Source organism: Microvirga pakistanensis (genome assembly GCF_004458765.1).
Lineage (GTDB): Bacteria > Pseudomonadota > Alphaproteobacteria > Rhizobiales > Beijerinckiaceae > Microvirga > Microvirga pakistanensis.
In genome coordinates, this window is sequence record NZ_SPJX01000387.1 from 1 (window position 1) to 45,500 (window position 45,500).

Below are 45,500 nucleotides of genomic sequence, written 5' to 3' on the forward strand. Positions count from 1 at the left end.
GAAAAAGAGTGGCTACTCGACATGAACCGAGCGTCAGTTCCAGGTCGGCCCAGCAGAAACATCGGCTGTGTCGCGTTGCTGCAACAGGAGCCGATCGAGCTTGACGAATGGGTTGTGAGGTCACCATCGGCACAGCTTGTCCAAGAGGCTCGGCGTTTTCCATTCTCAAGGATCGACCGGCGGAACAGGAGTGCACCGCCCCAGGACAGTGATCCCGCTGAGCCGAAGAATGCCGAGTGTCAGCTCAAGCCGGGAACAGCAGACGTTCCCGAAGGCTATGGGATTTCCTGGTCGGACCCAGTGCGGACCATCGGATTTTTGTCCGATCGCTGCCCTTATCGCCACCATCGGTTGCATGCTGGGCCTTAAAGGTTTCGGCAAAGCCAGACGCCAAGGCGCGAGAGGCAGCACGCCAACAGGAAAGGTCCTTGCACGTGTGTCTTCACCGTACCTGAGTATTCCACGGGGAAAGCTGCTCTATATGAGTCTGACGCCAAGTCTATTCGGGTGAAGAGGGCGCCATGAGAGTAATTGTCTGCGGTGCCGGGCAGGTGGGTTCGACCATTGCCCGCCATCTTGCCACCGAGGGCATTGATGTGACGGTGGTCGACATCTCAGCGGAGCAGGCCCGACGGGCAGACGAGAGCTACGACGTCCGTGGGATGGTCGGTCACGCCTCACACCCCGAGGTTCTCGAGCGGGCGGGCGCGCGGGATGCGGACATGCTGATCGCCGTGACTCGCTCAGACGAGGTTAACATGGTCGCCTGCCAGGTGGCCTATTCCCTGTTCAATGTCCGGCGACGCATCGCCCGTGTCCGGCATCACGGCTACCTGGAGCCGATCTGGCAGGGGCTCTACGCTTCTGACCAGCTGCCCATCGATGTGATCATCTCGCCCGAGGTCGAGGTCGCCAATGGTATCGTCCGACGGCTCAAGACACCTGGTGCCTTCGATACCGTAGCACTCGCCGACGGTCAGGTTCACCTCCTCGGGGTCCACTGCAACACGGGCGCCTGCTCCCTGGTCGGGCGACGAATGAAGGAGCTCTCCACGTCGGGCGGCTCTGGAATTGTCGTCGGCGTCATCGTTCGCAACGGTCATGCTTTCGTGCCGAGGGCCGAGGATCAGGTGCAGCAGGGTGACGACGTCTACGTCATCACCCAGACGGACCGCATAGGCCGCGTCATGAGTTTTCTGGGCCATGAAGAGCAGATCGCTCGCCGCATCGTCATCGTGGGCGGCGGCAATGTCGGCCTCAACCTGGCGAGCAGGATCGCCCGGCATGCTCCGTACGTCTCGCTCAAAATAGTCGAGCATTCGCGGGAGCGGGCCGAGTACATTTCCCGAGAACTCAGGGATGCCGCCGTGGTGATCCAGGGCGATGCTCTCGACAAGGAGGTGCTGATCGAGGCCAATGTTCAAAGCGCTGAGACGATCATTGCGGTCACCAACGATGACGAGACGAACATCTTCGCGTCGGTTCTGGCCAAGCGCGAGGGCTGCACCCGCGCCATCACCCTGGTGAACAAGACCTCCTACGAGCATGTGCTGCCGGCACTCGGCATTGATGCGGTTGTGAGCCCGAGCGCCATTACCATTTCGACGATCCTGCGCCATGTGCGCCACCGCTCGATCTCCGCTCTCTATACGCTCCGAGAGGATTTCGGTGAGGTGATCCAGGCGACCGCGCAGGAGGGCTCGCGGCTGGTAAGGGGCACATTGCGAGAGGCCGGGATGCCGGATGGCATGCTGGTCGGAGCCATCGTGCGCAATGGTGAGGTGATCATTCCGACAAGTTCGACACGGGTGCGTCCCGGTGACGGCATCATCGCCGTGGTGGCTTACCAGGCCCTGCGCAAGGCCGAGGCTGTGCTGGCCGGCCCATCGAACGAAATGTAGCACTAGGCCGTCTTATGCGTGAGAGATCATATTCAGGCGCCTGGGCTCCGCCCCACATCCGTCCAGTCTTCCACCTGACGGGGCGTATGCTCCTCGCCCTCGCGGCAGCGATGCTCCTGCCCGCAGGCATCGACGCTCTCACGGGTGATCCTGACTGGAGAGCCTTTCTGATTGGAAGCGGCATCACCTTTGCCTGCGCGGCAGCCCTGACCCGTGCAACCCGTTGCCGCCTGTCCGGCGGGCTGACCCTGCGCCAAGCCTTTCTTCTCACGCCGGTTGCATGGACGACCATTGCCCTGTTTGGGGCCATTCCGCTCTACATCTCCGACTATTCCCAGCTCAGAGACAGCTTCACCAACGCGTTCTTCGAGTCCGTCTCGGGTCTGACGACGACTGGCGCAACTGTGATCGTTGGCCTCGACGATGCTCCCCAAGGCATTCTTCTCTGGCGGGCGCTGCTGCAATGGCTGGGCGGCATCGGCATCATCGGCGTGGCCATCTCGATCCTGCCGGCCCTTGGCGTCGGCGGCATGCAGCTGTTTCGGACGGAATCCTCCGACCGCTCTGAGAAGGTCATGCCACGCGTACGGGAGATCGCGACCGGTATCGTCCTGATCTATGTAGCCCTCACGGTGGCTTGCGGGCTTGCCTACTGGCTGGTGGCGATGACGCCATTCGAGGCACTTGCCCATGCGCTTTCGACGGTTTCAACGGCTGGGTTCTCCACTTCCGACAGCTCGATGGCGCGCTGGGATAGTGCCGCCTTACATTGGATTGCGACTCTCTTCATGTTCTCCGGCGCCTTGCCGTTCGTACTTTATCTGCGCCTGTTTCAGGGACAGCGCGAGGCCCTTCGCGACAGCCAGGTCTGGTTCCTCGTAGGCCTGCTCGCGGCTGTCATTGTCATTGTCGCAGCATGGTTGACCCTCACAGGCAGGCACAGTGCTGCCGATGCGCTGCGGTTGGCCGCGTTCAACGTGGTGTCAGTGGTGACGACCACCGGCTATGCCACGGCCGATTACACGCTGTGGGGCAACTTGATGATCGGGCTGTTCTTTGGCCTCATGTTCGTGGGCGGCTGCACCGGATCCACCTCGGGCGGGATGAAGATCTTCCGCTTTCAGGTGATGATCCGCATGCTCGAGAGCCAGTTCCTGCGTCTCCTCTACCCACGAGGCGTGTTTCCCCGGGTCTATGCGGGCCGGCTGCTGCCCGACGACGTGATTGGATCCGTAGTCGTGTTCTTCTCGCTGTACTTCGTCTGCTACAGTACGCTCACGGTCGCCATGATGGCGTTCGATCTCGATTTCCTGACCAGCGCCAGTGCCGCCGTGGCAGCGCTGTCGAATGTCGGACCTGGCCTGGGTCCGATCATTGGTCCTGCAGGCAACTTCGCCGCACTCCCGGACGCCTCCAAATGGCTCCTCTGCTTTGGCATGCTGCTGGGAAGGCTAGAATTGTTCACGGTGCTGATCTTGTTCTTTCCCCAGTTCTGGCGTGGGTAGGGCTCATTATCCTTGCTCCCTTTCAAGTGCTGTCACAGTGAAGGCACGGGAGAGCCTGCCTGCCAAACCATTGTTAGACCAAGGCTGATGAGGTCCTTCGCGCCCGGGGCAGCTATCCGCTTATGTCTCCTCTTGACACTTCTGAGACATAGGCCCAAGGGCAGCTAACCTCGCCCAAGCGGACGATTGGAGAGGACAGAAGCCTTCCGCCGTTCGCCGAAGGCTTCCATTCGTGAAACCTGCAGAATGAGCCGTGCGCACCCCGTGCACACCAGACGATGCGAAGCTCTGTGAGGCTCCTGGCGCACTCTCGGCTCCGAGAAGGGGAGCAGATCCAGAGCCGATCGGCTCGCGGCGGGATTCAGAGCCGCTTTGATGTTTGACGCCCACGCATCTGGCCCGCCGTCAGCTGCCAAACGATCCACCGATCTCCGGCTCCGGCCGGAAGAAGAACGCCGAGCCGTGACAGAGTGGTTGCCCACGCAGCCACTGCATTGGCCGGGTGATCAAAGGGCGTTCCGTCGGCCCGGATGGCGGCAGCTTCGCCATCCGTCAACCTGCTGAATCGGCGGCGCAGCCAGCCCCGCTCCCGGATCTTCCGCAGGGCACCGGCAGTCGTGATGAGACCTTTGCCTCCCGAGGCTGCGATGTCCACCGCGTCTGCCAGAATAAGGGCCTGCCAGTCGCGCGGCGAAACGGTGAAGCAGCCGATCCCCGGCACCTCGATGCCAACGGCATGAGCCAAATGACGGCCGACAATCCGGTTGTAGGCCAGACAGGAGATCGGCATTGAGCAGACCTCCGCACAGGCTGCCATATAAGCTCTTCGCAAGGGAGCGACTGCCCGGCGCAGGACCAAATCCCGCTCCCGATGTCGTTTCTCCCGCTGAGCTTGAGCCTCGCGGAGCTTCGGGTTGTGCAGCCATTGTCGCGGCGCCGTGGTGAGGATGGCGTTCTCAAGGTCTGGGCGGGAGATGTTCCGAGGAAGGCCCGACAAATCAATTTCGATGGCGGCCATATCCATGGCCCCGATCCGGGCGATCTTTGCCTCATCGCACGCATGCGTGACGAGAAACTCGACCAGGAGGTGACGCTCGGCCTTGCGGACAATCACGTCGGGGACGATCTCGCCGAGCCTGCTCTCCAGGTAGGCAGCATCGAAATGGCAGATTCCTCCCGGGTACCCGACCCATTTGCCTGGACCCTCGGCGGCTTCCAAGGAGGGGAGCACGAGTTCAAGACGGCGGGCGAGCACCTCCTTGGCAAATTTGTGCAGAGCCGTTTCCGGGCCGGTCTGGCAGGGCCGGCCGTCCCCGACCCCATAGTGCCCGAAGTGATGGTCTTGCTTATTGCCTTTGCGGGCGACGAGACGGGTGCCGCATGCTGGGCAGACGCAGTTGCATCCAAGACCGGAGGTGACCTCCGAGATGTGAGCCATCGTGCCGTCCGTCCGTTCGCCGAGCACGAGGCTCTCCTGCCCGTGGTGACAGGCGAACCCAGTCAGAGGCAGTATCTCAGCGGCTGTTGATGAGTGTATTGGGTTCATCGGGTGTCGTGGCAAACTCACGGATCATGATCGCGATGGGCAACCGGACATAGCGATCTCTACAATATAGTGCAGGGCCTTAGCTGTTCAGGGCGAAGCATCATCCACTATACGAGCCTATCACAGGGCGCTCCAGGCCGCGCTGCCGGTTTTGCCATTCCGTCAACTATCGCCTTCTGCCACCGGTGCATCTCTATGGTCACGAGCAACGGACAGCACCGGCCGATGTGTTCGTGGGGCTCACTGAAAGGATCAATCGGAGCCACTTTGTCATGATGGTCCCGATCAAGGTCGATTTATCGCGTTCCGGCACGAATGCTCACCCACTGCCATCAATTGGCATTCCCTCTTTGCTGCTGATACCGCTGGTTGGGATGAACCCGGGAGTTCAGGAAGGATCCTTTACCACAGTTGTGACACTCCTCGTCGTCTCTGCCTTGATCAAGGCTGCGGTGATCGAGATCAAGAGGCTCGCAGACCACCCGTCCGACGCCGACCACCACTAAAGGTGTCGGATGGCCTTTCCAATGAGGCAGATTGAGGCCGCGATAGGCTCAACGTTTACTGTCCAGAAGACAACCTCATCCGTCGCTCGGCAAACACCAGTACTGCCGCTCATTGCGTGAATTGAGCACAGGCGTTTCTGGTTTGGGACGAGGTAATTGGTGACACCATCGGCCGCTGATCCGATGCGCCAACAGCGATGACCAGTCTCAACGTGTTGGATTGACGACGCCATCCCAGAGCAGGCGCTGAGAGGTCGGCCACTCCGCCCCACGCTCATGCGTCGATGTAACAACATTTGTTTCCTCCTGCGACCCTTCACCTATTGATGCGCGAAGGCTTTTGATGAAGGATACGTGCAAATTGTCGACAACTGCCCGTCTCCGCGCCGGCTCGCTCACACTCGGGGGTTTAGGATGGCTACAACGCTTCCCGATCTCAGCTCCAAGCAATTGCGGGCCGTGCAGACAGTTGCCAGATACTCGAGTTTCATCGCCGCATCCGCAGAACTCAGGATGTCGCAGCCCGGTCTTTCGCGGGTCATCCGTTCCGTGGAGGAGAAGCTCGGCTTTGAGCTGTTCCACAGGGACACCCGGAATGTTACGTTGACATCGGCCGGCGCTGGCTTCCTTCCGATCATTGATCGCATCCTGTGCGAATTCGATGTTGCCGCCGAGGCTCTTTCCTCGCTCCGGAATGAAACCGGCGGTCACGTGGTTGTGGCCTGTCCCCTTTCTCTTGCCAACGGACTTATTGCCGAGATTATTTCGAATTACCGCAGGCAGCACCCGAAGGTCGTCATTGACATCAGGGAAGCCCTGCGCGGCGAAGTCGTCAATCATATCCGTTCAGGGGTCGCGGACTTCGCCTTGGCGTCGTTCATGCAATCCAACGACGATCTCGTGGTCGAGGAACTTTGTGAAACGACATACCACATAATCGTCAGGAAGGATCATCCCTTCTCGGCACTTGACAGAGTGAGTCTTTCGGACCTTCAAGACGAGCCGATGATCTCTTTCCCGCCCACATCGGTCATCCGCCAGATCTTTGATGCAGCGGCCGCCCGAGAAGGGTTCAGACTGAACCATCTGATCACCGTCAATACGCCCCAAATGATCTACGAACTCGTCGAGCGTGGAGAGGGGATATCCATCCAGAGCGGCGCCAGCATTCAGTGCCGCTCCGACGATTTCTTTTCAGCCCGGCCCATCGACCCGCCGCGGATCACGTCGCGGCTATCCACGATCTATCTCCGGTCGCGATCCCTGACGCCTGCCGCGCGAAGCTTCAAGCATGCCATTGAAAGCCATTTCAGGAAGGTGAGACGCATCTGAACTTTCGTTGACCGTCCCAGGCATGGTGCAGACATGCGCCCTTCTCCCGAACCCATCGGGTGGGATTATGCCGCGTTCCCCCACTCCTCTCCCCATTGCTGGACGAAGTGCCCCGGCGAGACCTCGCGGTACACGCGGATGGCAGGTTCATAACCAGTCGGACGAACCGGGCTGCGGATCTCGTCGCTCAGGAGAGGGCGCTTCACGCCGCGCCGCGCAGGATCCGGGATCGGAACAGCGGCGATCAGTTTCCTCGTATAGGGATGCTGCGGATTCTCGAAAACAGCCGATCGCGGTCCGATTTCAACGATCTCGCCGAGATACATCACCGCCACGCGGTGACTCACACGTTCGACGACTGCCATGTCATGCGAGATGAAGAGATAAGCCAGACCGAGTGTCTCCTGCAGATCGAGCAGCAGGTTCATGACTTGGGCCTTGATCGATACGTCCAGCGCGGAGACGGCCTCATCGGCGACGATGAGCTTGGGGTCCAGGGCGAGGGCCCTTGCGATGCAGATCCGCTGCCTCTGGCCGCCTGAGAACTCGTGTGGATAGCGCCCCGCTACATCGGGACCAAGTCCGACGCGCCTGAGAAGATCGGCGACCCGCTCTTTCACATGGGGGCCGGTCTCCAGTTCGTGCGTGAGGATTGGCTCCGCGACCGCGGCCCCCACCGTGGTGCGGGGATCAAGGCTGGCGAAGGGATCCTGGAAGATCATCTGAACGTTGCGCCGCATGGCGCGAAGCGCCCTGCCGTTAAGCTCCATGATGTCGGTTCCAACGAGGCGAATCTCGCCGCTCGTCGGCTCGACAAGACGCGTCACGGAACGCCCAGTGGTCGATTTGCCGCAGCCGGATTCCCCCACGAGGGATAGCGTTTCCCCCGGCATGATATCGAAGGACACGTTCTCCACGGCGTGTACGCGCCCACTGACCCTGCGGAGCAGCCCGGAGCGGATATCGAACCGCGTCGTCAGGTTTCGAACCGACAACAGGGGTTGATCCGCGCCGGGTTTCGAACGCCGCGCCTTTGGCACGGTCTCGGCATTCTCGCGGCTGGTCTCGAAAACCGGAAGGCGCATCGGCTCCGGAACCCCGGTCATTGATCCGAGCTTCGGCACCGAGGACAGCAGAGTACGGGAATAGGGATGACGGGGCTGATTGAAGATGTCCTCCGTCCGCCCGACCTCTACAGCCTCACCCTTGAACATCACGACGGTGCGGTCGGCGATTTCGGCCACCACCCCCATGTCGTGGGTGATGAAGAGTACCGACATGCCGTCTTCATCCTGGAGCGCCTTTATCAGAGCGAGCGTCTGCGCCTGGATTGTGACGTCGAGGGCCGTCGTCGGCTCGTCGGCGATGAGCAGTTTTGGCCGGCAGGCCAGGGCCATGGCGATCATCACGCGCTGCCGCATGCCGCCTGATAGCCGATGAGGATATTCCGCGAAGCGGGACCTCGCTTCTGGGATTCGCACCTTTTCGAGAAGCCTGATCGTCTCCGCGTGGGCTGCCGACTGAGACATGGCGCGATGGCGGGTCAACACTTCCGCGATTTGACTACCAATGGGAAGCACGGGGTTCAGGCTTGTCATTGGCTCCTGGAAGATCATGGCGATTTCATTGCCCCGAACGGCCTGCATCTTCGCTTCCGGCAGCGCCAGAAGCTCCGTCCCGCCGAGTTGGATGCTCCCTTCCACACGGCTGTTGGACGCTGCGAGCAGCCGCATGATCGAGAGAGCCGTGACGCTCTTTCCTGAACCGGACTCTCCCACGAGGGCAACGGTTTCCCGTGGCCCGACGTCGAACGAGACATCCTTGACGATCTTATGGAACCGGCCGTCTTGCATGCGGAAGGATGTGCTGAGGTTCTTCACAAACAGCACCGGCGATGCCGTCTCAGCTTTCGCGCTCATTTCAGTCGCTGGTCCTTCCCTCACCGATTGGTGGTCCTGCCGTAAGATTTCGGATGATAGTTGGCGATTACGATGCATTCCGCGGGTCCAACCTGTCGCGCAGCCAATCGCCGATGAAGATCAGAGACAGCGTGAGGGTAGTAATCATAAGACCCGGTATGGCCGCCAGCCACCAGGCCGTGGCGATGTAGTTTCTGCCATCCGCCAGCATTCTGCCCCAGGTCACCGTAGGGGGCTGCACGCCGAAACCGAGAAAGGACAATGATGCTTCGAGAATGATAAGGGCCGCAACGTTCAGCGTCGCGATTACGATGATGGGGCCAAGCACGTTCGGCAAAACGTGCCGCAGGAGCGTCACCACGGGGTGCTGCCCGATCGAGCGGCTAGCTTCAATGAATTCCCGCTCCTTCAGGCTGAGAACCTCTCCCCGCACCACGCGGGCGAAGGTCGTCCAATTGATGCAGCCGATAACGATGATCATCAGCAGCAGACTCTGCCCAAAGACTGCCAGGACCGTGAGGTACAGGAGCGTATTGGGGATCGCCAGCAGGATGTTGACCGCCCCCATCAGGATGGAATCGACCGGCCCTCGCCAGAACCCAGCAATCAGACCGACCGACACGCCGATGAACGACGCGAGGACAACGCCGAGGAACCCGACGCTGAGAGCTATGCGGCTGCCGTAGATCAGGCGCGACAACATATCTCGGCCTAAGTGATCGGTGCCGAGAATATGATCTGCACTGCCCTTGGCAACCCACATGGGCGGCACGAGGCGGGCCCGCAGGTTCGGAGTCGTCGGGTCATAAGGCGCGAGAAGGGGAGCGAGGACTGCCATAAGGACGAATATCGTCAGCATCGCCAGGCCGAATGCCGCCAGCGGACTGAGATGTAGTCTGCGGGCCGGTACAACGAGAGGCGGGCTCAAGCCCGGGAGCGTTTCGGTATCAGCCATGCTGGATTCTCGGATCGACGACGGAATACAGGATATCAACGATGAGATTCATGCTCATGACAATGACCGATGAGAGAATGACAATGGTTTGAACCACGGCCATGTCACGCGAGTTGATCGCCTGAATGGCCAACAGGCCGATCCCTGGCCATGCAAAGACCTGCTCCGTCACGACGGCACCTGCCATGAGCGCCGAGGCTTCGAGACCGATCACGGTAAGGTAGGACAGAGCGGCGTTACGGAGGGCATGTCGAACGATGATCGTACTCTGCGACAAGCCTTTCGCGCGTGCCGTACGGATGTAGTCCTGCTGCATGACTTCGAGCAGGGACGACCGCAGCATCCGCGTGAGCATCGCCGCGAGTCCCGAGCCGAGAGTCAGGCCCGGCAGGACGACCGATAGGGGCTTGTCGCTCCCCGACACGGGGAACCAACCGAGTGTCACGGCGAAGATCAGGATCAGCATGATCCCGAGCCAAAAGTTCGGCATCGCCTGCCCAAGAATGGAAAAGGACGAGGCGATGTGATCCGCCATCCGGTGCTGTTTCAGAGCCGCGACGATTCCAGCAGGAAGGGAAATGACGACGGCGAACAGCAACCCTGTCGCTGCGAGACTCGCCGTTGCGGGTAGCCGCTCCAAAACCACCTGCAGCGCAGGCTGACCGTTGTAGCGGAGTGAATTTCCGAAATCCCCGGTGAGGAGATCTGCCATGTACATCAGGTATTGTTGATACAATGGCTTATTCAGTCCCAGCGCCAGCCGAAGCGCCTCGATCTGCTCGGGTTGAGCATCCTCACCAAGCATCAGTAGAACTGGATCTCCGGACACGCGCAGCAACACGAAGACGATGAGGGTAACGCCCAGCAATATCGGGATCATCTGGAGTATGCGCCAAATGACGTAGTTGATCATGACCGATGCCTATCCTCTTCGTTCTGTTCCGAGCGCGCCCGGAGGCTCGTTCAATTGCTCGCCGGCTTGGCGTCGAACATCCAAAGCTGCTCATCTGGGCTCGGATCCCATGCCACGGCCCGGTTGATCCCGATGATGTTCTGCACCTGGAACAGGAAGAGGATCGAGCGTGAGTCGGTCAGACGGTGAAACGCTTCCGACAAGTACTCGTCACGCTTCTTCGGATCCACCGTGACGGCAGACTGGTTTACCAACTCGTCAAACCGCTTGTCGCACCAGCCGGTCTTCTTACTGAACTCATAGCCGCAGCGAGCGCGCTGAACGGCATGAAAGCCGTCCTGAAGCGAGTTGCTATGGCCGATAAGGGCAAGCCCCTCGATCTTGTTGGGCTCCCAGATCCGGCTCTGATAGGCGCTCCATTCGAGCGCTTCGATCTCGACCTTGATGCCGACGGCCTCAAGCATGACGGCAATGACTTCCATCATCTCCACATCGAGCGCATATCGCCCGCTGGGTCCCTGCAGCTTGATCGACAACTGCCCGGGTCCGTATCCCGCATCCGTCAACAGCTTCACGGCTCGATCGGGGTCGTAGAGATAAGTGTTGTGCAGATCCATTGGCACGGCACTCAGACCAGGAGCGACGGATCCCCGCACCGGGACCCCCAATCCGCTCATCGCTGTATCGATGAGCGCCTTCTCGTCAATGGCAAGATCGACGGCCTCACGCACGCGTGGATCCGCCAGTGGAGATCCTTCCTTCATGTTAGCGAACAGGGTCATGACACGGAAGCTTTGCCAAGGCTTTGTGACCGCTTTGCCTGAGCTGTTTACCCGCTCCACGTCCTGGCTGGGAATGTTGGTCGCAATATCAACGCCGCCGCTCAAGAGTTCGCCGACCCTCGTGGAATCCTCCGGGATTGTCCGGTGGATGAGCTTGTCCCACACAGGCCTCCCACGCCAGTGCTTGTCGAAAGCCTCCATGACGACCCGATCGTCGCGCTTCCATTCCACGAACTTGAATGGTCCGCTGCCGATTGGCCGGGTCGCAAATCCATTCCAGCCGACTTCGTCCACGTAGTGCTTTGGAACGATTCCCGATCCGATGCGGCTTAGCCGGTTCAGCAGAATGGGATCCGGACCCTTGGTATGAATGATCACCTCCCGATCGTTGACGATCTCCACTTCCTTGATCGTATTGTAGAACGAGTTCTGCATGACGTTTTTGTCGAGTGCAGGACGCTCGATCGAGAACTTCACGTCTTCAGCCTTCAGCTCCTTGCCGTTATGGAAGAGAACTCCCTCACGCAGCTTGAACCGCATCGCTGTGTCGGAGACCTGCTCCCAGCTTGTTGCAAGAGCTGGCTGGAGGTCTCCTTTCCCGTCGCGCATCACCAGGTAGTCGAAGATATTCACGAAGATCGCTTCGACGGCAGTCGTGCTGTGGTTGTGAATATCGAATCCGGGAACGTCGATCCCCTGCGCGACGACGAGGTCTCTCGCCTGCGCCGCACTCAGTCCTGCAGATGCCAGCATTATCGCCGCGACCTTAGGCATCATGCCTGCAAACAATCTACGTTTCATGTCCGTGCCCTCCTTCTCATTTGTTCCGTTCAACATCGCCCGAGTTGTCCGCGTCGCCGAAGTGTCGCAGAATGCTGGCCACATGCTTCGTAGTTAGGAACTGGTCCTCGACGGCGATGTTTTCATTGGGCGCGTGTGCCCGGCTGTTCGCGTGCCCAACACCGAGCGCGACGATCGGCATGTTCGGTACGTACTTGAATACGTAGCGGGGACCCGTCCCGGGGGAACTCGGCATGAGCACGATCGGGCGTCCATACACTTCCGCACCCGCGCGACTCACCAACTGAACGAAAGGATGGTCGACGGCCGTGCGATAGGGCCAAGCCCCGGCCTTCTTACTAATGATCTCCACGTCGCTGTAGCCGTTCTTCTCCAGCTGGCGAGTGATCTTCCCGGCGATGTCCTCCGGGTCCTGATTGCCCACGAGACGGCACTCGATCCGGGCGAATGCTTCCGAGGGAATGACCGTCTTGTGTCCGGGGCCCGTGTAACCACCGCTAATTCCCTGGATGTTGAACGACGGCGTGTAATAGAGAGCGCGGTTGACTGAAAGGTTGTCGTTACCGGACATAAGTTCCGTTAGGCCGAGCTTGCGTGCCTGTGCCTCTCCGTTGGCAGGGGTACTACGGCATAGTTCCTCGTCGGCTTGAGAGAGAGGAGGAACGCCATCGTAGAAGCCGTCGACCAGAATGGTTCCGTCGGAACCGCGGAGGCTTGAGAGCGCCCATATCAGACGCCAAATTGCGTTCGGATAGATATTTGCCTTTCCGGAGTGCGAGTCCGTGTTGGCGGTGCGAACGCGCATCTCGAACGAGTACATTCCTTTGTTGCCGAGGGCGACACTCGGGTTCCCGGCATCGTCGCGCCTCGCATTCTCCCAGATACACGCATCGGCAGCGAGCAGATCCTTGTACCGCTGCACAGTTCCGGGAAGGCTAGCGGATCCGGACTCTTCCTCTCCCTCGAATAGGAACTTCACCGTGACTGGCAGGCTGCCTCTCTCCTTGAGGATCGCCTCCACCGCGTGGATCCGCGACATCAGAGAACCCTTATTGTCGTCGGAGCCGCGTGCGAAAAGATAGCCATCACGAATTGTTGGCTCAAAAGGATCGCTGTTCCATGCCTCGTAGGGCTCCGGCGGCTGGACATCGTAATGGTTGTAAAACAGGATACTGCGGGAGCTGTCGCCCTTGATCTCGCCGTAAACGATCGGAAATCCAGAGCTTTCGAGAATTTGGGTCTGCGCTCCCAGGGACTGAAGACGCCTGACCAGCCAATCTGCGGCAGCCTTCATCGGCTCCATGTCTCCGCGCGCTGACACGGTCGGCATCCTCAGGAACTCAATGAGTTCGTCGAGGTACTTGCCCCTTGTCTCGGACCAGTCGAGATATTCGGTAGCCTGTGTGCCGTTCTCGGTTTCGACTCCCAACACACGCAAAGACTCTGACATAAGCTCTCCATTTGTCCTGTTAATTTCGGGCCAATCAGAGCAATCGCGAAGAGCACAGTTTTAATCTCGAGCCGGAACATTGTATCGGCCGCGAATACGATGCTGCGCTGCGATTTTCCACGCTGTCAGGATGAAACCGTGACAAATCCCTAGATTCTCCCGATCAATAACTCAGTGGAACCTAGAGCTGGCGGTTGGGTCAAACGTTTTGTGATAAGGTGAATTGATGCGAAAAGCGCAATAATGAGCGGAATATTGCGCAGGCCTATGATCACATGCCTGAGTCATGGCTGGCGCTGCCAAGTGTGGATGGCGTCCGCTTGGAAATGTGACTGTTGATGACGTTCGAGCCTGTCGGAAGGGTGTAGTCATGCCTCCGGCCTGTGAGCGCTGTTCTTCATGACCTCATGCTCTGACGTGTTATGATCGAAGTCGGTCCCTCTCCCATTCGCGCTTGGCTTTCTTGGTGGCTCAGGCATCGAGGCCTGCCGCGACTCTCCATTCGCCGGGATATCGAGACTGTGAGGTTGGATTGCGAGAGCTAGAGCTAGAGCCTGAGGCCTGGAAGCAGGTGGAATGGAGAGGTTGCGCAAGGCATAGAAATCTCCGACGAGCCTCTGTAGCCCCCCGATTATCGGAGGCTCTGCATTACTTGTTCCGTCCGGCACAGCGGGAGAGGCGCGTTCTCTGCTCGGTCGTTCCGCTTCATGTGCGAGCGGTTCTTGACAGAGGGCAATATCTGATGCCCGGTCAACTCTGCTCTAGCAACAGGCGTCGCAATATGTGCTTCGCTGCCTCAGGATCGCGGCGTGTTTGGACGATCTCATCCAGCAAGTAGCCGTCCTGATCGAACGCCTGCCGCAACCCGTGCTTCCCGCCAGAAATCATGACCACGACCTCGTCCATACGGTGGATGTCATGGTAACTCGGCGCTTGGCGCTGAGCGCAATCCGGACCGAATTTCAAGTCCCACCGACGGCAGTCTCGCTGCATCTTTGGCACTCAGCCAATTTTGCGAGGAGCGGAAAGAGCCGCTTGTCAGTCTGGAGTGCTTTTTGCCGCGCCGAGGGTCTTCCAGATGCCGTTTGCCGTTGCGACCGTGCGGGAGCCGACGGTGAGGGTGCCTTGCATGAAGACGATTGAGTGTGTACGTCGCACGACTTGGCATCTTGATTCTATGAACTCCCCAATCCGGACCGTTTCCACGAAGTGAACATCAAGTTGTACAGTCGCCTGTGGCCGGCGCCCGTTTTCGTGCCACGCCGTCATTCCGAGCGCCCTATCGGCGAGAGTCATCAACACGCCACCCTGCACGACGCCGCGCCGGTTGTGATGCTTCGGCTGGGTTACGAGTCCCAGTAGCCAGTGTTCGCCATCCCATCTCTGCCACAGAGGGCCGATTAGACCGATGAATCCCGTATCGGAATGTGGCTCCCAGCCGTTGCTCGCCGGATCGAATTCCACTGCAGCCGCTGATCTAGATTGAGGTGAAGGCTCCGTCATTGGGTGTTTGCTCCATCGGGCCAGGGGAGGTTCGACGCGCCGATCCAGGACTGAACAGCCTCATTCACAACACTGCGCAGGCTGAGGTAGTGGCTCTGGAAAGCACTTTGATCTTGCCACATCGCAAACGGCGGGAGACCGTCTTCGCGTAGCCTGACCCAATGCTATTGCGGCGCGAATGGGTTCCTGAACCCGCCCGCGCGCGCCGGCGCCTTGGGGGGATGGTGCGTGGCCAGATAATCAAGGATCAGGTCGCGGTCGGCGCCCTGGATGTCGGGCATGCCGTGCCGCTCCGTCATCCAGGTCATCGTCTCGTCCCACTTGTCCCGCGTCATACCCTGGTTCGACACCAGTCTGTAACCGTGGCACGCGGAGCATAGGCCGAAGGTCTCGTCCCGGCCCGGCCCTTCCGGAAGGTCCTCGATCCGCTCGTCCTTGGGCGCGAAGGCCTCCGCAGGTCTCTGCTGAGCCTGCGCGGTGGCGAAAGTGGCCGATGCCGCCAGGGCCAGCATCGGCAGCCAGTGGAATCGTCGGACAACCAATGACCTTCACCCCACCAGGACGGCCACGCGGTGCATGGTGTTGCCGCCATACCCTTGCGGGTTCCAGTTATGGGCGACAGGCGGCTGCATCCGGCCGTTCGAGTCCGTGGCCCGCGTCCAGATCTCATAATAGCCGTCCGACGGCAGTTGCAAGGTCGCCGTCCACCGGTTCCAATCGTAGCGGTTGCGGGGCGGGGCGAGCGTCGCCTGGGTCCAGGTCTGGCCGGCATCCATCGAGATGTCGACGCGGCTCACCGTGAGATCGCCGGCCCAGGCAGCGCCGCGCACCGCCACGTTCCGCGTTCCGGCCGGCAGCCTTGTGCCGTTCGCCGGAGCGGTGATGATGCTGCGCACGGGCATGGATTCGAGGATGCGGAAGTCCTTCTCGTCCGCCTTGCCGCCCGGCACCATGGGCGTGTTCGGCACGCGGTAGGAGGTGCCGGTCATGCCCTGGCCGTCATGCTCCCGGTCGCGGATCGTGATCCGTGTCAGCCACTTGTGCGACAGCGAGCCCGGCCAGCCGGGGATGACGAGGCGCAGCGGTCCGCCATGGATGTTGGGCAGGGGTTCGCCGTTCATGGCGTAGACGATCAGGCTGTGCGGCTCCACCGCCTTGGCGATGGGCATGCCGCGGGAGAGCGACTCCTTGGTCGTGTCACCCGACAGGTGCGGGTCGGCACCGTAATGGGCGGTGTACTTTGCCGTGTCCTTCAGCCCTGCGGCCTGGAGCACCTCAGCGAGCGGAATGCCGGTCCACTCGGCGCAGCCCGCGCCGCCGTTGGTCCACTGATTGCCTCTGGCCTGCGGCTGGAAGAAGGAGCGGCCGTTGCCGCCGCATTCGAGCACCATGCGGTAGGTTCTGGGTTGGAAGCGGGACCTTAACTCGGCCAGCGTCAGTTCAAACCGGTTGTTGACCTCGCCGTCGACCGTCAGCTTCCAGGCATCCGGGTTCGCCGCCGGTTCCGGGATCTGGCCGTTGTTGCGGATGAAGAACTTCGAGATCGGCGTGGTCTCGTCGTCGAGCAGGTGCTCGGGCGTCTCAGCCACCAAGGGACGCTCGCCTAAGACGACAAGCCCCTTCTCCTTGCCTGGGTAGTCGAAGGGGGGTGGGCCCTGTGGCTGGGGGGCGCCCGTGGGAGGCGTGGCAGTCTGGGCCTGTGCCGTCGACGTCAATCCCGGAGATGGGCCGGAGTCGAGTGGCAGCACCGCGCCGGCTGCGGCGCCGAGTCCGGCAAGACCGACATTGTTGAGGAAACTACGTCGGCTGACCGGAGCGATGGGGTCCTCTGCGCGCTGGCGCTTGGGCGTGGGTTCGGTGTCAGGTGTCATCACGTTCCTCCAGGGTGCTTCTTGTACGCCCCTCACTCCGGTCTGATGTTATGTACTCCATGCGAACGCCGTTCACGTGTGCACGGCGCCCCGTTTCCTGAATTTACCGATGGTGCCTTTCGTAGCTGAGCTCGGCAGCCATGGATAATGCGCCCTCTTCATCACGGGCCCAAAGCGCATAGGAGCCGTCGCTCTTTTCTGCGCCCTCAAGAAAGAAGGGATGTCCTGAAAAGAGCGGCTTGACGGCCCGGAAGTTGAAGCTGCGGATCGGGCAGCCGGGAAAACGCGTGTGGAATTGATCTAGCAACAGCGTGGCCGTTAGCTGCCCCTGCACGATAATGCCGAGATAGCCTTCCTCGCGCGTCGTATAGGGCTCGTCATAGTGGATGCGATGGCCGTTGAAGGTCACGGCCGAATATCGGAACAGCAAGACAGGGTCGGGGTCGATCCGATGTGACCAAGCCGGGTTCGCGGGTGCCGCCTTGGCGGGGGGAGGGCTCTCCCCGGGACCCGGATGGTCGCGATAGACGAGGGTCTGGAGCTCGGACAGCACCTCTCGATCATCCACTTGGTAGCGATTGTCTACCATGACGAAGATCAGCGCTCCCGTCTTCCCCTCCTTCTCGGAGATGTCGACGATCCGTGCAGTCTTGGTCACGACGTCACCAATGTGGATCTCTCCTGAGAAGGTGATGTCACTTGCCGCCCACATCCGTCTCGGCTGGACGACAGGAGGCAAAAACCCTTTGCGCTCCGGATGGCCGTCGGCTCCGATCTGCGACTGTGGAACGGTAGGACTAAAATAGGTCCAGTGGGCTGCAGGCGGAATGGGCTCGCCGGGACTTGGGGCCTCGGGCTTGTCCAGAAGAGCGCAAAGCCCAAGGATCGGCCAGCGCTCTGCCACCTGTGTCGTCGTCTCGGTGCGCCCGATCCACTCCCTGAAAATTCCAGTCTCGGTCATCAACTCTTTCCGTAGTAGCTCTTGCAACTACTATTGGACCCGTTTAAGTTCGCAGTCAACCGCAATGGCCGAGGAAGGGAGCGCAAAATGAGCTTCGTGGACGTGAAGACCGAAATCACCGGCAATATCTGGAAGATTGTCGCGCAGGTGGGGGATCAACTGAGCGAGAACGATCCCATCATCATCATGGAGTCCATGAAGATGGAGATCCCGATCATGGCCTCGGAGGATGGTCGCCTCTCAGAAATTCTCGTGGCTGAAGGCGACACAGTTGCGGAAGGGTCCGTCGTTGCGCGGATCGAGGTATGAGGTCCATGATGCAGAAGGTTCTTGTTGCCAACCGCGGCGAGATCGCGTTGCGGGTGTTTCGCTCGTGCAAGGAACTCGGCCTCTCGACAGTTGCCATTTACTCGGAGGCTGATGCTGGATCGCTTCACGTCGAAGCCGCGGATGAAGCACATCTCATCGGCCCTGCGCCAGCGCGCGAAAGCTATCTCAAGGTCGACGCCGTGCTCAATGCGGCGGCTCGCTCCGGCGCTGACGCCATCCACCCGGGCTACGGATTTTTGTCCGAGAACGCCGCCTTCGCCGAGCAGGTGATCGCTGCGGGCCTTACCTGGATAGGCCCGGCACCGGAAGTTATTCGCAGCATGGGCGACAAGCAGCGGGCGCGGGAGATCGCCGACCAGGCAGGGGTGCCGATTGTGCCCGGATCCCAAAGGTTTCAGCCAGAGGCTCTCGATGGTCTCAGCGAGGCCGCGCAGGCCGTTGGCTACCCGCTACTGGTCAAGGCCGCCGCGGGCGGTGGCGGCATTGGCATGCGTCGCGTTGATAGCGAGGACAAGCTCGCCGAAACGGTGACGGCAACGCAGTCCATGGCAGCCAAGGCCTTCGGCGACGGATCGGTGTTTCTGGAGCGCTTCGTTCCCAAGGCGCGCCATGTGGAAATCCAGGTATTTGGCTTCGGCGACGGCACCGCCGTCCATCTCTTCGAGCGTGATTGCTCACTGCAACGGCGATTCCAGAAGGTGATCGAGGAAAGCCCGGCGCCGGGCTTGCCGGATGCAGTGCGTCAGGAGATGGCCGAGGCTGCGCTACGCCTCGTTCGTGCGGTGCGATATGGTGGGGCGGGAACGGTCGAATTCATCGTCGATGCGGAAACCTTCGCGTTTTACTTCCTTGAGATGAACACGCGCATCCAGGTCGAGCATCCGGTGACCGAGATGGTCACTGGGCGCGATCTCGTCGCCATGCAGCTCACCTTTGCCCGCGGATCCCTCAAGGGACTCGACCAAAGTGAGGTCACTTGCCAAGGGCACGTTATTGAAGCTCGGCTTTATGCCGAGAATCCGGCCAAGATGTTCATGCCGTCCCCCGGCACGCTGGAAGCCTTCGCTGGGCCGTCGGACGTACCGTACGTGCGCATCGACAGCGGCTACCGGGGCGGCGATACTGTCACCCCCTACTACGATCCGATGCTCGCGAAGGTCATTGCCTGGGGCGCAGACCGGACAGAGGCTCGCCGGCGTCTGATCGACACCCTTTCGGCCTTTCGAATAGAGGGTCTGCGGACCAATCGCGACTTCCTAGTCGCCTGCCTTGGGGACGATCAATTCGCCAGGGGGGACGTTCATACCAGCTTCATCGATAGCCGACGCGCTCAACTGATCGCCGCGTAGTTCCAAAAGGAGGAAACCATGTCATCGGCTCCCATTCTAATCGACGCTGCCTGGGCTCCGGGCGGAAATCGCCGCCTTGTGCGGGGCGCTCTTCTCGCCGTGGCCGGAAGCCTGCTGATTGCGGTCTGCGCTCACATCAAAGTTCCCATGTGGCCTGTGCCTGTCACGATGCAAACCTTCGCCATCCTGCTCATCGGCTTCGTATGCGGATCGAGACTCGGCACAGCCACCGTGGCGCTCTACCTCGCTGAAGGAGCGATGGGTTTGCCGGTGTTCACCGGCGGCGGCGGCGTGGCCCACTTCGTCGGTCCAACCGGAGGCTACCTCGCCGGTTTCCTGCCCGCCGTGGCCCTGACGGGTTGGCTCGCGGAAACGAATTGGAGCCGCTCCATCCCGCTCACCCTTCTGGGGATGATCCTGGGTTCGGCAGTCATCACGCTCTTCGGCTTCGTCTGGCTGGCGGCTCTACTGGGAGCCGAAAAGGCTTTTCTCGCCGGCGTAGCGCCCTTCCTGGTAGGTGATGCAGTCAAGGCTGCCCTCGCTGCGGTGCTGCTTCCCATGGCTTGGAAAGGCATCTCGAAGATCACATGATATAACGGGGCGGGATTGTGGAGCCCGCTTCCTGTCTTTGCTCATTATAGCCTGTCGGGTAAAGGTGCTCGCAATGGAGGTTCCTAGTGGCCGGCAAACTTGCAGTTACCCATACATCAAATGAACTCTCAGGCGATTTGAGACGCCTTGGATTCACGGAGTACGAGGCGCGGGTCTATATCCAGCTTCTGCGCCAGTCGCCTGCGACCGCTTACGAGATTTCGAAGAGCACGGGCGTGCCCCGACCCAATACGTACCAAGCGCTGGAGGCTCTGGCCCAGCGTGCCGCAGTGCTGCCGGTCAGCGAGACGCCGGTGCGCTATGTGGCGGCCAAGCCAAGCGAGTTGTTCGATACCATCGCGCGACAGACGCAAACCCTCTGCAATGACCTTGCCGAGCGTCTGTCGGTCATCGCTCCCAGTAGCGACGACCAATATGTCTGGACTCTACGCGGTGATCTCGCAGTCCATGACAAGATCCGTGATCTGATCTCCGAAAGCCGCAAAGTGATCTGGATCAAGGCTGCCGACGATGTGCTGCGGCGGCACAAGGCCGCCCTCAAGGCTGCCGCCGAGCGTGGCGTCGAGACGCTGATCGTCCTGTTCGGGTTCGATGCAGACGAGTTTCGTTTCACCGATCGCTGCCGAGTTTATATCCATGAGGGAAGCGGCGTTCGCATGGGAAGCGCGGATAATCTCTTTACCGTTGCCGTTGACCATACCGAGATGCTGACCGCTGCCATGGACGGTGAGGTGACCGCAGCCCATTCGCGCAACCGGCCAATCGTAAACCTCGCGCAGTCTCTTATCCGCCACGACTACTACATGGCCGAGATTTTCGCGCGCTTTGGACCACAGATCGATGCAGAGTTCGGGCCGCATCTGAAGGCGCTGCGCATGGCCTGCTTCTCTCCTGAACAGGTCGTCTCGTTCAAGCAAAAGACCGGGCTCTGAACACATCGAGCCCGGTCCCGTTCATTCCTAGACTTTCCCTCTCGCGGCGAGCTGACGCTCGAGGTGGCCTACATTGGCGAGAGCCAAGGCCATAGGGGCGATCTCATCGAAGACCGGCACGCCGATCGCCCTGGCCTTGTCACGGTAGTGACGGCGACGCTCGTCCAATTCGACGGAGCCGTCGGTCCGGAGGGCCAGCGCGAAGTGGGCGACGCCGGGCCACTTTTCCTGCACCTGCGCGACGACAGAGAAAAGGTTGTCGATGGGATCGACCGTCCCGCGGCCGACGAAGGCTGCGAGGTTGAGGTGCATTGCGATCGCATCGGGCTCTGCATGCTCGTAGACGATGTCCAGGATTTCGCCGGCTACAAAGCCGTCCCGTTCTTGCAGCGTCCGCACCGGCGTGTCGATCGGATTGGCTACGCTGGTGCCGGGCGGCAGGCCCATGCCCTCCAGAAGGTCCCGCGCCCGGCCGGAATACGGCGAGACATCGAGCCCGACGGACGCGAAGGCGTCTGTGCCGAGGACGCTCGAACCGCCGCCATTTCCGAACAGGGTCACCGCCTTCGTGGGCTTCGACGGCCGAAGCTGCAGATGCTGGAGGGCGAGCAGCGTGTCGATGAAGGCGTCCACCGTTGGAACCAGCACGACCGGCGCCTGCTTCGTCAGGGCATCCCATGCCTTGTCATCACCTGCGAGCGCACCGGTATGAGACGCAGCTGCGATACGGCCTTGGCTGGATCGTCCACCTTTCAGGATGACCACCGGCTTCGTCGCAAGGGGCGAGCGCAGGAGTTCGAAGAAGGCCCGGCCGTCCTTTACGTCCTCGATGTAGAGGCCGATCGCCCGGGTCTGGGGATCCGAAAAGTAGTACTCGAGCAGTTCATGTGGCGTCACATCGGCGCTGTTGCCGATGGTAACAAGGCCGCTGAACCGCAAGCCACGCCACTGCCCCCGCTTGATGATATCGGTGCTCAGGCCGCCGGATTGGGCTACGACGCCCACATGTCCGACCTCTTTCGGTGCTCCAGACGGGAACGTCAGCCCACCGCGCGGCGAGTAGGTACCGAGGCAGTTGGGGCCAATCACACGAACGCCGGCCGCCCGGGCCTTCCGCAGCAGGTCCTTTTCCAGCTCCTTGCCTTCCTCCACCTCGCCGAAACCGGAGGAGATCACCTGAGCAATCCGGCAGCGTCCCTTGCCCTCGGCAATGGCGTCTGGAATGCGTTGCGCTCCGATTGCCACATAGGCGTAGTCGACGGGCTCGGGCGTACTAGCGAGGCTGGAATAGGCCTTGCAACCTTCGATCTCAGTCGCGGACGGATGGATCGGATAGATTGCGCCGCCATAGCCGAATTCCTTCAGCCGCCGGATGAACGTGTTGGCGATGGCAACATCCTTTGTCGAAGCCCCAAGAACTGCGATTGTCTTGGGCTCGAACAGAGGCCTGAACGCCTCGAGCGGCGGTATGTGGGGTGCGGCCTCTTCGCCGTCATCCGCATGCTTTTCCTCAGAGGTCAGAAGGAAGCGCGCATCCGCCGCCATCGCACCGTTGGTCGAGACAATCACCGGGTTGAGATCCGCCTCCGCGATTTCCTCTGCCAATGTCATCAGCAAGCCACTCTCGCCTCCGATGCGTACCATCAGGTCTACGAGGGAATCTTCGTCGACACCTGCTTCCCCGCGAGCTCCCTTGAGGAGTTCGTGGCCTTTCAGTTCGGCCAGCATTGAGCGTGCATCGTTGGCGGTGATTGGACAAATACGGAAGGCGACGTCCTTCAGAACCTCGACGAAGATGCCGCCGAGGCCCACCATGATCATCTGGCCGAACTGCGGGTCGCGAAAGCCGCCGACCACCACTTCGCGTCCGGCGGGGATCATTTCCTCGACAAGCCAGCCTTCGACCTGGGCAGACGCGATCTTCGGTTTGACCTGCATGGCCTCAACGGCGGCACCCACCGCCGCAGCGTCAGCTAGGTTTAGGGCGACGCCGCCCGCATCGGACTTGTGCAGGATGTCGCGCGAAACGACCTTCGCCACGAAGGGCGGCGTCAGCTTCTCGGCAATAGCCACCGCCTCTTTGGCGGTGGCGGCGACCGCTGACCGCGGACTGCGGATTCCGAACCGCGCAAGGAGCGTCTTGCCAGCGCTCTCGTCTAGGGCCGTGCGGCCTTCGGTGCGGGCCTTGGCGACGATGGCGGTGGCGCTGTTGATATCGTGATGATTCATGATCTGCCTCAGTAGCTCGTGGGCCAGGTGCGCATCAGATGTTGTCCAAGGCCCTTCGAGCGCCGGCGCTGCTGGATGTCGAGCATCCGGATGAGATAGTTGCGGGTTTCCTGCGGCTTGATGACGTCATGGGCGGAGAAGATTCGGGCCATATCCCAAATCTCCAGATCCTTCTGGATCTCCGCGAGAGCATCCTCGAAACCCTCCTGGCCCGGTGCAAGATTCTTGACGATGTTGGTCGCGAAGACGGGGTCCATGAAACTTACCTCGGCGGTGGGCCAAGCCACCATAGTGTCGTTCTGAACGCCGCCGCCCATGGCCACATAGGCACGGCCATAGGCCTTGCGGCAGATCACGGTGATCGATGGCACTGTTGTCAGGCTCGTGGCGTTCATGAAATTCATGATGTGCCCAGGAGCGCCGCGTCGCTCAGCATCGAGGCCTACGACGAAGCCGGGGGTGTCCATCAAGCGTATGATGGGAATGTTGAAGCTGTCGCAGAGCACGGTGAGATCGATGATCTTGCGGCAGGCCTCCGCGGAGAGCGCGCCGCCGCCCACTTGCGGATTGTTGGCGATCACGCCAACCGTCTTGCCGTCGAGGCGCGCCAAGCCCACCGTTGCAGGCTTGCCGAAACGCGGCTTGATTTCGAGGAAGCTGTCACGGTCGAAGATGATCTTGATGATCTTCTTCATGTCGTAGACCTGCGTGCGCTTCTCAGGGAGTATGTCGAGGATCTGCTCCTGGCCTTCGCCTGATCCTTCCGCAACGGGCGCGACGGGCGGCAGTTCACCGTTATGGGAGGGCATATAGGACAGGAAGTGCCGGATGGCCACCATCGCCTCCTCGTCTGTATCGACGAAGTGGTCGATGAGGCCGGTCTGATCGGCATGGAGCCGCCACCCGCCGAGCTCCTCCAAGTCGACCTTCTCGCCGATCGCCATCGAGACGAGGCGCGGGCTCGACACCGACATGATCGAGCCCTTCTTCATTACAGCATAATCCGCGCAGCAGCACAGCCAGGCCGACGATCCGAAGGAGGTGTCGAGCGCGGCGGCCACCCAGGGGGTGTCGCGCATGCGCCGGAACTGGGTCGGGTCGTTGCCGAGCAGCGATCCCATTCCTTTCGAACCCATGGCATCGGGAAGGCGGGCGCCCGTCGACTCGCCGATATGCACGAAGGGCATCCCCTTCTCGGTGCATACTTTGCGGATATAGCCCATCTTCTTGGAGTTGGTCGCGCTGGTGGAGGCGCCTTTTGTCGTGAAGTCGTTGACGACGACGCCGATATCGCGCCCGTCGACTTTGCCAAATCCGGTGATTTTGCCGTCACGTGGCGTGGACGGGATGTCCGACTCGAAAACGCCGGACGCTCCGAGAAGCCCCACCTCCATGAAGCTGCCCTTGTCTACGAGCACACTGAGGCGTTCTTCGGCATTGAGTTGTCCCCGATCCCTACGCTTGGCGAGCTTGTCCTCGCCTCCCATGCGCCGGGCCGCTCCTCTGCGGCGGTCGAGTTCGGCGAGCATCGTATCGTGTGCCATTGATGTTTCTCCGATTCCTATGTGTGAAAGGTGCGCTTTTCGATGGTGAAGCGGTCCACCGCCGCTCGGTCGAGGCGAGGCCAGTACCCTTCCGGCAAGTGGATGGAGCCGTTGGAGAAGGGCAGGGGGTTCTCGAACAACCTGTCATGAGGCTTCAGGAAGCCGTTGAATTCGCCAGCATTGTCGACGGTATGCGTGGCGACGCAGGCTTCGAGCCAGCCCTGCACCTCACTGCCTAGGCCATCACCGAGGACCGGCTGCATGCCTCGGGCCCGCACTGCGTCCAGGCCTTCCCGCAGCCGATCAAGACCCCCGAAGCGTTTGAGCTTCAGCTTGCAAAAGCCGACATTCCCGATCGTAGCCGCACGTTCGATGTCGGCGAGCGTGCAGATCGGCTCATCAAGCATCAGCGGCACGCGCGAGGCGGCTGCAACCGCTGCATTGGCGTCCCAGTCGTCCGCGTCGCAGGGCTGCTCGAATAGCTCGATGGCGTCCGGGGACAGCCTCGATGCGAAGGCAACGCCCTGGTCCCGGGTATAGGCGCGGTTCGCATCGAGGCGCAGGGTTGCTCGGCCCCGTGAAGCGTCCTGGATGGCGGCGATCCGGCTCAGATCCGCGTCAACGTCCTTGCCAACCTTGACCTTTAAGGTTGTGAACCCCTTCGCCAGGAGATCTTCCACCTCCTGGCCGACATCGCCCGGCGATAGGGCGTTCACCGGCACGAGGAGGGGCAAGGTCACAGGTTGGGTGACCAGCAGGTTGACATTGCGCTCCATCACCTCAATGGCGCTGACGAGCGCCGTCGTGGCGGCCTTGCTCTCAGGGAACCGGGCGAGCAAGCGGTCCTTCGCGGCTCCGCTGGGGAGCCCGAGGATCTCCTCAATGCGCTCGCACGCGAAGCGCCAGCCGCCCTCCCGGGTCTCGCTGCTCGAGCCTGGCGAGATATGCGCATCGGCGAAGCCGGAGCGGCCGTCGCTGTCCTCAATCTCAACGAGATAAGGCTCGAACTCTTCGAACGTCCGGTAGGAGAGACGGTAGGGCCTGACCAGGGGCATCTTGAGATGCCGGAGGGTCACACGGCTGACGACAGGCATGAATCGACCTCTTGCGCAGCTTCGAAACAGGGTTCTTGTCGGCTCGGGCATTTAGTGGTTGTTATTGCTACTACGTCATTCTAGTATTTGCAATATGGGCGGGCGTACCGCTCCGGCGAACCGTGAAACACTGGTGAAGGCACTGGATGCGCAATGGATTTTCGATTGTTCTATGCGCGTGTTGACCGCTACGTTTGGCAGAGTGTTAGCCTCCGCCTTCGGGCAGACGGTCGCCTGGATGACGGGTGCGGCATTAGCGATGAGGGCGCTGAAGCATTCTGGCATCGGTCAATCGCCCCCATCGGTAGGCTATTGATTAGGATTGGCTCTCGCCAGTACAGCCATCGGTCCGATCGTCCCCTTAGCCATCGCGGACGACATCGCGGGGGCCGGTTCCGTCATTTCACTTGCCGCCTTGGCCAATCTCCTAATCGCGCGTCTCTTGTTGCCGCTTTATCGGCGCGCGAGCGAGTTGGATGCCGCCAACTGCTACTTTGCCACCGGGGCCGCCGGAATCGTCGAAATAGCCGGGACGAGCGCGCCGCCTTCCTTCAGGACCACCGTCGCGCACCGACGGTCCAACTGAACCGACTTGATGAGTGATGCTCTTTCCAGGAGATGACTGTGATCGAATTGATACGCCGGAGCGCCCTTTATATGCCTGGGTCGAACGCCCGCGCGCTCGAGAAAGCCCGTGAGATCTCGGCGGACGCCCTGATCTTCGATCTTGAGGATGCCGTTGCGCCGGATGCGAAGGTGCGGGCTCGCAGTCAAGTCTGCGAGGCTGTTAAGGCCCGGAACTACCCCGGCCATGAGACCGTCATCCGCATCAACGCGCTCTCCACGTCCTGGGGCGCCGATGATCTTGCGGCAGCCTGCGCGGTTTGTCCTGATGCAATCCTGATTCCCAAGGTGGAGACCCCGGACGACATCGTGGCTGTGGCGCGACTGATGGACGGGCAGGCTGCGCCGAAGACCATCCGGATCTGGGCCATGATGGAGACCCCCCGAGCAATGCTGAATGCGCTTGCCATCGCCGATACCACACGCGGCGAGGGCAATCGTCTTGCGGTGTTCGTGATGGGCACCAACGATCTCGCCAAGGATACTCGCGTCAGGCTAGGTAAGGACCGTTCTGCGATCCTGCCTTGGCTCATGAACTGCATTGCCGCCGCACGGGCCAGCGGGCTGGCAATCCTCGACGGCGTATACAATGATCTTGAGGACGACGAAGGTTTCCGCCGCGAATGCGAAATCGGGCGGGATCTCGGCATGGACGGAAAGACCTTGATTCATCCGAAGCAGGTAGACACCTGCAACAGGATCTTCTCGCCCACCGAAGCGGAAGTGGCATGGGCTGAATCGGTCAAAGCTGCCTTCGATGATCCGGCTCACGCGAATGTCGGTGTCGTCAAGGTCAACGGCCAGATGGTCGAGCGACTGCATCTCGACATTGCGCGCCGCATACTCACGGTCAGTGCTCTGAACAAGGAAACGCCGTCCGCCCAGGAGCTTCAAAATGGATGATCGTGAACTGTCGGGCCGGGTTGCCATCGTCACTGGCGCCGCAAAGAACATCGGCCGCGCCGTCGCCCTTGCGCTGGCGGAGGGCGGCGCGTCCGTTTTGATCGGCGCTAAGAGCTCACGGACCGAGGCAGAGGAAACGGCCACCATCATTCGATCCAGTGGCGGAAGTGCCGCCGTGCACTTGGCCGATATCACGGATCCCGAAGGCGCTAAGGGCTTGGTGGCAGCCTGCATCGAGCATTTTGGATCACTCGACGTTCTCGTAAACAACGCAGCTCTGCGCTCCGACAGTCCAATTTCTGAGATCGGCTACGATGAGTGGCGGCGGGTGGTGTCGAGCATACTTGACGCGTCGTTCCTGTGCTCGCAGGCGGCCCTTCCTTATCTGCGTCAAAGCGATGCGGCCTCCATCATCATGATGGGCGGAGTCGCGGCCCATGCTGGGGTGAGCCATCGTGCCCATGTCGCTGCCGCCAAAGCGGGTGTTACCGGTCTGACCCGAGCGCTAGCTGCCGAACTCGCCGCTTCTGGAATAACAGTCAATTGCATCTCACCAGGCTACATCGAGACTGCCCGCACGGGCGGCGTACCTGAGCACTTCCGCACGCGGCCGGTGCCCCTTGGCCGTCCAGGCAGGGCCGACGAGGTCGCTCGGACGGCCCGCTTTCTTGCCGGTCCCTCGGCTCGCTTCATGACCGGCCAGATCCTGCATGTGAACGGCGGTTGGCACATGGGAGGCTGACGGGATTCTCAAGAAGGCTCAGCTCAAGGAGATCACGCAGCCAACGGACCATGGAAATAAATGGTTGCATCAATCGCAACTACTCTTCATGATCCGGAGTACAAGATAGGTGAAGGGTATACTCAAGTTTCAGCAAAGCGGGCCGGTGCGGCGAGGATATGCACCGTGAAACAGGGCTATTCGCTCACGCGTCAGGGAGCCCCAACAGCAACGAGCCGGCAGCCAAGCAGGCCTCCAGCAAAAAGGCTCAATGGAGGAAACCAACATGTTGCTTCGTTTTATTTCTACGGCGGCTCTCACCGTTGCCCTCATCGCGAATTCGGCAGCAGCGAGAGCGGAATATCCTGAGCGTCCCATTAGCTACATTCTGCACGTCTCTCCCGGTGGGGCGACAGATATCATGGCGCGCAAACTCGCCACGGTGCTGGAGAAGACCCTGGGGGTTCCGCTGCCGGTCGAGAACAAGGCCGGTGGACGCGGTGCAGCACAGCTGGCCGATCTGAAGAAGGCCAAGCCAGACGGGTACACGATTGGAGCAGTGACGAGCACGCATATCGGAGCCTTCAATCAGACTCTCAAGCAATACGATGTCGATAGCTTCGACTGGATCGCACGGCTGGTGAACGAACCTTACCTCGTCGTCGTCCGGAATGACAGTAAGCTGAAGACGATGAAGGATCTCGTCGACGCTGCCAATGCCAAGCCAGGCAGCGTAGTGATGGCAGGATTCGTGCGCGGCTCTGGCGGCCACTTCGCCTGGGAAATCATGGCAAAGGCCGCCAATCTCGAATCCAACAAAGTGCGTTGGGTGCCATTCGACAGTGTGGGTGACGCTGTGACCTCTGTGCTTGGGGGCCATGCGGAAGTGGCGATTGCCTACGTTGACCTCGTCAAGAACCATGTGGCAGCCGGCAACATGCGCGTGATTGGAGTCATGGCCGACGAGCGTGTGCCCCAACTTCCCGATGCTCCCACCCTAGCCGAACAAGGCTACAAGGCGGATACGTCTTGGCAGCAGATGCGCGGCGTCATTGGACCGAAGGGCATGCCCGACTCGGTCAAGGCGAAGCTCGCGGACGCTATCAAGCAGGCGCTCGAGACGCCTGACATGAAGGCTTACATCAACGAGTCCTCGCTCGTTCCCGCTTTCCTCGGCCCGAAGGAGTTCGCCGAATATGCCAAGCAGCAGGATGTATTGACCAAGCAGTGGATGCAGTCGCTCTCTCTGGAGCGATGAAACCAATGGTGAGAGACAAGGCCATACCCATGAATTTGGCTGATCACGTCATGCACGAGGATTCGCTGCCACCCGCCAAGGAAATCACCATTAGATCCGAGCTCGGCGACATAGTCGCCGGACTTGGACTTGCAGGCATTGCAGCCTGGTTCATGGTCGAGGCGATAAGATTGCCGGACTATTCGGGCACTGCCATCGGCGCGGCCGACTTCCCCAAGGGGCTGGCCTTTCTTCTGCTCCTCGGCGCACTGGGCCTTGTCGGTGGAGCAGTCTTGCGCTTGGCGACAGGTCATGCCGGCGAGTCCTCCACGATTCGTCGGCCTCTTCACGTCCTGATCGGTGCACTTCTGCTCATCGCCTTCCCGCTGATGATGTCCTACGCGGGCTACTACATCGCGATGGGGATTTTCCTCACGGCGTTTCTCTATCTTGCGGACATCAATCGCCCGCTTCTTGTCGGTGGTTGCGTGGCCGGCTTTCTCCTATTCACCAAGATCATTTTCGAGATGATCCTGCAAACCCCGCTCCCATGAGAGGTCATTGATGCTCGAAGGATTCACAGCTGGGCTGGCGGCGTTCTCCTCGTGGCAGGTCATCGCCGGTCTCTTCGCTGGCGTTGTCGTCGGCTATCTCGTCGGTGCGCTGCCCGGCCTCTCGGCGGGCGTGGGCATGGCCCTGCTCATTCCGTTTACGTTCGGCCTCGACCCCGTGGTGTCGGTGGTCATGTTGATCGCTGTCTACATGGCCTCCGAATATTCGGGCGCCATCCCGGCCATTCTCGTCAACACCCCGGGCGAGCCGTCTGCGGCGATCACCGCCCTCGACGGGTATCCGATGCGCAAGCGAGGCGAGGCCGGCCACGCGCTCACTCTGTCTATCCTGGGGTCTGCCTTTGGCTCCGTCCTCAGCACGATCCTTCTCATCTTCTCCGTCAGCTGGATGACCAAGTTCGCGCTTGCGTTTGGGCCCGCAGAGTACTTTGCGCTCGCGGTCCTTGGGCTGAGCCTTATCTCCACCCTGTCGGGGAGCTCCATCATCCGCGGTTTCGTCGCACTCCTGTTCGGTCTGCTTCTGACCACAATCGGAACGGATCCCGTCGATGGTTTGCCACGCTTCGTTTTCGACGACGGCTTCCTCAGCGGTGTCCCGTTCGTGTCGGCTCTGATCGGTCTGTTTGCCTTGTCCGAGGTGCTGCGCATGCTGGAGACGACCGATGAGCCCACCACGCCGATGCGTGACATCCCGGGTGTTAACGGCCAGCTCGGATTGATGAAGCCGCACATGGGCAACATGGTCCGCAGTACGTTCATCGGCTACATTGTCGGTGTCATTCCCGGGGCCGGCGCCACCATTGCTTCCATCGTCGCGTACACGGTGCAGAAACGGCTCTCCAAAGACCCGGACAGCTTTGGCAGCGGCAATCCCGAGGGCGTTGTGGCTGCTGAGACGTCGAACAACGCCTGCATGCCGGGCGCGTTGGCGCCCATGCTGGCGCTTGGCATTCCGGGCAAGGCCAGCACCGCCGTTCTCATCGGCGCGTTGGCGATCCACGGCGTCGCTCCCGGACCTCTAATCTTCACCCAGCACCCCGAGATCCCTTACTCCATCTATATCTCACTTCTGGTTGGCATGCCATTCATGGTCCTGCTCGGCCTCTATGGCACCCGGCTGTGGGTCCGCCTAACGCAGATTCCACGCGGTGTGATCGCAGCGATCGTCTGCGCCGTCTGTCTCCTTGGCACCTTCTCGGAGTCCAAGGATATCTTCTCGATCTGGGTTGCCGTCGGTTTTGGCATCATCGGCTACGGCCTCTCCAAGGTGCATATCGAGCCGGCGCCCATCATTCTCGCCCTCGTTCTCGGCTATATGATGGAATCCAATTTTCGACGGGCCCTCGTGATGTCGGGCGACGAGATGACCGTCTTCGTCTCCCATCCGATCTCGGCCATCTGCTTGGCCATTTCACTGATCGTATTCGTATTGCCGCTGATCCAGACCGTGCGTAGACGCCGAAGGACCGCGGTGAAGGCAGCGGCCTACCCTGGTAAGGCCGCCTAGCGGATGAACGCTCAACAAAGGCGGAGGGCCGCAGGCTGTCGCCCCGCCATGAAGGTGCCCGTTGCTCAACGACCATGAGATTGAGACCATGCTGCAAGCCAACAATTTTCTTTTCACCAGCGAATCCGTCTCGGAGGGACATCCGGACAAGGTATGCGACCAGATTTCCGATGCGATCCTGGATGCCTACCTCCGGGTGGATCCAGACTCGCGGGTAGGACTTGAGACACTCTGCACGAGGAACACCATCGTTCTTGCCGGCGAAGTTCGCAGCACCGCGCAGCTGGACTCAGAGGCACTCAAGGAGATCGCACGGCGGACGGTGCGGGGCATCGGCTACGACTTTCCGGGTTTCGACTGGCGAAACATCGACATCTCTGTCCTCGTACACAACCAGTCGCCGGATATTGCCAGGGGAGTGGACGCGGGTAACCGCCGCAGCGAGGGCGCGGGTGACCAGGGCATGATGTTCGGCTATGCCTGCAACGAGACAAGGGAGTTAATGCCGGCTCCAATCGTCCTCGCGCACCAGATCCTGCGGAATCTGGCGGCCGCTCGCAAGTCTGGTCGCATCGCCGGCCTCCTGCCCGATGCGAAATCACAGGTCACCGTCCGCTATGAGCTTGGTAAGCCGATCGGCGTGGATACGGTCGTGGTATCAACCCATCATCGTGCGGACTTGTCTCAGGACGACGTGCGGGAGCTTGTCCTACCTGTTCTGAACGACACGCTCCGTCAACAATGGGCTTCAGGGGCAGAGCGCGTTCTGGTCAATCCGACTGGTCGCTTCGTCGTCGGCGGTCCCGAGAGCGATACGGGCCTGACCGGCCGCAAGATCATCGTAGACACCTATGGCGGCGCGGCTCTGCATGGCGGCGGCGCATTCTCCGGCAAGGATCCGACCAAAGTCGACCGCTCCGGCGCCTATGCGGCGCGCCATTTGGCCAAGAACGTGGTCGCGGCCGGGCTCGCGGAAAGGTGCCTCATTCAACTCGCCTATGCAATTGGCGTTCCCGAGCCAGTCTCGATCTACGTTCAGGCCGAGGGTGGCGATCATGTCCCGACCGAGCGGATCAGCAAGGCGATCCGGGAGAATGTGGATCTCACGCCACGGGGTATCATCGATCGCTTGGAACTTGCCCGGCCTATCTATCTACCTACCGCCACCTATGGTCATTTCGGGCGGGCAGGGGACGAGAATGGATCATTTACGTGGGAAAGGCTGGATCTCGTCGATCTTCTCCGGCGCGCGATCTAACAATCCATCTCCGCATATATCCCGAACGGTTTGGAGCAATAATGTCGAAAGCCGCCACAACCATCCAAGAATCAACAGAGGGAGTCGTGGGTACGATGCGCAGCCTCGGTCCCGGCATCGCCCTTTCGGCTGGGGTGGCGGCGGGCTCGTATTTTGCCGAACCTGTCCTCGCGAAAGCCCTCAAGGAGGCGACAGGCTGGTCGTACACGCTACCGGCCATTGTAATCGCCCTCATCATCGGGATCGCCCTCAATGGTCTGGCATCGCGGCCTGCACTCCAACCAGGCATCACTTGGTGCGTCAAGAAGCTCTTGCGCATCGCCATCGGTTTACTTGGGGTGCGCATAGCGCTCAGTGATATTATCGAGCTCGGCCTCTCATCCGCCCTGCTGATGATTGCCGCCATGTCAGTGACGATTGCTGCTGGCGTCTACTTGGCGCGGTGGTTCAAGGTAGGCGACGGCTATGGGGCGCTCGCCGGCGCCGCCACGGCCGTCTGCGGTGCGTCGGCTACGCTCGCGACGGCGACGGTAGTGCCGTCCTACTCGCAGAAGGGAGCGGATGTGGCGTTCACGGTCGTGGCCGCCAACGCCGTCTCGACCCTCGTCATGATCCTCTACCCGCCGCTGTGCGTTCTGCTCGGCCTAGACTCACAGACGACAGGTTTCATGCTCGGAGCCACGATTCATGATATGGCCCAGGTAGTCGGAGCCGGCTATGCGGTGTCTGAGCCCGTCGGCAACACGGCGGTGATCGTCAAGCTCTTCCGCGTGTTCCTGCTCCTTCCAGCCGTGCTGGCGATCGGCTGGTGGTTCACCCGCAGCGGCACTGAGCACGCCGCGGCTAAGGTGCCAGTGCCGGTCTTCGCACTCGCTTTCCTCGGCTTTAGTCTCGTCAACAGCATGATGCCGCTCGCCCCGGATCTCCTGCCTGTCTATGCTCCAATCAAGGCCGCCCTCATCCAGCTTTCCAGCTGGGGCCTGCTGATTGCTATTGCGGCATTGGGGCTTGGCACCTCGCTGACGTCTCTCCTGCGCATTGGCTGGCGTCACATCGCGGTCTTCACGGGAACGACTTTGGTCATCCTGATCACAGTGACTGTAGGGTTGCTCGTTCTCTAACCGGGTCTACTCTTCGCGTCGATGTACTGTCCATGCTCCCGCGCGCTCTCAGTGCCGTTTCGGCTGAAGCGGCAGATTCTCTTCGGATCCTGTCACGGTCGACTCCGGCTTTTGTATCAAGATTGTGCTGCCAGGATCGCGCAAACCGGATCCATGCAGCAAAACAGGACAGCGTTGGCAATGCACCGTCCTTCGGGTAGACGTTCTCTCCAGAGAGCGAAGAGAGAAAGAGTCTTGGCAAGTGAACTCGAGTATCACGACCGTTATCGGAAAGTTTGCTGACGTACTGCAGCTTTGGGTGCGAGGCTTCTCGCCCGACGAGTTCGGGTACCGGCGCTTTATGGTTGCGATAGCCCTTGGAGCGCTCGGAGGATGGCTGTTCGCTTCATTGAGGCTACCCCTTCCATGGATGCTGGGTTCCATGACAGCATGCACGGTTGCGGCCATCTTGCGAGTGCCGATCGGGGCTCCAGCGGTTGTTCGCCCTCCGATGACCATGGTGATCGGGGTCATGCTGGGAACAGGCTTCACCTCGCAGACCCTCGGAAGCATCGCCACGTGGGGTTCTACCATAATCGGTCTTGCGGGGTTCATTATCGTTAGTGGCGCTGCCTGCGTGACTTACTTCAGGCGCATTGCAGGGTTCGATGTCCCAACTGCGTTCTTCGCGGGAATGCCAGGTGGCCTCGTTGAGATGGTGATCCTGGGTGAGCACAAGGGTGGGGATGCGGGTAAAATCGCTCTTGTCCATTCGGCCCGTGTGCTTCTCGTGGTTCTCACACTGCCGTTCCTGATGCAACTCATGAGCGGCGTTTCGCTAGGGGCGCGCCCTCAGGTCGGCCTTTCTGTAGTCGATGCGCCATGGACCAGTCACGCATGGCTCCTGTTGAGTGTCGCGGCAGGCGCAATCATCGGTCATATTCTGCGTTTGCCGGCTCGGCTTCTCCTCGGCCCTATGATGGTGAGCGCTGCGGTCCACACACTCGGGTGGACGCACTTCGTGCCCTCCTATGAAATTGTCAACGTGGCTCAAGTCGTTCTCGGAACCACCATTGGCTGCCGTTTCGCCGGAACGTCGCCAAGCGAGATTGTACGTATACTCGTCCTTTCGCTGGGATCGACGTTCATTCTGCTGTTGATCACATTCCTGTTCGCCACTGGGATCAGCCACAGTTCGGCTTACAGTTTTGTTCCTCTTGCCCTCGCCTATTCGCCTGGGGGGCTGGCGGAGATGAGCCTCGTGGCCTTATCGCTGGGAATTGATGTAGCCTTCGTTGCCACTCATCACATCATTCGGGTTGTCTTCGTCATGATTGGCGCCGGACCGGCGTTCACCATTCTTGAGCGTCGTTAGAGTAGGGGAGCCGGCTGTCGTAGTTCCAGCGATCATGAGCCTCTTTCGAGGGAGAGTTGAGTTAGAGATCGTTCATGGGCTTCCAGCGCTTGATGTGGTCCTCGACACCCTTCACGCCGGATATGTTCTTGGCAGCAATCCGAATGGCGTTACGCTCTTCATCTGTCCTTACGAGACCAAAAAGGTGAACAATACCGTCTTTGACGGCCACGTTTACCATTGCGAGGCGGGCCCATGGCTGCGCCTTCAGCTCCTTAATGAGCTGCTCACGAATGGTGCTGTCTCCGGTATCGACCGTTTCATGGACATCAGCGGTCGCCAGTGCCTGAATAAGGTTGCTTCGGGTCACGATTCCGATCAACTTGCCTTCACTCAGAACTGGAACGCGCTTGATCCGATGACGCTCGAGGAGCATCGCGATTTCGGCAACCGGCGTCGCCTCGTCCACAGCAATGACCTTGGGCGTCATGACATCCCGCGCGGTGCGTCCGTGGATCTTGGCGTAGTCGCGCGCCAACGCGGTTTCGTCTGAGAAAAGCGCGAGCCACCAGGATCTGCGCTGCTCACCGATGGCTTCGACATGCCTGATAAGATCTCCTTCGCTGACGATCCCTATGACGCGCTCTTCATCGTCGACGACGGGGAGACCACTAATACGATGTTTATAAAGCAGTTTCGCAACGTCTTGGACGAGGGTTTCCGGCGACACGCTGATGACGTCAGTAGTCATCACATCGGCGGCGACTAACATGACATTCTCCCGTCCCAGATCGCAAGTCGCTGGAACAACGCCCACTCTGAGCGTCTGGTCACCTCCTGCTGCGATGAAAGAGGCGATCTCAATATAAGTATTTGCTTTGCCATTCAGTGACAAGCTACCAAGGCTGGTCTTAAGGGCTAACCACGACCTCTCCTGATGAGCGCGTTCATCTGTTCGAGTGGCGCACTCAAGTTTATAAAACCTCTTGCTGGTTAAGAGTCATGCGCTCATGCCTATCGACCGGCAAGAGCAGGATCATTGATTATATGTGATGCAGTTGAAGCTCGTAACGGAGCGCGCGCTCCTGGACCGTTTTCATATTACCACGCGTGATCGTTGCGCAGCTTTGGATAGCGTATTTTGATGGTCTTCTGCATCTCAATAACATCGGTGTACAGAAGCCGTACAAAACGAAGTGCGTTGAGAATAATCATGTTTGATTGGCGACTTTGGAAAGGAAGAGACGTTTTTGCGGCTTACGAGATGGGCTATAGTGTTCCGCTGCAGCGCAAAATGCCGATGTTTGCATATCTGGTATTCGAATAGATCATGACTTCGGCGTAGATCGCTGGAAATTAACTGCCCCGTCACGAACCCATCGGTTCCGCTTGCGATTACCGCTCGTGCAGCCTAGTCGTAAACCGCCCGAGAGTACATTGCGGAGCTGGTCGAGGTCCACGCCGGAGACCTAGCCAAGAGCAAGCGCTTCGCATATGGCCTGGATGTTGATGGCGCAAACGAGCTGGCCGCAGAGCTTGACCGTCTGCCCGGCCCGGTCTCACCCACGTGGGTAATCGTCGTGCCCATGGCACGGAAATACGGTTCGACGCGCTCGAAGGCATCCCTGTCTCCCCCGGACCATGATCGATAGAGCGGCATTCTTGGCGCCGAAGGGGGCTACCTATACTGAGATGTATGGTCCTAATCTTTGTTATTCTTCATGTGCCTTGATGAATTATGATGGATGCTGATGGACGAAATGTGGACCATCTCCATGGCGTTTGAGCGCCCTGCGCAGGAGCCGTTTGGCGGCAGTCACATTGCGCCGTTCGCTGAACCAGAACTCGACCGTGTCGCCATGGCCGTCGATGGCGCGGTACAAGTACATCCAGCGACCGCGAACTTTGACATACGTCTCATCAACATGCCACGTCCGGCTGACGGCTCGCTTGCGTGGGTTAAACTGCTCCAGCAGAAGCGGAGCGTAGTGGACGGTCCAGCGCTGAATGGTGGCGTGATCCACCGCCACGCCCCGCTCGGCCATCATCTCTTCCAGGTTCCTCAGGCTCAGGCCGTAAGCGAGGTACCACCGGACGCACAGCAGGATCACCGAGCGATCGACGTGACGGCCTTTGAAAATCTGCACCTCTGGAGCATGCCCGAGGCGTATACCGAACTCAGTTACGGAAGGGTTTGCGGCAGGTCCGTTTTTGCTGCCTCGTCGGCTCACCCAAGGCCGCAAACTGGTGCGAATACGTGTCACGTTCGAACAGGTCGGCCGCCCACTGCTGCCTGCGTAACCGCCGCCGCACTCCGCTCGGTCTGAGATTCGGTACGCCGCGTACTGCTGGGTCGAGCCACAGTTCGATCTTACGACGTCACAATCGATGGACGCGGACAACCCGTGAGAGGCCATCGTCGTTAGCTGACCCCGATACCCGGATCCGTCGCAAATTTGTTGTTTCAGAGTTTCAGCCAACCCATTCTGGGCTCAGCGATGGGGAGTGCCGTGTTCAAGGGCAGGCATTTTGGTCGACCTGTGATCCTGCTCTGCGTCTGACGGGACCTGGTCTATGATCTCAGCCTCCGGACTTTAGGAGATCGGACCTCCATGCGCCAACTCCTCGCAAACTCGGTTCTTCCCGGTATAAACTGGCGGCCCCGGGGTTGTTCGCTTGTTGATCAGGGCTCGCTTCCCTATTGTGTTTCTCTGGTGAGATTACCGATCCACGTCAGCCGAGAAAAGGCGGTGAGGTATGACCGATCCCAGCGTGAGGGGCTCATCCGGATCGTCCGGCGGCAAGAACACTGAGAGCACATCCATCGGAGTAGGGCCCTCTACTGACTACTTCGTAAGCCGACGCGGCGCCGATGCGCTCATCGCACAAGAGGTCGCCCAGGTTCTGATCGACGCGGGCTACACGGCCTTCGTCCAAGACTTCGACATTCCCTATACGGCGAACTTTCTCGCCGCTATACATAGGGCGCTGAAGCACTGCCGCCATTTCATCGTACTGCTGACCAAGGACTATGATGCGTCTGATTTCACCCTTGCGGAGCTGACCAACTTCCTGGCCGCCGCTGCCAGGGCCGGCGGCGAACGCCGCCTTGTCGTCCTCCGTCTTGAGGATGTCGCGCCTGAAGGTCTCCTAGCTGGTGTCGTTTATGGCGATCTCGTGGGTATCACGGACCCCGAAGAGCGCAAGGGGCGCATCCTCGCGGCAGCCGAAGGACACCCCCCGACAGCAGCCCGCCGGCCCAAGATCTTCAATGTGCCGCAGCGAGATCTCAACTTCACCGGACGAGAAAGCCGTCTGTCCAAGCTCCATCAGTTGCTTATGAGCACCGAGCAGACACCTGCTATCACCCAGGTTGCGATTTGCGGTCTTGGCGGAATCGGCAAAACCTCCCTTGCGGCTGAATATGCTCAGCGCCATGGCGGCGAATATGCTGGCGTCTGGTGGGCCCCAGCGGAGAGCCGGACCGTTCTTCTCGCCAGCCTAGCGGCGTTGGCGGGCCGGCTCGATTTGCGCTTCGCCGAGGAAGCCGACCAGGAGAAGGCTGCCCACGCAGGTCTGGCTTATCTCGCTCGTTCGGCTGTGCCGTACCTGCTTATCTACGATAATGTCGAATCCCCCGATGTGCTCAACAACCTTCTGCCTTCGGCAGGGGCACGAGTTCTGCTGACAACACGATGGACGGACTGGAGTGGTCGGGCGGCGGAGATGGAGCTGGATGCACTCGGATGCGAGGCGGCTGTGGACCTCCTACAGAAGCGGGCAGGGCGCGTGGATGAGCCGGGTGCCGCGCGGCTGGCTGAGTCGCTCGGCTATCTGCCGCTAGCGCTGGACCATGCGGGTGCTTACTGCCGTCTAAGCGGCGTGAGCTTCGACGCCTATCGCGAGAAGATCGACGCGTATATTTCTAAGTCTCCAAAGGGTGCAGCCTATCCGGCAAGTGTTGCGGCGACCTTCGGGCTTGCCATCGACAAAGCCGTGATCGAACAGCCCGCTGCTGAAACCATGCTCGGTTTCTGCGCTTTTCTAGCGCCGGAGGCCATTCCGCTCGATCTTATCACCGGTGAGATCTCGGATGAGGACGAGTGTGCTGAGGCGCTGATAGCCCTCACGGCCGTATCGCTTATCCAGCATTCGAAGTTAGATGGTGGCGAGCCCGCGATTTCCTTGCACCGTCTCGTGCAAGCCGCCATGCGTGGACGCCTCACTGTCCGAGCCGAGATAGCAGCAACTGTCGAAAGAGTGATCCGCCGACTCGTCGGGACTTTCCCGAAGACAGGCTACAGAGAGACTAGCACGTGGCCTCGGTGTGCTGCGCTCCTGCCACATGTGCTGGCGCTGCGCGAATTGATCCATCAGGGCTCAGGCTCGGCGGAGCTGGCTGAGCTTCTCAACAATGCTGGCAGTTATCTTCATGGGCGTGGCCGTTACGGCGAGGCGGAGCCTCTGTACAAGGAAGCACTTGCCATTGGCGAGAAAAGCCTCGGCCGCGAGCATCCCGATCTCGCAGCCGGGCGCAACAATCTCGCCCTTCTCTATAGCAACACCGGCCGTTATTCCGAGGCGGAATCGCTGTTCCAGGAGGCGCTCGCAGTCAGTGAGAAGAGCTTCGGCCGCGAGCATACCGATGTCGCTATCTGGCTCAACAATCTTGCTAACCTCTATAGTGAAACTGGCCGCTATGCCGAGGCGGAGCCTCTGTTCAAGGAAGCACTTGCCATTGGCGAGAAAAGCCTCGGCCGCCAGCATCCCTATGTTGGCACCTGGCTCAACAGTATGGCCAACCTCTATTACGCCTCTGGCCGTTACGCCGAGGCGGAAACACTGTTCCAGGAGGCACTTGCTATTGCCGAGAAGTGCCTCGGCAAGGAACACCCCGATGTCGCCAGCCGTCTCAACAATCTCGCCAACCTCTACAGTGAGACTGGTCGTTATACTGAGGCGGAGGCGCTATTCAAGGAAGCACTTGCAGCCAGTGAAAAGAATCTCGGCCGCGAGCATCCCGAGGTCGCCACTTGGCTCAACAATCTTGCCAACCTCTACTATGCCTCTGGCCGTTATTCCGAAGCGGAGACGCTGTTCAGGGAGGCCCTCGACATCGGCCAGAAGAGCCTCGGTCGTGAACACCCAGATTTCGAAACGTATCTCGTCAATCTGTCGTGCTTGCTGGGGAAATTAGGCCGCTACGAGGAAGCAGAAGCACTCAGACGCACTCACGGTTTGGGATAAACTCGCTGGGGGAGGCGTTTACGAACCTTTCTATGTTCCCAACCCGAAGGAAGCGTGACCATCAGGCCTGCTTGAGTGCTATCTTCAAGTGAAGAGAACTTACTTTCTCCTATCGGATTTGAGCATGGAACAGTTCAAGTATCTTTAACTTGAGATATCCGATTATTCCTCAACCAATTAATTCTTGAGTTGATGATGTTCACAGGTTGCTTCTAGGACAACTTCCATGACGAAGCCGAGGTTCGCCGATCATCTAATGCACCTTCCTGCTGGCGCGCCGCTTCTCATGATGCTCGCAAGTCTCACATGTCTGTTTATTCCCAGCGGGTCGTTAGCTCAAGGAACTCAGTGTCCACCGCAGCCAGCGGACGCTCCAAAGCGGCAAATCGTGCGCTGCCCGGACGGCCTGACCATCGAAGCCGATGCAGGCGCCAAGTATACGCTCTTGGATCGTAATCAGGATGGCCAGCCTGATGCGGCCAACTTGGAAAGCGGTGCGCTTTTCGTTGATGCACCAGCGCGCTCCGGCAGGTTACCTTTCCGCATCTTGACGCCACAGACAGTCGCCACAGCGCGCGGCACTCAGTGGGCGGTTGACGTCAGCGGCGGCAAGACAGCGGTCTTCGTGGTCAGTGGTCTCGTCTTTGTCCGGCGCGCCAACCTTCCCAGAGGCGCCAGATCCAACTCTGGGCAGAGCGTCAATCTCGAACCGGGCCAAGGTGTTGATGTAGAACTAGGCGTAGCGCCTTTGACAGCTCGACGTTGGCCTGCCGCGCGTGCCTCTGCCCTTTTGGGTCGTTTCGGGCGGTGATGCCAATAGCGTTGCTTTGGGCTGAACCAGGTGACCGGCAGCGTACCGCGGCTAACCTAAAATGTTTGGCTTGCTTGCTGTAAATGCCGTCGGGCACAATGCGGGTGGTGTCACATTAACCCGAGGATGGAGAGAGGCCTTAGACGGGGTGGCATGATCAAGCCTGTCAGCTACAAACGCCATCGCTTCCCGCCCCAGATCATTGCCCACGGAGTGTCCAGCAGTTCGGGTGATTACCGAATAACCCACCTGTGAATGGTCGCATGATCGACCGAGATGCCGCACTCGGCCGTCATCTCCTTCAGGTTCCGCAGGCTCAGGCCGTAAGCCAGATACCACTGGACGCAGAGCGGGATCATCGATCGGTCGAAATTCCCGCCCTTGAACACCACGTCCTCCACTACTGCGACCGAGATCTCAGCAGATGAAACTCTGAAACAAAACATTTGCGACACATCCACGTTCAGAGGTGGTGCCGCTCAACAAAGGCGAGAAGCACGAGGTGAGGCTGTGTCCCTTCGTTAAGGCAATAGTGCGAGCGGACTATAGAGCCCTGAGACACAGCAACTTAACTTGGCAGTAACATCATACCGGTTTCGGCCATAGTTTTCTTGTTTGTTGAGGGCCTAAGCGCCGAATCGGTCGGCGCGTCACAGGGCCTCAAATGACCCGCGCTCTGGCTCTTGCCACTGCTTTCCTGCTCGCCAGCCTCTCCCACTCACCCATCGCACAGGCCGCAGATCCGGTTCACTTCTGGGATCTCCAGCCTCGATCCCTGCGCCTCCTGGTGGCCTCGCCCCAGGTAATGGTCACCCGCACCAGGACGGGATGGGACGCCTACTGCCGCTGCCCAGTCATTCTTTCACCTTCAGAGATCCCTGAGGTGATGAAGAAGGCGATCGTCGCCGTCGAGGATAAGCGCTACTTCAACCACGGCGGCGTTGATGTTGCCGCGCTGCTGTCCGTGCTCAAAGGCGGCCTCACCCGAGGTGGCAGCACGATCCCGATGCAATTGCTCAAAAACCTAGTGTTCCACGATCTGCGCGCCAGTGACGTGCTCACGCGTCTCGAGCGTAAAGGTGCGGAGGTCTGGTACGCCGGCCTTTTTGATGAGGCCGTCGGCAAGGAGGAACTTCTGGCCGCCTACCTCAATCAGATCGAGTTCGGTGGACGCGATATCGTCGGGCTGTACCGGGCGAGCCGGCACTACTTCCGCAAAGAACCCAAGGACCTGACGCTGTACGAGGCCGCTCTGCTGGCCGGCATGGTCAAGGCGCCGGCCCGGCTCAATCCGCTTCGCGAAAAGACGCGGGAGCGGGCACACGAACGGGCACTTTTGGTCTTGAATCTCATGGCCCAGCAGGGCCGGATCACTGATAGAGAGCGGCGCCAGGCTGAGAAGGCTGGCATCCGCCCCGGGGTGCTGCCGGAGTTCAAGATCCAGCCGCAGGCCTTTTCTGAGTGGGTGGTGGAGACCTGGGCCGACAAGTACGTGCAGCCGGGCGAGACGGTCCGTTTTTTTGTCACCCTGAACCCGCGCGTCCAGCATATTGCGGAGCAACAGCTCAGCAGGCTGGTCAAGGAAGGAGCCGTGCCGCTCCAATATGATGCGGGCGCAGTGATGATGGCGCCCAATGGGCGGGTGCAGGCGATGATCGGCTCCGTCAACTGGTCCCAGCGGCAGTTCAACAACGCCGTGAAGGCTCGCGTACAGGCTGGCTCAACAGCCAAGCTGCCGCTGCTGGTTGCCGCCTGCGAGGCCGGCAAATCTCCCGAGAGCCTGGTCATCGACCAGCCGGTCAGAGGGAGCTGGCCGGCGAACGGCGACTTGGGCTATCGCGGGCAGACGACCCTGAAGGAGGCGATTGCGTCATCGCGCAATGCCGCGGCTGTGCGACTGACGCAGGAGATCGGATCTGACACCGTCGCTGGGGTCGGCCGGCGCATTGGGATTGATCCGGGCCACGCAGTTGATGCCGGTTTTATCCTCGGCTCGCACTCGAGCAATGTCATGGCCATGACGGCAGCCTACACAGCTGTGGCCAATGGCGGCTACCGCATCACTCCATCGGGCGTGCTGGCGGTGGTTGATGGCCGCGGCCAAGTCCGAGCTGACTTTCTCACTCCAATGAAGAAGAGGGTCATCCCGGAGAAATGCGTTCCGCCCACCCAGGCAGTATTGCGTGAAGTGGTCCAGAGTGGGACCGGGCGCGCGGCGCAGTTGAAGCGCTGGGCTGCCTACGGGAAGACCGGCACCTCAACCGGCAACGCCGATGCCTGGTTTATCGGCTGGAGCGAGCAGCGGGTGCTTGGCGTTTGGATGGGCCGCCGTCGCGGTGAGACGGGACACGCTGTTGCGGGTGCGGGTGCACCGGCTGCTTACTTCGGGCGCGTTGCCACTGCCGTGAACGAATGGGCTGAGCGCCAGCAGAGATTGGAGAAGCAGCGGCTTGCAAGCGCACGTGCAAAGAGAGAGCTTGGGCCGGGCAGGATCGTTGATTGGCTCTCTTACCTCCCGCAGACTATGACCTTGCCTAATAGCTCATCAACTCAGGAAGGGCCTCTCAGCGAGAAAAAGACTTGAGCCACGCGAATCTGGGCGGAATCTATTCTCGCCACTAACAGCTCGATCTCGGGTGCTCATGATGCTCATCCGTTATGTCTGTTGCGTGTTCGCCGTTCTGCTTGTCGGAAGCTCCTGCGACGGGTTCTGTTGCAGCTTTGAAGCTTCGCCTGCCCTAGCTATGACGTGAGGGTGCTAAGGGGGCAACGGTGAAGCACAATAACAAGGACCCGTTTAAGGGCCGGCAGTTCACTGTGGAGATCATCCTATGAGCGGTGCGCTGGTATCTGCAATTCCCGATCAGCTATCGTGATCTGGAACGCATGCTGGCTGACCGCGGCATTCACGTGGACCACACGACTCTCTTTCGCTGGATTCAGGCTTATGCACCCGAGATCGACAGGCGCATCCATCCGCACCTGCCGCATGACGAACGAATACAGGAGGGTGGACGAGACATATATTCGGTTGAAGGGTAAATGGGTCTATCTCTACAGACCGTTGATGCCAGCGCGCAGACGATCGACTGCCTGCTCTCACCCAAGCGGGATGCGGCAGCCGCCTGGCGGCTCTCCCGCAAGGCGGCTGCCGCACACCGTCAATCCGCGGGCGATCGCGGTCGACAAGAATACTGCTTATCTAAACGCGGCAAAAGCCATGAAGCTGCGTGGAAAACTCTGGCGCTTTGCCCAACTCCGGCAGGTGATGTTCTTGAATAACATCGTCGAGCAGGATCACCGGCGCATTAAGCGGCTGGTCCGTCCAGGGCTGGGCTTCAAGAGCTTCACGTCCACCTCGCGGACGATTGCCGGCTATGAGGCTATGGAAATGATCCGGAAGACGCAGGTCGTCAGTGTACCAGCGAACAACATGAGGCTCAGCATGATTTCATTACTCACATATTCAGCGCTGCTGCCTAACCTGAGTTCCGATCTGGCCTTCGCTTGAATGACGTCAGAAATTGCAATAGATCCGTTCGGGATGGCAAAACTGCATTAATGTAGCGTTGCTGAAGGCGGGTAGTAGAGAAGGGAATGTCTCATGAATTGTTCGACACCTTCCCTCGGCTGCGCGCTATTGACCGCGCTGTTTCTGGTAGGCGTCGCCCATGGAGCGACGGGCCAGGACCCTAAGCCTGTTCATTACACCTGCGCCGATGGCACAAAGCTACAAGCCATGTTCTCTCCCCCAAGCACCTCACTGGGATCAGTGAAGCTCGTCGATGCCGGATCCTCAACTGAGACGACGCTCCCGCAGGCCCTCTCTGCGGATGGAGGCCGGTATATGCAGGGCGACGTCGAGTTCTGGATCAAAGGGGAGGGGGCAACTCTGACCCGAGCGGGTAAATCGACAACCTGCCGAACCAGCAGCTAGGCGAGGCTTTCCGACGAGCCGGCCCAAGGTCTGAGAGTGCGTGGTGGGCGGACCTTCGTGGCCCCACTTCCAAAGACAGATAATGACCGATGCTGTTGAAGAACTCGGTTGTGTCGGCGCGAGGGGTATGATTCCGTTCTCGTTAGGATTTGCGGGGAGACGCAGCGATGATGGGGCGTCAGCGGAACGACCAA

At 60.2% G+C, this 45,500-nt stretch carries 36 protein-coding genes and 3 pseudogenes; 21 read left to right on the top strand and 18 right to left on the bottom strand.

Annotated elements, in window-relative coordinates; all coding sequences use genetic code 11:
- The first annotated feature begins 521 nt into the window (after positions 1 to 521).
- Both trkA and E4K09_RS18695 read left to right on the top strand, forming a co-directional pair.
- Complete coding sequence (gene trkA / locus E4K09_RS18690) at positions 522 to 1,901, top strand: Trk system potassium transporter TrkA (protein ID WP_134499269.1); 1,380 nt, start codon at positions 522 to 524, stop codon at positions 1,899 to 1,901.
- Between the two features lie 86 nt (positions 1,902 to 1,987).
- Positions 1,988 to 3,406, top strand: a complete 1,419-nt coding sequence (locus E4K09_RS18695; protein ID WP_204985757.1) for a TrkH family potassium uptake protein — start codon at positions 1,988 to 1,990, stop codon at positions 3,404 to 3,406.
- A gap of 361 nt (positions 3,407 to 3,767) precedes the next feature.
- On the opposite strand, the gene E4K09_RS18700 is transcribed toward E4K09_RS18695, so the two are convergent.
- The gene (locus E4K09_RS18700; RefSeq protein ID WP_244610585.1) at positions 3,768 to 4,871 is read right to left on the bottom strand and encodes a competence protein CoiA family protein; all 1,104 of its coding nucleotides are present in this window, start codon (positions 4,869 to 4,871) and stop codon (positions 3,768 to 3,770) included.
- A gap of 353 nt (positions 4,872 to 5,224) precedes the next feature.
- Here E4K09_RS18700 and E4K09_RS18705 point away from each other — a divergent pair, with 353 nt between their 5' ends.
- Positions 5,225 to 5,458, top strand: a complete 234-nt coding sequence (locus E4K09_RS18705; protein ID WP_134499271.1) for a hypothetical protein — start codon at positions 5,225 to 5,227, stop codon at positions 5,456 to 5,458.
- A 414-nt stretch (positions 5,459 to 5,872) separates the two neighbouring features.
- Entirely contained in the window at positions 5,873 to 6,790 is a 918-nt protein-coding gene (locus E4K09_RS18710; RefSeq protein ID WP_134499272.1) for a LysR family transcriptional regulator, read from the top strand.
- Between the two features lie 65 nt (positions 6,791 to 6,855).
- On the opposite strand, the gene E4K09_RS18715 is transcribed toward E4K09_RS18710, so the two are convergent.
- From E4K09_RS18715 to E4K09_RS18760, 10 genes are all read right to left on the bottom strand, one after another.
- Entirely contained in the window at positions 6,856 to 8,709 is a 1,854-nt protein-coding gene (locus tag E4K09_RS18715) for an ABC transporter ATP-binding protein (RefSeq protein ID WP_134499273.1), read from the bottom strand.
- Between the two features lie 67 nt (positions 8,710 to 8,776).
- Entirely contained in the window at positions 8,777 to 9,664 is an 888-nt protein-coding gene (locus E4K09_RS18720) for an ABC transporter permease (protein WP_134499274.1), read from the bottom strand.
- Positions 9,657 to 10,577: an ABC transporter permease gene (locus E4K09_RS18725; RefSeq protein ID WP_134499275.1), complete on the bottom strand. Its 921-nt coding sequence runs from the start codon at positions 10,575 to 10,577 to the stop codon at positions 9,657 to 9,659. The genes E4K09_RS18720 and E4K09_RS18725 overlap by 8 nt, the downstream gene beginning before the upstream one ends.
- A 50-nt stretch (positions 10,578 to 10,627) precedes the next feature.
- Positions 10,628 to 12,160: an ABC transporter substrate-binding protein gene (locus E4K09_RS18730; RefSeq protein ID WP_166802399.1), complete on the bottom strand. Its 1,533-nt coding sequence runs from the start codon at positions 12,158 to 12,160 to the stop codon at positions 10,628 to 10,630.
- 16 nt (positions 12,161 to 12,176) lie between these two features.
- Complete coding sequence (locus E4K09_RS18735) at positions 12,177 to 13,610, bottom strand: M20/M25/M40 family metallo-hydrolase (protein WP_134499277.1); 1,434 nt, start codon at positions 13,608 to 13,610, stop codon at positions 12,177 to 12,179.
- Between the two features lie 750 nt (positions 13,611 to 14,360).
- Positions 14,361 to 14,516 (bottom strand): DDE-type integrase/transposase/recombinase, encoded by a 156-nt coding sequence (locus tag E4K09_RS29280; protein ID WP_166802400.1) that lies wholly within the window; start codon positions 14,514 to 14,516, stop codon positions 14,361 to 14,363.
- A 132-nt stretch (positions 14,517 to 14,648) separates the two neighbouring features.
- Positions 14,649 to 15,113 (bottom strand): PaaI family thioesterase, encoded by a 465-nt coding sequence (locus E4K09_RS30725; RefSeq protein WP_134499279.1) that lies wholly within the window; start codon positions 15,111 to 15,113, stop codon positions 14,649 to 14,651.
- 164 nt (positions 15,114 to 15,277) lie between these two features.
- The gene (locus E4K09_RS18750) at positions 15,278 to 15,655 is read right to left on the bottom strand and encodes a hypothetical protein (RefSeq protein ID WP_134499280.1); all 378 of its coding nucleotides are present in this window, start codon (positions 15,653 to 15,655) and stop codon (positions 15,278 to 15,280) included.
- A gap of 6 nt (positions 15,656 to 15,661) precedes the next feature.
- Positions 15,662 to 16,984 (bottom strand): sulfite oxidase, encoded by a 1,323-nt coding sequence (locus tag E4K09_RS18755; RefSeq protein WP_134499281.1) that lies wholly within the window; start codon positions 16,982 to 16,984, stop codon positions 15,662 to 15,664.
- Positions 16,985 to 17,087: 103 nt separating this feature from the next.
- Positions 17,088 to 17,945, bottom strand: coding sequence for an HTD2 family dehydratase (locus E4K09_RS18760; protein WP_134499282.1), 858 nt, complete (start codon positions 17,943 to 17,945; stop codon positions 17,088 to 17,090).
- An 87-nt stretch (positions 17,946 to 18,032) separates the two neighbouring features.
- On the opposite strand from E4K09_RS18760, the gene E4K09_RS18765 reads away from it, so the two are divergent.
- The 4 genes from E4K09_RS18765 to E4K09_RS18780 all read left to right on the top strand — a co-directional run bounded on the left by E4K09_RS18765 (position 18,033) and on the right by E4K09_RS18780 (position 21,168).
- Complete coding sequence (locus E4K09_RS18765; RefSeq protein ID WP_134499283.1) at positions 18,033 to 18,254, top strand: biotin/lipoyl-binding carrier protein; 222 nt, start codon at positions 18,033 to 18,035, stop codon at positions 18,252 to 18,254.
- 8 nt (positions 18,255 to 18,262) lie between these two features.
- A complete protein-coding gene (locus E4K09_RS18770) occupies positions 18,263 to 19,624 on the top strand; it encodes an acetyl-CoA carboxylase biotin carboxylase subunit (protein ID WP_134499284.1) in 1,362 nt (453 codons plus the stop codon).
- Between the two features lie 18 nt (positions 19,625 to 19,642).
- Entirely contained in the window at positions 19,643 to 20,215 is a 573-nt protein-coding gene (locus E4K09_RS18775) for a biotin transporter BioY (RefSeq protein ID WP_134499285.1), read from the top strand.
- Between the two features lie 86 nt (positions 20,216 to 20,301).
- Positions 20,302 to 21,168, top strand: coding sequence for a TrmB family transcriptional regulator (locus E4K09_RS18780; RefSeq protein ID WP_134499286.1), 867 nt, complete (start codon positions 20,302 to 20,304; stop codon positions 21,166 to 21,168).
- Between the two features lie 27 nt (positions 21,169 to 21,195).
- Here E4K09_RS18780 and E4K09_RS18785 read toward each other — a convergent pair whose 3' ends face one another.
- From E4K09_RS18785 to E4K09_RS18795, 3 genes are read right to left on the bottom strand one after another with little or no spacing between them, the layout of a single operon-like run.
- Positions 21,196 to 23,397, bottom strand: coding sequence for an acetate--CoA ligase family protein (locus E4K09_RS18785; protein WP_166802401.1), 2,202 nt, complete (start codon positions 23,395 to 23,397; stop codon positions 21,196 to 21,198).
- Positions 23,398 to 23,405: 8 nt separating this feature from the next.
- Positions 23,406 to 24,941 carry an acyl-CoA carboxylase subunit beta gene (locus E4K09_RS18790; protein WP_134499287.1) on the bottom strand — a complete coding sequence of 512 codons (1,536 nt, stop codon included), beginning with the start codon at positions 24,939 to 24,941 and terminating at the stop codon, positions 23,406 to 23,408.
- A 17-nt stretch (positions 24,942 to 24,958) separates the two neighbouring features.
- Positions 24,959 to 26,035, bottom strand: a complete 1,077-nt coding sequence (locus tag E4K09_RS18795) for a mandelate racemase/muconate lactonizing enzyme family protein (protein WP_166802402.1) — start codon at positions 26,033 to 26,035, stop codon at positions 24,959 to 24,961.
- Positions 26,036 to 26,653: 618 nt separating this feature from the next.
- On the opposite strand from E4K09_RS18795, the gene E4K09_RS18800 reads away from it, so the two are divergent.
- The 8 genes from E4K09_RS18800 (at position 26,654) to E4K09_RS18835 (ending at position 35,332) form a co-directional block, all read left to right on the top strand.
- A complete protein-coding gene (locus E4K09_RS18800) occupies positions 26,654 to 27,562 on the top strand; it encodes an HpcH/HpaI aldolase/citrate lyase family protein (protein ID WP_134499289.1) in 909 nt (302 codons plus the stop codon).
- Positions 27,555 to 28,304, top strand: coding sequence for an SDR family NAD(P)-dependent oxidoreductase (locus E4K09_RS18805; RefSeq protein ID WP_134499290.1), 750 nt, complete (start codon positions 27,555 to 27,557; stop codon positions 28,302 to 28,304). Before E4K09_RS18800 ends, E4K09_RS18805 begins: the two co-directional genes overlap by 8 nt.
- A gap of 250 nt (positions 28,305 to 28,554) precedes the next feature.
- The gene (locus E4K09_RS18810) at positions 28,555 to 29,541 is read left to right on the top strand and encodes a Bug family tripartite tricarboxylate transporter substrate binding protein (protein ID WP_134499291.1); all 987 of its coding nucleotides are present in this window, start codon (positions 28,555 to 28,557) and stop codon (positions 29,539 to 29,541) included.
- 29 nt (positions 29,542 to 29,570) lie between these two features.
- Positions 29,571 to 30,074, top strand: a complete 504-nt coding sequence (locus E4K09_RS18815) for a tripartite tricarboxylate transporter TctB family protein (RefSeq protein ID WP_166802403.1) — start codon at positions 29,571 to 29,573, stop codon at positions 30,072 to 30,074.
- A gap of 10 nt (positions 30,075 to 30,084) precedes the next feature.
- Positions 30,085 to 31,599 (top strand): tripartite tricarboxylate transporter permease, encoded by a 1,515-nt coding sequence (locus tag E4K09_RS18820; protein WP_134499293.1) that lies wholly within the window; start codon positions 30,085 to 30,087, stop codon positions 31,597 to 31,599.
- A gap of 91 nt (positions 31,600 to 31,690) precedes the next feature.
- A complete protein-coding gene (gene metK, locus E4K09_RS18825) occupies positions 31,691 to 32,857 on the top strand; it encodes a methionine adenosyltransferase (RefSeq protein ID WP_166802404.1) in 1,167 nt (388 codons plus the stop codon).
- 95 nt (positions 32,858 to 32,952) lie between these two features.
- Entirely contained in the window at positions 32,953 to 33,978 is a 1,026-nt protein-coding gene (locus tag E4K09_RS18830; RefSeq protein ID WP_244610588.1) for a YeiH family protein, read from the top strand.
- 340 nt (positions 33,979 to 34,318) lie between these two features.
- Entirely contained in the window at positions 34,319 to 35,332 is a 1,014-nt protein-coding gene (locus tag E4K09_RS18835) for an AbrB family transcriptional regulator (RefSeq protein ID WP_134499302.1), read from the top strand.
- A 61-nt stretch (positions 35,333 to 35,393) separates the two neighbouring features.
- Here E4K09_RS18835 and E4K09_RS18840 read toward each other — a convergent pair whose 3' ends face one another.
- The 3 genes and pseudogenes from E4K09_RS18840 to E4K09_RS18850 form a co-directional block, all read right to left on the bottom strand.
- Positions 35,394 to 36,083 (bottom strand): CBS domain-containing protein, encoded by a 690-nt coding sequence (locus E4K09_RS18840; protein ID WP_134499296.1) that lies wholly within the window; start codon positions 36,081 to 36,083, stop codon positions 35,394 to 35,396.
- Positions 36,084 to 36,783: 700 nt separating this feature from the next.
- A pseudogene (locus E4K09_RS30350) lies at positions 36,784 to 36,987 on the bottom strand (NAD(P)-binding domain-containing protein); the annotation flags it as partial.
- A 96-nt stretch (positions 36,988 to 37,083) separates the two neighbouring features.
- Positions 37,084 to 37,452 (bottom strand): annotated as a pseudogene (locus tag E4K09_RS18850) (IS6 family transposase); the annotation flags it as partial.
- A 616-nt stretch (positions 37,453 to 38,068) separates the two neighbouring features.
- On the opposite strand from E4K09_RS18850, the gene E4K09_RS18855 reads away from it, so the two are divergent.
- Entirely contained in the window at positions 38,069 to 40,558 is a 2,490-nt protein-coding gene (locus E4K09_RS18855) for a tetratricopeptide repeat protein (protein ID WP_134499297.1), read from the top strand.
- Between the two features lie 289 nt (positions 40,559 to 40,847).
- Positions 40,848 to 41,369: a FecR family protein gene (locus E4K09_RS18860; protein ID WP_244610589.1), complete on the top strand. Its 522-nt coding sequence runs from the start codon at positions 40,848 to 40,850 to the stop codon at positions 41,367 to 41,369.
- 236 nt (positions 41,370 to 41,605) lie between these two features.
- Here E4K09_RS18860 and E4K09_RS18865 read toward each other — a convergent pair.
- Positions 41,606 to 41,728: pseudogene (locus E4K09_RS18865) on the bottom strand (IS6 family transposase); the annotation flags it as partial.
- Positions 41,729 to 42,033: 305 nt separating this feature from the next.
- Between E4K09_RS18865 and E4K09_RS18870 the strand changes: the two are divergent.
- From E4K09_RS18870 to E4K09_RS30730, 3 genes are all read left to right on the top strand, one after another.
- Entirely contained in the window at positions 42,034 to 43,953 is a 1,920-nt protein-coding gene (locus E4K09_RS18870) for a transglycosylase domain-containing protein (RefSeq protein WP_134499298.1), read from the top strand.
- Between the two features lie 405 nt (positions 43,954 to 44,358).
- Positions 44,359 to 44,880, top strand: a complete 522-nt coding sequence (locus E4K09_RS18875; RefSeq protein ID WP_204985759.1) for a DDE-type integrase/transposase/recombinase — start codon at positions 44,359 to 44,361, stop codon at positions 44,878 to 44,880.
- Between the two features lie 93 nt (positions 44,881 to 44,973).
- Positions 44,974 to 45,306: an MliC family protein gene (locus tag E4K09_RS30730; RefSeq protein WP_134499299.1), complete on the top strand. Its 333-nt coding sequence runs from the start codon at positions 44,974 to 44,976 to the stop codon at positions 45,304 to 45,306.
- Positions 45,307 to 45,500: the final 194 nt, after the last annotated feature.

Excerpts from the sequence above, each read along its gene's own strand:
- E4K09_RS18755 (WP_134499281.1), bottom strand. The coding sequence starts at position 16,984 with ATGACACCTGACACCGAACCCACGCCCAAGCGCCAGCGCGCAGAGGAC.
- E4K09_RS18835 (WP_134499302.1), top strand. The coding sequence starts at position 34,319 with ATGGTTGCGATAGCCCTTGGAGCGCTCGGAGGATGGCTGTTCGCTTCA.
- E4K09_RS18760 (WP_134499282.1), bottom strand. The coding sequence starts at position 17,945 with ATGACCGAGACTGGAATTTTCAGGGAGTGGATCGGGCGCACCGAGACG.
- E4K09_RS18735 (WP_134499277.1), bottom strand. The coding sequence starts at position 13,610 with ATGTCAGAGTCTTTGCGTGTGTTGGGAGTCGAAACCGAGAACGGCACA.
- E4K09_RS18720 (WP_134499274.1), bottom strand. The coding sequence starts at position 9,664 with ATGGCTGATACCGAAACGCTCCCGGGCTTGAGCCCGCCTCTCGTTGTA.
- E4K09_RS18840 (WP_134499296.1), bottom strand. The coding sequence starts at position 36,083 with ATGTTAGTCGCCGCCGATGTGATGACTACTGACGTCATCAGCGTGTCG.
- E4K09_RS18715 (WP_134499273.1), bottom strand. The coding sequence starts at position 8,709 with ATGAGCGCGAAAGCTGAGACGGCATCGCCGGTGCTGTTTGTGAAGAAC.
- E4K09_RS18695 (WP_204985757.1), top strand. The coding sequence starts at position 1,988 with ATGCTCCTCGCCCTCGCGGCAGCGATGCTCCTGCCCGCAGGCATCGAC.
- E4K09_RS18765 (WP_134499283.1), top strand. The coding sequence starts at position 18,033 with ATGAGCTTCGTGGACGTGAAGACCGAAATCACCGGCAATATCTGGAAG.
- E4K09_RS18725 (WP_134499275.1), bottom strand. The coding sequence starts at position 10,577 with ATGATCAACTACGTCATTTGGCGCATACTCCAGATGATCCCGATATTG.
- E4K09_RS18830 (WP_244610588.1), top strand. The coding sequence starts at position 32,953 with ATGCGCAGCCTCGGTCCCGGCATCGCCCTTTCGGCTGGGGTGGCGGCG.
- E4K09_RS18800 (WP_134499289.1), top strand. The coding sequence starts at position 26,654 with ATGACTGTGATCGAATTGATACGCCGGAGCGCCCTTTATATGCCTGGG.
- E4K09_RS18810 (WP_134499291.1), top strand. The coding sequence starts at position 28,555 with ATGGAGGAAACCAACATGTTGCTTCGTTTTATTTCTACGGCGGCTCTC.
- E4K09_RS18775 (WP_134499285.1), top strand. The coding sequence starts at position 19,643 with ATGTCATCGGCTCCCATTCTAATCGACGCTGCCTGGGCTCCGGGCGGA.
- E4K09_RS18790 (WP_134499287.1), bottom strand. The coding sequence starts at position 24,941 with ATGGCACACGATACGATGCTCGCCGAACTCGACCGCCGCAGAGGAGCG.
- E4K09_RS18815 (WP_166802403.1), top strand. The coding sequence starts at position 29,571 with ATGAATTTGGCTGATCACGTCATGCACGAGGATTCGCTGCCACCCGCC.
- E4K09_RS18875 (WP_204985759.1), top strand. The coding sequence starts at position 44,359 with ATGACGAACGAATACAGGAGGGTGGACGAGACATATATTCGGTTGAAG.
- E4K09_RS18730 (WP_166802399.1), bottom strand. The coding sequence starts at position 12,160 with ATGAAACGTAGATTGTTTGCAGGCATGATGCCTAAGGTCGCGGCGATA.
- E4K09_RS18710 (WP_134499272.1), top strand. The coding sequence starts at position 5,873 with ATGGCTACAACGCTTCCCGATCTCAGCTCCAAGCAATTGCGGGCCGTG.
- E4K09_RS18795 (WP_166802402.1), bottom strand. The coding sequence starts at position 26,035 with ATGCCTGTCGTCAGCCGTGTGACCCTCCGGCATCTCAAGATGCCCCTG.
- E4K09_RS18785 (WP_166802401.1), bottom strand. The coding sequence starts at position 23,397 with ATGAATCATCACGATATCAACAGCGCCACCGCCATCGTCGCCAAGGCC.
- E4K09_RS18870 (WP_134499298.1), top strand. The coding sequence starts at position 42,034 with ATGACCCGCGCTCTGGCTCTTGCCACTGCTTTCCTGCTCGCCAGCCTC.
- E4K09_RS18860 (WP_244610589.1), top strand. The coding sequence starts at position 40,848 with ATGCTCGCAAGTCTCACATGTCTGTTTATTCCCAGCGGGTCGTTAGCT.
- E4K09_RS29280 (WP_166802400.1), bottom strand. The coding sequence starts at position 14,516 with ATGGACGAGGTCGTGGTCATGATTTCTGGCGGGAAGCACGGGTTGCGG.
- E4K09_RS18805 (WP_134499290.1), top strand. The coding sequence starts at position 27,555 with ATGGATGATCGTGAACTGTCGGGCCGGGTTGCCATCGTCACTGGCGCC.
- E4K09_RS18855 (WP_134499297.1), top strand. The coding sequence starts at position 38,069 with ATGACCGATCCCAGCGTGAGGGGCTCATCCGGATCGTCCGGCGGCAAG.
- E4K09_RS30730 (WP_134499299.1), top strand. The coding sequence starts at position 44,974 with ATGAATTGTTCGACACCTTCCCTCGGCTGCGCGCTATTGACCGCGCTG.
- E4K09_RS30725 (WP_134499279.1), bottom strand. The coding sequence starts at position 15,113 with ATGACGGAGCCTTCACCTCAATCTAGATCAGCGGCTGCAGTGGAATTC.
- E4K09_RS18770 (WP_134499284.1), top strand. The coding sequence starts at position 18,263 with ATGCAGAAGGTTCTTGTTGCCAACCGCGGCGAGATCGCGTTGCGGGTG.
- trkA (WP_134499269.1), top strand. The coding sequence starts at position 522 with ATGAGAGTAATTGTCTGCGGTGCCGGGCAGGTGGGTTCGACCATTGCC.
- E4K09_RS18820 (WP_134499293.1), top strand. The coding sequence starts at position 30,085 with ATGCTCGAAGGATTCACAGCTGGGCTGGCGGCGTTCTCCTCGTGGCAG.
- E4K09_RS18705 (WP_134499271.1), top strand. The coding sequence starts at position 5,225 with ATGATGGTCCCGATCAAGGTCGATTTATCGCGTTCCGGCACGAATGCT.